The organism is Thermocaproicibacter melissae, from assembly GCF_024498295.1.
Classification (GTDB): Bacteria; Bacillota; Clostridia; order Oscillospirales; family Acutalibacteraceae; genus Thermocaproicibacter; species Thermocaproicibacter melissae.
Genome location: NZ_CP101827.1, coordinates 1075818 through 1132550, shown reverse-complemented (window position 1 = coordinate 1132550; position 56733 = coordinate 1075818). Strand labels below are relative to the sequence as shown.

Genomic DNA, 56733 nt, shown 5'->3' with positions numbered 1-56733 from the left:
GTTTAAGCATGAAAAACGCGATGAGAACATTGCCGAAGGCCGAAGCGAAATGGAGCGCGAGCTTCGCCGAAACGGAATTGACTTTGAGAAGGATAAGCTGAACGCCATCCTCCTGAAACTGGCACCGCGCAACAATTGCCGTACGGTAGAAGATGTTTACGCCGCTATCGGCTACGGTGGTATCCCAATGTGGAAAATCATGCCGAAGCTGAAAGAAGCCTGGCAGAAGGAGCACGCGCAGGCCGCCCCGGCCGTGCAGCAGGATGTACAGGAAAAGCAGCGGCAGCCCGCGCCGCGCAAAAGCGCCGCAGGCGTTATTGTGGACGGTATGGACAACTGCCTTGTCAAATTCTCGCGCTGCTGCAACCCGCTTCCCGGTGACGAGATTATCGGCTTTATTACGCGCGGTTACGGCGTTTCCATACACAAGCGCAGTTGCTCGAATGTTCCGCAGAACATCAGCGAAGCTCCGGAGCCAGAGCGCTGGGTCAAGGTGCACTGGGCCGGTGAAGTGAACGAAGAATTCAAGACGACCATCGAAATCGTCGCAGAGGACCGCTCCGGTCTGCTCGCGGATATTACGCAGCAGCTGTTCAATATGCATCTGTTCATTCACTCGCTGAACTCCAGAGAGACAAAAGACGGCTCGGCGTTTATTTCCGCATCCATTTCTGTCCATGGTATCGAACAACTGAAAACAATCATGTCACGCCTATCGGCTGTACCGGGCGTACTTTCGATTCGCCGTACTTGACGGTGTGAAGCAGGAGGTGCTTCCATGCAGATTACGAAAATTTCCGGCGGTCCGCTGCCGACAAACTGTTATTTGCTCAAGGATGACGAAACTGGGAAATCCGCCGTCATTGACCCCGGCTTCGAGAGTGAGGAGCTTTCCGAGCTTGTGCGGAAGGATGGAAATGTGGAGGCCATTCTCCTGACGCACGGGCACTTTGACCATATTTCCGGTGTCCGCAAGATTTGGGAGGAGACGAATGCAAAAATCTACCTTCCCACGGACGAACAGCTTTTTGTAACCGATGGTTCCTTGAACCTTGCCGGTATGTTCTTCGGTGAGTCGGTACCTCCATTCCATGTGGATGTTCCGCTCAGCGACGGCCAAACGGTAAACGTCGGAAAACTTGAAGTCAAGGTATTGATGACGCCGGGCCATACGGCGGGAAGCTGCTGCTTTCTTGTAGAAGACGCAATCTTTTCCGGAGACACGTTAATGAAGCTGAGCTGCGGCCGCACGGATTTTCCGACGGGAAACTATTCTCAGCTTCTGAATTCTCTGCACCGCCTAGGGGAACTGCCCGGCGATTACCGCGTTTTCCCGGGACACGGCTCTGCGACGACGCTTGACTACGAGCGCCGCAATAATTCCTACATGGGGATTCGATGAAATGACACTAATTATTGACGGGCATCCATTTCATTATGAAATGGAAAACCTCTGCCGCCTGTTTTGCCCGCAGGAAAAGATTGTTGTATTGGAGAATGCAGAGGAACCGAAAGAAGACGGCTTGTGTGTTTACACCGGTCTGAAAAAGTGCGACGACGGAAGTTTTTTGCTCACGGTGCGTCTGGTTATCGGTGATTCCTCGAAAGGCAAAGCAGCGCTGCTGCCTGCCGGGGCGCAGGAAGAGGAGCAGAAGCTCCGTATGTCCGTGACGCTTTGGAAGCTGTTCTCGGAGCAGTTCGGCTTCCGCCCGAGCTGGGGAATCCTTACCGGAATTCGCCCGGTGAAATTATTCGGCAAATTTGCGGCGGAGCGCGGAACCGAAGAAGCTGTAAAGTATTTCCAAGAGGAATTCCTTGTTTCCAAGGAAAAAACGGAGCTGGCGCGTACAACTTGGAAGAATGAAGAAAAGATTCTCTCCCTTGCGCGCCCAGACGGCTTCAGCCTTTACATTTCGATTCCGTTTTGTCCCACGCGCTGTGCCTACTGTTCGTTTGTTTCTTCTTCGGTGGAAAAAACATTTCACTTGATTCCGAAATATGTAGAGCTCCTGTGCGAAGAGATCCGCCGTACCGCGCAGGTTGCGAACCGGCTTCGCCTGCGTCTGCAGACGGTCTACTTCGGCGGCGGCACGCCCACGGCGCTTTCTGCCGACCAGCTTGCAGCGCTGATTTCCGCCGTTCGGGAGAGCTTCGACCTTTCGGATTGCCGGGAGTTCACGGTGGAAGCGGGCCGGCCGGACACGATAACTCCCGATAAGCTCGATGCCATGAAACGCGGCGGCGTTTCACGCATCAGCATCAATCCTCAGACGCTCAATGACGAAGTCCTTCAGGCCATCGGAAGAAAGCACACGGCGGCACAAACACTCTCAGCTTTTGCCTTGGCAAGGGAGCACGGGTTCAATAACATCAATATGGACTTGATTGCCGGCCTGCCAAAGGACACGCCCGAGAGTTTCCGCAGCACGATGGAACGCGTGCTGGAGCTTTCTCCCGAAAGCATTACGGTGCACACCCTTGCTTTGAAGCGGGCTGCGCGCCTGAACCAAGAAGGAAAATCGGGAAATGCAGATGCAGCGGAGCAAATGCTCACCTTTGCGTACGATGCGCTGATGCAAACCGGTTACCGGCCATATTATCTCTACCGTCAAAGCCGCATGGTCGGCAACCTCGAAAACACGGGGTGGGCGAAACCCGGCTTTGAGAATCTGTACAATGTTTTCATCATGGAAGAGTGCCAGTCCATTTTAGCCTGCGGGGCCGGCGCCGTCACGAAGCTCAGAGACCCCGACACCGACAGAATCGAGCGGGTTTTCAACTTCAAGTATCCTTATGAATATATTGACCGATATGAGGAAATTTTAGGCCGGAAAGAGCGGGTGATTGAATTCTATGAAAGAACCGACCCCAAAAAAGACCGCTGAATATGTTGCATACCGTAACCAAGTAGAAGAAATCAACCGTTTGATAAAAGAGGACCCAGCCTCTTTTGTGGATGCTGCCGAGGCCGACTATCAGACGAACATCGAAAGCATCGCCGCAGAAATCGCAGCGGAAAATCCCGCTTGCCGCCTCGTTATGATTGCCGGGCCCTCCAGCAGCGGCAAAACGACGACGGCGCATATGCTGAAAAAAGCGCTTGAGAAGGCCGGCGTCGGCTGTGAAAGTGTTTCCTTGGATGATTTTTACCTCGGCGCGGACATTGCCCCGCTTCTTCCGAACGGAGAGCGCGATTATGAAGCTTTGGAAGCTCTTGATGTGCCGGAGATTCAAAAATGTCTCTATGAGCTGGTGAAGAACAATCGCTGCGACATGCCCGTGTTCGACTTTGAACACCACGTTCCCTTCCCGTACCGCAGGCATGTCGAGCTGAAGGACAGAGAGGTTGCCGTTGTGGAGGGAATCCACGCGCTGAACCCGAAACTCATCAGCCTCTTGCCGGAGTATCGCGTTCATCGAATCTATATCAGCGTCAAGCAGGGCGTTTACAGCAATGAGGGCAATATTCTAGGGCCGAACGATGTCCGACTTGTGCGCCGCCTTGTGCGCGATTATCACTTCCGCGGCACCGAGCCGCAGACGACGCTTTCCATGTGGCCCAATGTCATGCGCGGCGAGTATCAATATATCAAACCGTTCCGCAAGGATGCGAATACCACCATCAATTCGTTTCATGACTACGAGCTGAATGTTCTGGTAAAACCGGCGCTCCAATTGCTTTCCACAGTACCGCCGGAATCCCCTGAATATCCGACGGCGGTGCGTTTGAAAAAGGCCCTCTCCTACTTTGAACCGCTTTCGCCGGAGTTTGTCCCAGAGTCCTCCATGATCCGAGAATTTATCGGCGGGGGAAATATGGAATAGCTGTTGCATTTTTTGCCCGCTCTGTGATATACTGTGTTATAATTATAATCTAATATTATGTTCAGCTGTGAAAGGAGCAGATTGCTGTGAGTATGCTGGATGATATAATTATCAACGCCAAGTCTGCAGCCGATGCTGTGAGTAAGACAGCTACGAAGTTGGTCGATATTTCCAAGCTCAGAATCAGTGCTGCCGATCTGAATGCGGAAATTAACCGCAGGTACGAATCGCTTGGGCGCACGGTGTATACAGGGCGCAAAGCTGGCAGCGTCTCGGAACAAGAAGTCTCCGAAGCGATTGCAGCAATTGACGACCTGAAAGAGCAGCTGGCAGCAGTGAATGCACAGCTTTCGTCAGCTCGTAAGAAGACAGTTTGCAGTGTTTGCGGCCATGAAAACGATGCGGATGATATCTTCTGCGGAAAATGCGGCCACCGGCTTTCCGGGGAAGAACCGAAAGATGAGTCCGGGGAATAACGGGAAATGGCATTTTACGAAGAAGGGGAGGGAAGCCTCTCCTTTTCTTTTTTGATTTACGCTTCAGAGGCAATGAAAACGGCTGCTTGTGCATAAAAATTATGACAGCAAACCTCTAAAACATATAGGATAGAACGGATGTGTCGCGATGGAACAGCAAAAAAAACAAAAGGTGCATCGCCAGAGCTTCCTGCATGGTGCTCTGATACTCGTTGTTGCACTCGTCATAGTAAAAATTATCGGTGCGATTTATAAAATACCGCTTTCGTGGGTCATTACCTCCCTCGGATATGGTTACTATCAAAATGCCTATTCGGTATACAGCCCGATGTTCAGCATCGCAACGGCAGGTTTCCCAGTTGCGATTTCTCGCATGGTTTCTGAAAATTATTACCACGGTCGCTACCGCGACATTCGCCAGATTCACCGTGCATCGGTAAGAATATTTCTGATTCTGGGTGTTCTATCCCTGACCCTGATGCTTCTCCTTTCGGAACCGTACACGCGTTTCGTGCTGCGCGGCAATGAGCAGGTTGCCTTGCCGGCAATCTACGCGGTTACTCCTGCGGTGTTCTTCGCAAGCATGATGTCGATTTACCGCGGCTATTATGAAGGCCTCAGGAACATGACGCCCACAGCGATTTCGGAAGTCATCGAAGCCATCAGCAGGCTTGTGTTCGGCTTGTCCGCGGCAATTTTGATTGTCAACTCCGGCCTCAAGGAATATGCCCAATACGGAACCGTCTACGGCATCAAAAAAGCAAATGAAACATATGCCAAAATAGCCACACTCCCGTACGCGGCGGCCGGTGCAATTTTCGGTGTCACGCTCGGAGGCTTCTTCGGGTTCCTGTACCTGTTCCTTTACCATAAGAAAAACGGCGACGGCATTACGCGCGAGATGCTTCTGAGCTCGCCGCGCCCAATACCTATGAAGATCACCATTTCGCGCCTTGTACGCACCGCAATTCCGGTTGCGCTCGGTTCCCTTGCCATTAACCTTTCGTCTTTTGTTGACGGCATGCTGCTTCAGAGCCGTATCGGCGACTTATTAAAGACAAACGCGGATACCCTTTTGAATATGTATTCCTCTTTGATTCCGCAGGAGTATGCCTCCACGGACAAGATGGCGTCCTTTTTGTACGGATGCTTCGGCAACGCCACAAATCTTTTCATGCTCGTTCCGGCGATTACACAGGCATTTGGCGTTAGCGCGCTGCCGAGCGTTACGGAAGCGTGGACGGAAGGCAACCCGAAGCATATCCGCCGCAGCATGGAGTCCGTTATGAGAATCGTAACGCTGATTACGATTCCGAGCGGTATCGGCCTTTCTGTGTTTTCAATGCCGATTGCCGCACTCATTTACCCCGGCCGTGACCAGGGGACACAAATCATCGGGCGGATTCTTGTAATTCTCGGCCTTGCGTCGACTTTCGCGGCTACGAGCACCCCAATCAACAGTATGCTTCAGGCGGTCGGCAGAGTCGATATTCCGGTGAAGCTGCTCGGAGTCGGCCTTGTTATCAAAATCATTACGAACTATACCCTCGTGGGAATCCCCGAAGTCAATATTCTCGGAGCCGGAACCGGATCGCTTCTGTGCTACCTCATTGCAACGGTTTTGGAGCTCTATTTCCTGTTCCGCGTGACGAAGATCCGCATGAATTATTTTGCGATTTTCTTTAAGCCTCTGCTCGCGTCTTTGCTGAGCATCGGATTTTCCTATTTGATCTTCCGCGCTGTGTCTGTGTTTATCTCGGAGAAGATTGCAGTCTGCTTTGCGATGGTTCTCGCGGTGGTTTTATACGCCGTTTGTGTGCTGTGGTTCCGAATTTTAAGTAAACACGACATTTCTATGCTTCCAAAAGGACAAAAAATCGTGAAAATACTTGAAAATCATAATTGGATAAGGTAAAATAGGAGCAGTTTTAGGGAATTACTGACGTGGAGGCTGCATAGCTTTGCGGTTTGAACGGAAAAACAAATATACAATGGATGATTTGCTCCAAATCATGACGATTCTCCGTTCACCGGAAGGATGCCCTTGGGACCGCGAGCAAACCCACAAAACAATTCGGAATAATCTGATTGAAGAAACGTACGAAGCTGTAGAAGCAATTGATAAGGAAGATTCCGAATTGCTAGAGGAAGAGTTGGGTGACGTTTTACTTCAGGTTGTTTTTCATTCTCAACTGGAAAAGGAAAACGGCAACTTCGATTTTTCCGATGTGGTTGATGGCGTGGCCAAAAAGATGATTGAGCGACATCCCCACGTTTTTGGCAATGTTACTGTTCAAAACAGCAGCGAAGTCCTTAAAAATTGGGATGCCATTAAGAGACGCACCAAAGGTCGCAAAACCGTTTCTCAGGTTCTTGAAGGCGTTTCCCCCGCACTGCCCGCACTGATGCGTTCGCAGAAAATTGGAAAGAAAATTTTGCAAGCGGATGGGAAAACTCCTGATAAGGCGGTTAGTCTTTCTGAGTTGGAAGAAGCAGTGCAAAACGTCTCACAGCTTCCGGAAACGGCGGAGGAAAGCGAAAAAATGCAGACGATTGGAAAACTTCTCTTTTCTGCTGTGTCGCTTTCCGAGGCGCTTGGTGTTGAGGCCGAACAGACACTTGCACAGTATTGCGATTCTATTGTTGCAAGCTACCAGAAAGCAGATAAATGATTTTCCGTCATACCACGCCACAAGGGTGTGGTTGATACAAAATTCTCAGCGTCAGCTGTTGAATAATAAAATTACGGAGGTCAAAAACTATGAATAAAACCGAACTGATTTCTATTGTCGCTGACGAGGCCGGCATTTCCAAAAAGGATGCTGACAAAGCGGTTAACGCCTTCCTCAATAAGGTTGTTGAGACTGTTGCCAAGAACGAAAAAGTTCAAATTGTCGGTTTCGGCACATTTGAGCTTCATAACCGCAGCGAGCGTCAGGGCCGCGATCCGCGCACGAATAAGCCGATTACTATTCCTGCAACTCGTGTACCGGCGTTCAAAGCTGGCAAAGCGTTCAAGACCGCTGTTGCAAAATAAAATTCTTGTAAATTAAATTTGGGGCTGCAGCAAAGCTTTGCTTTGTTACAGCCCTCTTATCATTTTTTCTGAAATCTTGAACTTGGGAGAAACCTATGAGACTGGATAAATACCTGAAAGTATCGCGCTTAATCAAACGCAGAACCGTTGCCAACGAAGCCTGCGACGCCGGGCGCGTTTCTGTCAACGGAAAGCCTGCACGCGCTTCTTACGATGTGAAGCCGGGCGACGTGATTGAAATCGCGCTGGGGGCAAAAAACATCCGCGCAAAAGTTTTGAGCGTGGATGAGTACGCTTCCAAAGCGGATGCATCTTCCCTCTACGAGATCCTTTCTGACGAATAAAGTATATGTCCCACCGCGTCTGCATAAGAATGATACAGACACAATGCGGGAGGGACTTCCATGAGCGAACAGAAATCCGCGCAAACTGCTGGGCAGCAGAAAAACGGAAAGATGCCTCACAGCCTGATTCTGGAGAACCGCAGAACGCTGACAGCAACGGGAGTGTCCAATGTTGACAGCTTCAACGATGAGACGGTTGTTGCCATTACAGATCTTGGCGACCTTACCGTGCACGGAAGCAACCTACATATCGACAAGCTGAACCTGGAAACCGGAGAATTAACGCTTGACGGCGACATCACCTCTATGACATACACGGAAAACCGTTCCTCCGGGGGAGGCGTTTTTTCCAGGCTTTTCAAATAGGGGAGTGAGACAGTTTGAATCTGACTCTCACATCTCAGCTTGTCGGTTTTCTCATCTTTTTTGCGACTGGTGCGGTGGCCGGTGCAGCCTATGACATTCTCCGCATTTGGCGGGCAATGTTCCGTTCAGAGCGCCGCACCGTTTTTTTTCAGGACTTTTTCTACATGGTCCTCCTCGCATATTTCACGTTCCTCGTGAATCTTGCGGTGAATTACGGTGAACTTCGGCTTTATCTCTTTGCGGGCGAGACGCTCGGATGGTTCGTTTGGCACTGGACGGTCGGCCGTGTGACGGTCGGCCTCTTCCGCAGGCTTTTTGACTTTCTCTACCGCAAGTTTTTTGACCCGGCATCGGCATGGCTTCGTCGCACTTCGGGAAAATTATTACGAAAAGCAAAGAAATGTGCGAAATCGGGGCAAAAGCGGCTTCAAAGTTGGAAAAATAGCTTGAAACATCACTGTTCGGTAGTGTATAATCAACGTAAAGCGAAACGGAAAAGTAAAAAACGCAAGGCAAGAAAAAGAGGCGTGCGCCATGATGAAGCTGATCAAAGGTCAAAAACCTCGGAAAAGCATTTTGCTGCGCGTCGCAATCGTCGCCTTCGCAATTTACGCCATCATGCTCCTCGTGCAGCAGCAGGCGGAGATCAACGCGAAAAAGCAAGAGCTCGCTTCCGTGGAACAACAAATCAAAATTCAAGAAATCAAAAACGATGATCTCAGAAATGCATTGGGTTCAGGGCAGAGCGATTATATTGAAAAAGCTGCCCGCGAGTCGTTGGGCTACTCGAAACCCGGAGAGCGCGTTTTTGTTAATATAGCCGGAAAATAAACATTCCTGACTGAGGAGGAAAATACTTATTTATGCAGCTTGAGGTTGGAGCGATTCTTGAGGGGAAAGTAACAGGCATCACAAAGTTCGGGGCTTTTGTGGAACTTCCTGGCGGCAAAACGGGAATGGTGCACATCTCAGAGGTGGCATCCACTTTCGTGAAGGAAATCCGCGATTATGTGACAGAAAATCAGGTCATCAAGGTCAAAGTCCTTGCCATTAACCCGGACGGGAAGATCAGCCTTTCGATGAAAAGGGTGAATGAAGCTCCCCAAAGCGGCAAAGTGTCTGCTCAGCACAGCAGCGGCAGACCGGGCAATTTCGAGTGGCAGGCCGGTCGGCGCAACGAGCCTACAAGTTTTGAGGACATGATGGCAAAGTTTAAGCAGACAAGCGATGAGAAAATGTCTGACCTCAAGCGCTGTATGGAGGCAAAGAGGGGCGGCTTTTCAAGACGTGGGGGTTCTACACGGTAATGACATAATGATTCGGATTTGTTCCGTTGAGCGGAGTGCTTGCACTCCGCCTTTTGTTATACCGGAGAATTTTATGCCTGTTATCAATGCTGAAAACATGCCATAGCGAAAAGCGGGGACAAGCCTGTTTCCGGATTTACCCGCACACGGAATACCACTTTGAAAGAAGGAGCAAAAAGTCATGTCACTTAGAGAAATCCGTGCGGAGCAGATTACAGAAGAAGTGAAAAGACTCTGCATCGAAGCCAATAAAGAACTGCCGGAAGATTTGGAGCAGGTCATCCGTGCAGCGGAAAAGACGGAAACCTCAAAAATCGGCAAATCCATTCTCGCTGACCTCGGTGCGAATATGGATGCGGCACGGGAACTCAATCTGCCCGTCTGCCAAGATACGGGTATGGCGGTCGTGTTTGCCGACATCGGCCAAGATGTTCATATTACCGGAGGCGCGTTTGAAGACGCTGTCAACAAGGGCGTGCGGCGCGGATATCTGGATGGCCTCCTTCGTCTCTCGGTTGTAGCCGATCCCATCCGAAGGGGCAACACGGGCGACAACACCCCTGCGGTGATTCATACCCGCATTGTCCCCGGCGACAGAATTGCGCTCACCGTTGCGCCAAAGGGCTTTGGCAGCGAAAATATGAGCCGCCTGAAGATGTTTACCCCTGCCGCGTCGCAAGATGACTTGATTGAGTTTGTCGCAGAAACGGTGAAGCTCGCGGGCGGCCGTCCCTGCCCGCCTGTGGTGATTGGCGTAGGAATCGGCGGAGATTTTGAGCTGTGTGCGCTTCTCGCAAAGAAAGCACTCTGCCGGCCTGTCTCGCAGCGCAATGCAGACCCGTTTTATGCGGAACTGGAAGAACGCATGCTGCGCCGCGTAAATGAGCTCAATGTGGGACCGCAGGGCTTCGGCGGAAGCACTACGGCTCTTGCCGTGAATATCGAGCAGTATGCCACACACATTGCCGGGCTCCCGATTGCGGTCAATATGGGTTGCCATGTAACACGGCATAAATCTGTATTAATTTAATCATGGAGTCTTTATTGGTTATCATAATTATGGTATGATGAAAGTAGCAGGGAGCTGTGTTTCCCACTGGAAAGAAGGGGGTTTACGGCATGAAACTTACTTTCATCGGAAGAAAGGTTAACCTGAAAGATAATTTCAAGGAACTTGCAGCCAAGAAATTGTCCCGTTTCGACCGTCTTTTCGGCGATGATGCAGAAGCGAAAGTCGTGGTTACAGTGGAGAAAAACCACCAGACCGTCGAAATAACCATCTTTTCCCGGGGAATGATATACCGCGCCGAAGCTCGCGCAAATGAAATGAATGTTGCTCTCGATGAAGTCATTGCTTCCTTGGGCAGTCAAATCCGAAGAAATAAAAAGCGCTTGAACAAGAAATTCAGCTCTGCTGAACTGCTGATTCCCGAAAGCGATTCTTCGGAGGAAGATTATGAGGAGAACAGCTTTCAAATTGTTCGCAGAAAGCGCTTTGCCGTGAAGCCGATGAGTGTGGATGAGGCAATTCTGCAGATGGAACTTCTGGACCATCAATTCTTTATGTTCCGCAACGAAGAAACCGGAGACATCAGCGTTGTGTACCGCCGGAGAGGCGGCGGTTACGGCCTGCTGGAACCGGAACCGGCTTAAGAAACTTATGATTGTGCGGGGCTGCGCAAAGCAGCCCCTTTTTTTGAATCAAAGGAGAAGAGGACGTAATGAGTGATTTTCAGCTTGTTTGTCCCTGCCTGTTTGGGCTTGAGGGACCTTTGGCGGATGAACTGCGGAAAATGGGCGCTGAAAATGTCGCACCCCAGAACGGCCGTGTCGTTTTTGACGGTTCCGACGAAATGATTGCGCGCGCCAATATCTGCAGCCGCTATGCCGAGCGCGTGCAAATCTTAATGGCGACTTTCCCGGCACGGAGTTTTGAGGAACTGTTCCAAGGCGTCAGAAATCTGCCGTGGGAGCGCTGGATCGGCAAAACCGATGCTTTCCCAGTCAACGGTTCCTGCCTCAATTCGCAGCTTGCCAGCGTTCCGGACTGCCAGTCCATCATCAAAAAAGCGGTCGTGGAAAGGCTGAAAAGCAAATACTCCGTCAACTGGTTTGAGGAGACAGGCCTTCCGCGCAAAATTCATTTTCTGATTCTGAAAGACATGGTCAGCCTCATGATTGACACGAGCGGCCCGGGTTTGCACAAACGCGGGTACCGCGCCAACGCCACGGAAGCGCCGATTCGTGAGACACTTGCCGCGGCAATGGTTTATTTCTCGCGCGTTCGTCACGACGCGAATTTCATAGATCCGTTCTGCGGCTCCGGCACTCTTCTGATTGAAGCAGCATTGACAGCGCTGAATATTGCGCCGGGCGTTTCGCGCCGGTTTGATGCAGAGGGGTGGAACACCATCGACAGCGGAGTTTGGAAAAAGGAACGCGAGCGTGCCCGTTCCCTCGAAATGCACGATACCGGTTTTATCGCCAAAGGGTACGACATTGACCCCGCGGCGGTAGCACTTGCGGCGGAAAACGCGCAGAAAGCAGGAGTTTCCGGCTGCGTACACGTTGAAAGACGCGATATTGCAGATTTCCGCGAAGAAGGAGATTTCGGCTGCGTTATCTGTAATCCGCCATACGGAGAGCGCCTGCTTGACCTTCGCGCAGCCGAGGAGATTTACCGTACAATGGGTAAGGTGTTTGTTCCGCGCCGCGGTTGGAGCTACTCCTTCATCACACCGGATGAAACCTTTGAAAAATGTTTCGGAAGAAGGGCCGCAAAACGCAGAAAACTTTATAATGGAATGATTCGCTGCCAATACTATATGTATTTCAAAGAAAAGAACGAGCAGGAAAAATGAGCGGAACAGCGACAGAACGGCATTTTTTATTTGTAAAAAAATTATTAACTTCCCGATTTTCATAGAAAAACTCTTGATTTTTCAGAGGGAAGTCGATAAAATATATGTTAGCACTCGGGAACATTGAGTGCTAACAAATCGTTAATTTTCAAGGAGGATATATTATGACGATCAAACCATTGCTTGACAGAGTCCTGATCAAAATGGAAGAAGCGGAAGAAACAACAAAAGGTGGCGTTATTCTTGCCAGCTCCGCCAAAGAGAAACCGCAGATCGCAGACGTGATCGAGGTTGGCCCGGGCGGCCTTGTTGATGGCAAAGAGGTCAAGATGTATGTCAAAAAGGGCGATCGTGTCATCACCAGCAAATACGCTGGAACAGAAGTTAAGATTGACGGCGAAGAATACACACTTGTCCGTCAGAGCGACATTCTTGCAGTTGTGGAGTAATTGCATAGCTTAAAATACTGAGAAAAATTTTGGAGGAATAGATTATGGCGAAACAGATCAAATATGGCGAAGATGCGAGAAAAGCACTTCTTAGCGGCGTTAATCAGCTTGCCGATACCGTTAAAATTACACTCGGACCGAAGGGTCGTAACGTCGTTCTCGACAAAAAATATGGCGCACCGCTCATCACCAATGACGGTGTAACCATTGCAAAGGAAATCGAACTCGACGATCCGTTTGAGAACATGGGTGCTCAGCTCGTCAAGGAAGTTGCCACAAAGACGAACGATGTGGCTGGCGACGGTACCACCACCGCAACCCTCCTTGCACAGTGCCTCATTCGCGAAGGCATGAAGAACGTTGCTGCCGGTGCTAACCCGATGGAGATTCACAAGGGCATTCAGGCTGCTGTTGATGTAGCAGTTGAGACCCTGAAGAAGAACTCCAAGAAGGTTTCCGGCCCGGACGACATTGCCCGTGTTGCTTCGATTTCTGCTTCCAATGACTTTATCGGCAAACTGATTTCGGAAGCAATGCAGAAGGTTACTTCCGACGGCGTTATCACCGTGGAAGAATCCAAGACTGCTGAAACCTATTCCGAAGTTGTTGAAGGTATGATGTTTGACCGCGGCTATGTTACTCCTTACATGGTCACGGATACCGAGAAGATGGAAGCCGTCATTGACGATGCCTCCATTCTGATTACGGACAAAAAGATTTCTAACATTCAGGAAATCTTACCGCTCCTCGAGAAGATTGTTCAGGCCGGCAAGAAGCTCCTCATCATCGCAGAAGATGTTGAAGGTGAAGCACTCAGCACTCTGATCCTGAACAAACTCCGCGGCACCTTCACTTGCGTTGCTGTTAAGGCTCCGGGCTTCGGTGACAGACGCAAAGAAATGCTTCAGGATATTGCTATTCTCACTGGCGGTCAGGTTATCTCCTCTGAACTTGGCCTTGAACTGAAAGAGACAACTCTTGATCAGCTCGGCCATGCACGTCAGGTCAAGGTTGACAAAGAAAACACCATTATTGTTGACGGCTCCGGTGACAAGAAAGCAATTGCTGACCGTGTTGCTCAGATTCGCGCTCAGATTGAAAAAACAACTTCCGATTTCGACAAAGAGAAGCTCCAGGAGCGCCTTGCAAAGCTGTCCGGCGGCGTAGCAGTCATCAAAGTCGGCGCTGCAACAGAAGTCGAAATGAAAGAGAAGAAGCTCCGCGTGGAAGACGCCCTTTCTGCTACGAAAGCTGCTGTTGAAGAAGGCATTGTAGCGGGCGGCGGCGTTGCTCTCATCAACACCATTCCGGCTGTCCAAGCCCTTGTTGACAAATCCGAAGGCGACGTAAAGACCGGTGCAAAGATTGTTCTCCGCGCACTGGAAGAGCCGGTTCGTCAGATTGCTTACAATGCTGGCCTCGAAGGCTCCATCATCATCGACGCCATCAAGAAGTCCGGCAAGATCGGCTACGGCTACGACTTTGCGAACAACAAGTATGGCGACATGATTTCCTTAGGCATCGTAGACCCGACCAAGGTAACTCGTTCCGCACTGCAGAACGCTGCCTCTGTCGCTTCTATGGTTCTCACCACCGAATCCCTTGTTGCTGACAAGAAAGAGCCTGCTCAGAATAATGCAGCTGCTGGCGGCGACATGGGCGGTGCGTATTAATCATCGTCATTCCCTCCAGATTACTGGAAACAAAACAAGGCAGGCGCCAATTGGCGTCTGCCTTGTTTTTGTGCCTTACGCACGGACGTCTATGTCCGACATCCGCGCGAAAACGCGGTTGCGGAACTCCTCATAGGAGCAGCACCCGTTCAGCATGGCAAGCTGTTCGTCGTCCGGCAAGGAAAGGAAAAACTTCTTTGCCTTTTTTTCCTGCTCTGTGAGTTCCGAGGGGAAGGGAAATTCTTGGTATCCGGAATAATCCATTGCAGTTCACCTCTGCGTTATGCTATGCAGGCTTTTTTCACTTCATACAAAAAATAGAAAAAATTTAGAAACAGCGTTTGAAATTGCCTTCTTCGGGCAACATAATGCAAAGAGGTGATGCAATGGCGTCTTATATTGATCCAAGTATGCGCAGCCGGTTCGAGTCGCTGTCCATTGACTTGAAAAACGCCATTCTCGAGAAGAATGTCCAAATCAAGAATCTGCAGGACTTGATCCAATGCCTCCAATCCATCGTCGATGACACGTAAAAAGAGCTGCACTCCGACTTAATTTCCGTCGGAGCGCAGCTCTTTTTTGGCAGATGCAGGCTTTAGCCCGGAATCATTTCCTCATATTTTGCAGCCAGCCAATTGATGGCTTCCTGCCGCCCGTTTTCGTCCATGGGGAAGCTGTGCCGGTCTTCTATTGTGCTTTTTTCATAGCAGAAAGGCCCGTACCAGACCTCCACCAGAATGACTCTGCGCGGAGGGTCACTATCTGCGCCTTCTTCCGCTTCTTGGGCAGGAGACAGCTTGTAGCGGAATTCCTTTTCGCCGTCATTGTTTACACTGCCGGTGAAAACACAACCGTTCTGGAAGAACAGCAGCTCCGGAATGAAATACTGAGCGTGCCAGTCAATCGCTTTTCTCAATGGTTCAAATCCTCCCTGCGTATAGCCCGGAAAAAACCCGCCTCCGTTTCCGAAGGCGGGGAGGTTTCCTTTAACGGTTTATTCTTTCGGAACAACAAAGTCTGAGCCGATTTTCAGCTTTGCCGCTTCAATAATCAGTCGGATGCAGTTTTCGTCCCCGAGGCGTTCACTGTTTAAGCACAAGTCAAAGTTCGACGGAACATTCCATTCCTGACCGGTGTAGTACCGATAAAAGTCTTCGCGGTATTTGTCCGTTTTCGCAACAAAAGCCTCGGCTTCTTTTTCGGAAAGGTCGTTGTACTCCATGGTGGCCTTTACGCAAAACTCACGCGAAGCCTGAATGTTGACGGTGAGGACGTTCGGATAATCACGGAAAATAAAGTCGGCAGCGCGGCCCATTACCACAAAGGACTCGCGTTCCAGCAGGCTCCTTAGTACCTTTGCTTGGTAATTGTAAAGGTTCTCGTCAGAAATAAAGCCGTTTTGTTCTGGAGTGAGTACATTGCCCACGCGGTTTTTCCGAAGATTTTTGAACAACAGCGGTTTTGTCAGGCGTTCGTCTGCCTCGCCGAACAATTCTTCGTTAATTCCGCTTTCAATGGAGGCAAGCTGCAGCAGCTCGCGGTCAACAAAATCAATGTTCAACCTGTCGGCAAGTTTTTGCCCGATTCTGCGTCCGCCGCTTCCGTAGCCGCGTGCGATGGTAATTGCATAATGGCTCATACTAATCCACTCCTGTTCCCGAAATCGCCCGACTAGTTGTAAATATCTTACGAATATTATTATATAACAACGAATAAAATTGTCAATAATTTACGAAGATATTTCCGCTTGCAGGAAAAAGGCTTATGCTTTGGGGAGCGCCTCGTACTTTGCCCTCAGGTAGTCGGCAATTTCTTTCACACCGGCAGGAGTCTGGCCTTTCTTGAGGCTGACTTCAAATACAGGCGCCTGAGAAATTGCGCGCAGACCCTTGTTGAAGTTTTCGGTGTCGAAGCCCACAGCTTCCTTGAGGTCGCATTTCGTCAGCACAACAGCGTCAGCATAGCTAAACATCGGAACATATTTGAACGGCTTGTCGTCGCCTTCCGGAACGCTTGCTGCGAGCAGACGCACGTTTTCGCCCAAGTCAAATTCTGCCGGGCAGATCAGGTTGCCAACATTCTCAATGAAGACAATGGCGTCACGCAGGTCGATTTTCTCGGCGCCGTCGCGGATAACGCGCGAATCGAGATGACATTCGCCGCAGGTGTTAATCTGCGAGGAACGGATTCCCTGCTTCTCAAGATTTTCCGCGTCGATGGAGGATGCGATGTCGCCTTCAATAACGCCGACCGAAATCGGGGCAAGCTCCTTTGCAAGCGCCGAAATCAGTGTGGTTTTTCCGGATCCAGGGGAACCCATCAGGTTGACGGCAAGAATATGCCTTCCGGAAAAATAGGCTCTGTTTTCTTCTGCAAGCTTCTCGTTCGCTTCCAGAAGTTCTTTCATGATTATAACTTCCATGTGTAAACTCCTTTTCTCAATCGTACTTCGGCGGTGGTGTCAGTTTCCGTCGAAAGATTTAATATAAAATTCCGTTCCAGTACCTTTAATAAGAACGGAGCTCCCGCCGCAGGCGGGGCAGTCGAAACTTTTTTCGTGCGGAAATTCGGTTCCGCATACAGTGCATTTCAGCATGGCAGGGCGGTGCTCAAAGACGAGCTTTGCATTTGCGCAGGGTGTGTCCTTTGCCGCCACTTCAAAATACATCTGTACGGATTCATCCACAACGGAAGAAAGCTCACCGATGACAAGCGTGATTTTCGTTATCTCGTGGAATCCGTGCTTTTTGGCTTCGTCCTTCATCACGCGGATAATGTCAAGGACGATGGGAAGTTCGTGCATCTGGTACGCTCCGTTTCTGTTGAACGGCAGCTCACACGGCCGCCGAGGATTCAAACTGCATGTTATAGTATTTCGCGTAGATTCCGCCTTTTGCAAGAAGCTCGTCGTGTGTGCCGCGCTCCGCGATGCCGTCGTCTGCAATGACTACGATTTCATCTGCGTTGCGAATCGTAGAAAGACGGTGTGCAATCACAATCGTTGTGCGGCCCTTCGATAGCGCGTCGAGCGATGCCTGAATGTAGCGCTCGCTTTCGTTATCCAGCGCGCTCGTTGCTTCGTCGAGAATCAGAATCGGCGGATTTTTTAGGAACACGCGGGCAATCGCGATGCGCTGTTTCTGTCCGCCGCTCAGACGTGTGCCGCGTTCTCCCACGTAGGTGTCGTAGCCGTCGGGCAGACTGCACACGAAGTCGTGAATTCCCGCGCTTTTGGCAGCACGCAGAATTTCTTCGTCCGTAGCGTCAGGTTTGCCGTAAGCGATGTTGTCACGGATACTTCCGGAGAACATGTAGACATCCTGCTGCACAATGCCGATTGCGCTGCGAAGGGACTTGAGCGTTACATCGCGGACGTCATGGCCGTCAATCAGGATTTGACCGCTGGCCACATCGTAGAAGCGCGGAATGAGAGAACAGAGCGTCGTTTTGCCGCCGCCGGAAGGCCCGACAAGCGCCAACGTTTCGCCGGCTTTAATGTGCAGGTTGATGTGTTCCAGCACGGATTCGTCTTCATTGTAGCGGAACGAAACATCTTTGAATTCGATTTCGCCCTTTACGGAATTCAAAGGCTTTGCATTGGGTTTGTCTTTGATTTCGGGCGGGGTCTCAATGACCTCAACAAAACGGCGGAAACCGGAGTATCCCTTTTGGAACAGCTCGGTAAATTCCACCAATACGTCAATCGGATTGATGAAGATTCCAATATACAAAGCGTATATCGATAAGTCTGCTATACTTAAAGTACCGTTTGCGACAAAGATTCCGCCGCAGACGACGACGGTGAGATAAAGCAAACCTTCAAAAAAGGCGTTTCCTGCGCGGAAGCTGCCCATAATGCGGTAACTGCTGACCTTGGAGTCAAGAAAGCGCAGGTTGCTTTTCTCGAACTTTTTGCGCTCGAGATCCTCGTTGCCGAATGATTTCACCACGCGGATGCCTGCAAGGCTGTCTTGCACCTGTGCGTTGACGCTGGCAATCTTTTTGCGGTTGTCGAGGAAAATTGCGCGCATTTTTTTGTTCTTCTGGACGCTGAACACAATCATAACGACGGTAACCGCTGCGAGGATCAGTGTCATCGGCACGTTCATCATCAGCATGAGGATAAAGGAACCGACAATTTTCAGAATGGAAATCAGAATATTCTCCGGCCCGTGGTGCGCCAGCTCCGAAATGTCGAACAAATCGGAGACGAGCTTGCTCATCATTTCGCCGGTGTTGTTCCGGTCATAGTAGGAAAAGGAAAGCCGCTGGTAGTGGTCGAAAAGGTCTTGACGCATGTTGCTTTCCATGCGTGCGCCCATGATGTGCCCCCACGAAGTGATGTAATACTGGCACCCGAAGCGGACCAAATACATTGCCAGCAAGGAGCCGCCAATCCACGGCAGCATACGCAGAATTTCGTCGCCGGAGCCTGCGAAAAGTCCGTTTGTCAGGTTGCGCAGAATCTGCGGAAAAGCAACATCAATCGCAGAAAGCAGGAGGGCGCAGAACATGTCAAAGTAGAAGATTGCCCGGTAAGGTTTGTAGTAGCTTATGAATCTGCGGAATAAATGCATCTTCTCAGACCTTTTTGGGTTCGGGGTAGTTTTCGCCGAAGGTTTCGACCGTCATCGAGATGATTTTTTGCTCAATCAGCGGCCTGTCGTCATAATCGCGGGGAACCGAAACAATGCGGTCGACTTCCTCCATGCCGGAAATCACGCGGCCGAAAGCGGCATATTCGCCGTCCAGGTACGGCGCGTCGTCCACCATGATGAAGAACTGGGAGCCGGCGCTGTTCGGGTTGACGGAACGCGCCATCGAAACGACGCCGCGTGTATGCTGCAGGTCGTTCCTAAAATGGTTTGATGTGAACTCGCCGCGGATGCAGTAACCGGGGCCGCCGGTGCCGTTTCCCTTCGGGTCGCCGCCTTGAATCATGAATTTCGGGATGATGCGGTGGAAAATCGTCCCGTCGTAAAAACCTTTTTTAATAAGGGAAATAAAATTGATTACGGTATTCGGCGCAATGTCCGGGTAAAGCTCTATTTCCACGGTGCCGCCGGATGTTTTCATCGTAACAATAGGGTATCGCATTGATAAACCTCCATGTAGATTTTAAAGCGCATTCTAACTCATTATATATAATTTATTATATCTCCGATGAGAGGGTGGCACAAGATTTTTTTGCCGTTCGACTCCGTGTATGCTATAATGACAGAAAAAGAAAAAAACTGATGTTTCCCGCATGGTGCGGAATCAAACGAAATGAGGGGAAAACAGATGCAACTTGTTTTTTACGGAGCGGACAAAGAAGTTACCGGAAGCTGTCATTGTCTGGAAGCATGCGGGAAAAGAATTCTAATCGACTGCGGACTTTATCAGGGAGAAAGCGAGTCGGAGAACCGCTCGTTTCCGTTTTACCCTTCGCAGATTGACGCGGTTGTCATCACACATGCGCACATTGACCACAGCGGCCGCCTTCCGCTGCTTGTGAAAGAAGGCTTTCAGGGCAAAATCTATGCCACGGGCAAAACCTGTGATTTGCTCGGCATCATGCTGCGCGACAGCGCGCATATCCAGATGGTTGACGCATTGAATGCAAACCGCAAGAAACGCCGTGCGGGGGAAGCGGCCAAAGAACCACTCTACACGCTCGATGACGCCGAAGAAACTTTGAAACACTTGGTGCCCTGCGTTTACGGCGAGACGGTTCCACTCTTTGACGGGATTCGCTTCCGCATGATTGACGCGGGCCATCTGCTCGGTTCCGCCTCGATTGAATTCCATGTGGAGGAAAACGGGCAAAAACAGACCGTCGTGTTTTCGGGAGACATCGGCAATGTGAACCAGCCGATTATCCGCGACCCGCAATACCTGACCGAGGCGGATTATGTGGTGATGGAGTCCACTTACGGCAACCGCGAACACGACCCGATTGCCAGCTACATACCGGAACTTGCCGAAGTGTTCGACAAAACCTTTGCCGCCGGCGGGAATGTTGTCATTCCGAGCTTTGCGGTTGGCCGCACGCAGGAACTACTGTATTTTATCCGTGAGATGAAAGAGCAGCACATCGTAAAGAGTTTGCCGGATTTTCCGGTCTATGTCGACAGCCCGCTCGCAGCGGAAGCAACCAAGATTTACAGCGGCGACCTCACCGGCTACGCGGATGAGGATACGGTTCGGGTAATCCGCAGCGGATTCCGCCCGCTGGAGTTTTCTAATTTGCATACCTGCTCCACAACCGAAGAATCGCGTGCCTTGAACGAAGACCCGTCGCCGAAGGTCATCATTTCCTCAAGCGGCATGTGCGAAGCCGGGCGTATCCGCCACCACCTCAAGCACAACCTGTGGCGACCGGAGTGCTCCATTGTTTTTGTCGGCTTCCAGGCGGAAGGAACGCTCGGCAGAATGCTCATCGACGGTGTAAAGCAAGTCAAACTGTTCGGCGAGCAGATTGCGGTGCAGGCGCAGATATACAATTTCAAAGCGCTTTCGGGCCACGCCGACCACACCGGTTTGGTAAAATGGATTGAATCGTTTGAGCGGAAACCAAAGCGCGTTTTCGTCGTTCACGGCGAGCAGTTCACCGCACAGGATTTTGCGGACGAACTGAAGCAGCGCGGCTTTCCTTCCTATGTCCCGAATTTCCGTGCGGTTGCCGACCTTACGGCGAACCGAATCCTTGACGAAGGGATTGCGCCGGAAAAACGCCGTCCGATTCGCGGAGCGGGGAAGACTTCGCCCGCTTTCAGCCGCCTGATTGCCGCAGGCCAGCGGCTGATGCGTGTGATTCAGCACAACGAGGGCGGCGCCAACAAAGACCTCGCGCGCTTTGCCGACCAGATCCTTGCTTTGTGCGACAAGTGGGACAGATAATTCAAAACAAGGGCTTCGGAAGTATTCTTCCGAAGCCCGTATTTTTGTCAGCCGATATGCCGCTTTTCCAGTTCCAGCAGAAAACGCTTCACCTTAGGCCCATAGCCGTAGCCGCCTAAGCTCCTGTCCGCCGCAATGACGCGGTGGCACGGAATCATGATTGCAATCGGGTTTTTGTGGTTTGCCATTCCGACCGCGCGGCAGGCTTTGGGCTTTCCGATTTGCTCGGCAATCTGCCGGTAGCTTCGCGTTTCCCCGTAGGGAATGGTGCGCAGCGCTTCCCAGTCAGCAAGCTGAAACGGAGTCCCGTGCAGGGACAGCGGCAGTGAGAATTCTTTTCGCTTTCCCACAAAGTACTCCGATAGCTGCTGCACCGCTTCCCAAAGAAGCGGCGTCATTTCTTCACGCGAATCGGCCGGAGCGTTTTCTGCGAGGGAAAGTTTCGTAATCCCTTCGCCGTCTTCCACAATCACAAGCGTTCCAATCGGAGAGTGCCACCTGCAGAATCGGCTCCCGTCATACCTCTTCATGGTACAGTCCCTTCAGAAGTGCGATTTCCTTCGCATATCCGGAAACGTCGTTCGGCGTTTCTAAGTAGAACGGAAGGTCCCGCAGAATGGGATGGTTTATAATTCTTTCCATGGCCTCAAGGCCGATGGTACCTTGTCCGATTTTCTGATGGCGGTCTTTGTGACTGCCGAACGGGTTCATGCTGTCGTTCAGATGAATTGCCTTCAGCCGGTTGAGGCCGATGACACGGTCAAATTCCTCAAGAACGTCGTCCAACCGGTTCACAATGTCGTAACCCGCGTCGAAGACATGGCAGGTGTCGAGGCATACGCCCATAACCTGCTGCTGTTCCACTCCGTCAAGGATTGCGCGGATTTCTTCAAACGAACGCCCGACTTCGCTGCCCTTGCCGGCCATGGTCTCTAGCAGAACGGTTGTCGGCTGGTCCGGCTTCAAAATTTCGTTGAGCATTTCGCAGATGTACTGAATTCCGACCTCAGCACCCTGCTGAACGTGGCTTCCGGGATGAAAATTATACATGCTTCCCGGAATATAAGAGAGACGGTTCAGATCGTCCGCCATGGTTTCATGGGCAAACGTGCGCAGGTTTTCTTTTGCCGCGCAGGCGTTCAGCGTGTAGGGCGCGTGCGCAAGGATGGGGAAGAACCCGTGTTCTTCCGCAAAAGTCCGATACGCCGCAATATCTTCCGGGTCAAAGGCTTTCACAGCGCCGCCGCGCGGATTGCGCGTGAAAAACTGGAACGTGTTCGCTCCGATTTCCGCGGCCTGCTTTCCCATGGCGAGGTAACCCTTTGATGCGGAGAGATGACATCCGATTTTCAGCATGATACTCCTCCTGTAAAATAGTAACGGACTCGGTGCGCGTTTTTGCGCTCCGAGTCCGTGCTGTTTCGGTCAGGTTTCGGCGAGGGCTCTCCGCAGCCAAACTTCTGCGAGGTCCATGGCAAGATAAAGACCGCTTTTCTCACTCGTTTTTACAATTTGCTTGCGGCTTCGGTTCGTCTGGTCGGTCAGCATCAGCTGAACGGAGACTTTGTCGGCCACATCCATGTCCTTAACCTTTTTCTTACTTTTCACTTCAAGCCGAACCACATAACGGTCGGCCATGCTTCCATAATACAGCACATCGCCGCAGCGCACAAGCGGCTTCCCTTTGTAAGTGGGGAACTGCGGTTCCTTTGCGGATTTTTCAGCCATTCGTTTCATCCTTCCTGCCGTATCGGGAACGGAGCGGCCATCAGCCGCTTTATTCACCGAGATATGATTTCAACAATACCTGCAGCAGTTCGTCGCGGTCTATCCTGCAGATAAGACTGCGAGCATTGTTGTGGGTCGTAATATAGGTGGGATCCTCGGACAAAATGTATCCTACGATCTGATTAATCGGGTTATATCCCTTTTCTTTCAGCGCATCATAGACCGATATAAGAATCTTGCGGATGTCATCTTCATGGTCATGGCCGAGAGAAAAAGTCATCGTCTTATCCAGCATGGAAACACCCCCCGTATTCCATTATCATACAACATACATGGGTCAAATGCAAGAGAATTTTGCCGATGTGATAACGGGTGATGCGGCGAAATCAGAGGCGTAGCGAGGCTCCGACCTTCTCGAGTTCCTGGATGATTTTCTTTACTGCACCGGAAACGCGTTCCTCGGTGAGGGTGCTGTCGCTGGAGCGAAGCGTAACGCTGAAGGCAACGCTTTTCTTGCCGCTTTCAATCTGTTCCCCTTTGTAAACGTCGAACAGCTTGACTTTCTCCAGAAGGTTGCCGGCACCCGCGCGGATTGCTTGCTCAAGTGTTCTCACCGGTGTTTCGTCATCGCAAAGCAGTGCAAAGTCACGCGATACCGCCGGGAATTTCGGCAGCGGAACATACGTTTTCACGAGCTGTGCGTGGCGGTACAGGGTGTTGACGTCAAGCGTGAAGCTGATGGCGCGGCAGTCCATGCCGTAGTTTTCCATCACCTTCGGGTGCAGTTCGCCGATGATGCCGAGGTCTTCGCCTGCGACGCTCAGCTTTGCGCAGCGTCCCGGGTGGTAGCTCGGGTCCTCTGAGGTTGCTTCAATGTCCCAGTCGGTGATGCCGAAGCGGTCAAACAGGTCTTCCACCATTCCCTTTGCGGTGAAGAAGTCGTAGCCATCGCCGTACATGGCGCAGATGAGCTTCGGCAGTTCTTCCGGCAACTTATCTTCTTCCGTGGGAAGATAAACGGTTGCAAGTTCATACAGGCAAGCGGATTCGTTGCGGTTGTTGTAGTTTCTCGCAAGGGATTCCAACATGGACGGAAGGGCAGTGGTGCGCATGATGGAAGTGTCCTCACCGAGCGGGTTGCGAATGGTAATGGATTTGCGAAGCGGCGAGTCGGCTGGCAGGCAAATTTTGTCGTAGTATTTCGGGCTGATGAACGAGTACGTCATGATTTCGCTTGCACCGAGCGAAATCATCGCTTCCCCTAAGGCTTTGTCGAATTTCTGGCGCGGGGTATATTTGCCCTGCGCACCGCCGCTCAGGAGCGTTGCGGGAATCTTGTCATAGCCGTAGAAACGTGCAATTTCCTCGGCAATATCCGCCTTGTGTACGAGGTCCGGACGGAAGGTCGGCACAATGATGTCATTGCCGTCAAAGGTACATTCGAGTTTTTCGAGAATTTCCTTCATCTCATCCGCGGAAAGATGCGTGTCGAGGAAACGGTTAATCCAGTCTGCATCGAACGGAATTCTGCGATGCTCGGGGGTGTAGTGAACATCGGTTACAACGCCGTCCGTCACATCGCCTGCGTCCAGCAGCTCCACCAATTCACAGGCGCGGTCAAGCGCGGGCAGACAGTTGTTTGGGTCAAGGCCCTTTTCATAGAGCGCGGAGGCATCCGTCCTCATGCCGAGGCTGCGGGCCGTGCGGCGCACGGACGGACCGTTGAAGCAGGCGGATTCAAACACAATCGTCGTCGTGCTGTCAGTGATTTCACTGTTTTCACCGCCCATAACGCCGGCAACAGCCACCGGTTTTTCGGCGTCGGCGATGACAAGGTTGTTGCTGGTCAGATTGTGGTCGGTTCCGTCGAGTGTCCGGATGCACTCACCATCTTTGGCGCGGCGCACATGAATCTCATGGCCGGCGAGCAGCGAATAGTCGAAGGAGTGCATGGGCTGACCGTATTCCAACATCACATAGTTCGTGATGTCAACGATGTTGTTAATGGGGCGTACTCCCATTGCGCGCAGGCGTTCGCGCATCCAGCGTGGAGAAGGTTTCACGCGCACGTTCTTTACAACGCGGGCGGAGTACATCGGGCAGAGGTCGGGGGCTTCCACACGAACCTTCAAAAGGTCCGCGCAGGAACCGTGGCCGCCTTTTACCACCGGTGTGTGTAAATTCAAAGGCTTGTGGAACGTCGCTGCAACTTCGCGGGCAAGACCGATGACCGAGAAGCAGTCAGGGCGGTTACTTGTAATTTCAAACTCAATCTTTGTGTCATTTAAGCCGAGCGCTTCGCAAATCGGCTGACCAAGGTAGCAGTCTTCTTGCAGAACAAAGATTCCGTCCTCGATGGCATAGGGAAAATCGTGCTTAGTCAGGCCAAGCTCGCCGAGGGAGCAGAGCATCCCGTTGCTCTCAAGGCCGCGGAGTTTTCCCTTCTTAATCTTTTTTCCGCCGGGGAGCGTGGAATTATGCAGGGCCACCGGAACAATGTCGCCTACCTTGAGGTTTTGCGCACCGGTAATAATCTGAAGCGGCTCGCCGCAACCGACGTCCGTTTTGGTAATCCAGAGGTGGTCAGAGTTTGGGTGGCGTTCCAAAGAGACAATTTTGCCAACGACTACGTTTGAAATCTCTTCGCCTTCCTTTTCCCAGCCTTCCACCTTAGACCCGCTCATGGTGATTGCTTCCGTAAACGTGCGGATCGGCATATCGTCAAGCGGAACAAATTCTTTCAGCCATTTCATGGAAAGATTCATAATATCCGCGCCTCCTCAAAACTGTTTCAGAAATCTGACGTCGTTCTCAAAAAACAGACGCATGTCGTCAATGTTGTATTTGCGCATGACAAGGCGTTCCAGTCCCATGCCGAACGCAAAGCCGCTGTAAACTTCGGGGTCGATGTTGCAATTGGAGAGAACCTTCGGGTGAACCATTCCACATCCGAGAAGTTCAATCCAGCCTTCCCCTTTGCAGAGACGGCAGCCCTCGCCGTGGCAGTTGAAGCACTGAATGTCAACTTCGGCGGAAGGTTCCGTGAACGGGAAGTGGTGCGGGCGGAAACGAACAACGGAATCTTCTCCGTACAGGCGCTTAATGATGACTTCGAGCGTGCCTTTCAGGTTGGCAAATGTGATGCCCTTGTCGACCACGAGTCCTTCAATCTGGTGGAACAGAGGGGAGTGCGTGGCGTCTACCGCATCGGAGCGGTAAACGCGTCCGGGCGAGATAATGCGAATCGGCGGTTTCTGCTTCTCCATGGTGCGCACCTGAACCGGTGAGGTTTGTGTGCGCAGCAGAATATTGTCGGTAATATAAAACGTGTCCTGCGTGTCGCGCGCGGGATGGTCTTTCGGCAGGTTCAAAGCCTCAAAGTTGTAGTAGTCGTATTCCACTTCCGGCCCGCTTACAATGTCGAACCCAAGACCGATGAAGATTTCTTTGATTTCGTCCAGCTCGATGTTCAGCGGGTGTTTGTGCCCCAGCTCGCGGCGCTTACCGGGAAGGGTAACGTCAATTTTTTCCTTTTTCAGACGGCGTTCGGTTTCGGCTTCGCGGATTTCCGCGGCGCGCGCCGTCAGTTCTTCTTCGATGTGTGCGCGAATCTGGTTTGCAAGCTGGCCGATGACAGGGCGCTCTTCCGCAGACAGGCTGCCCATCTGTTTTAAGATGGCTGTCAGCTCGCCTTTTTTGCCGAGGTAGCGGATGCGAAGATCTTCAAGCGCTTTTTTATCGGCCGCACGGAGCAGATCCTGTTCCGCTTTTTTACGGATTGTTTCCAACTGCTCTTTCATAAACTCGGTTCCTCTCTTTCAAATAAGGTGGAATAACAAAAAGCCTTCATCCCCAAAGGGACGAAGGCTTCACTTCGCGGTACCACCCTAAAATTTACTCTTGCGGCTATTTAACGAAGCCACCCGTCACGGCCTACTGCTTTGAAAGGTTCAGCCGTGCCGCTCCAAAGGGAACTTCGCCGAATTTCAGCCAACAGCATGCTTTCAGCCGGTGACATGCTTCTCTTTTGAAGGCGGGGAAAAACGGTTACTTCCTTTTTCACAGCGTTTGAGAATATTTCCTAGTATTATAGTAATATAGCACGGTGTGGGAGAAAATGCAAGCGCAGAAATCGGAGAGGATGTGTTCCGGAAACTGTAAAAACATAATTGTAAAACTTATTTTATCATGCTACAATAAATAAAGTTACAAAAGTGTTGCGAATTATGAATAAAATTTCGGAGGACGAAAATGGATATCTTTGTGGAACAAATTGTCAAGAAAAAATTCAGTACGAAAGATTATCTCATTATTGCTGCCATTATTATTGGCGGCCTTGCTCTCATATTTGCATCATTCCTGATTCCTGCAATCAGCTTTCTTGTCATTGTCGGTGTCATTTTCGGTGCTTATTACCTGATTTCCGCCCGCAATGTTGAGTTTGAATACAGCGTAACCAACGGAGATATCACCATCGACAAAATCATTAACCGCCGCAGCCGCAAGCGTGTCGTTTCCGTTGATGCGCATGACATTGAAGACATGGGAAAATTCCGGCCGGAAATTGTAAAGAACAAGAGCGGATATACGCCATACTATACCGCACAGACAGATTCCGGTGAAAACAGCTGGTATTTCTGCGCGCATACATCGAAATACGGCAACGTTCTTGTGGTGTTTGACCCCGAAGAGCGTGTTTTGGAAGCGATCAAACCGTTCATGCCGAGGCAGGTGGCTTTCGTTGTTTTCGGTAGGCACTGACCTTGTAGAAATTGAAAGAATCCGAAAATCCATGCAGAATCCGCGCTTTTGCAGCCGGGTGTTCGGCACTGCCGAACTCGCCTGGCTAGCGAAGCGCGGATTTTCCGTTGAAAGTGCCGCCGCAGCGTTTTGCGCGAAAGAGGCTTTTTCCAAAGCGATTGGAACCGGCCTTTGGGCCTTTTCGCTGCGTGAGGTTCAGGTTATACACGAGGAACGGACCGGCAAACCTGTACTGCAGCTTTCCGGAAGAGCGCTTAAACTGGCAGGCAATTCGCGGTTCAGCGTGAGCCTAACCCACACCGACCGGTATGCTTCTGCCGTTGTGGTGCGTGAAGACGACGACGTTCCTCCGCTGCCGGAGTCGGAAGGCCTGCAGATTCTGCGCAATGCTTTAAAGCCCCGCGCTTTGGAAAGCAATAAAGGAGATTACGGCAGACTGCTGTGCGTCTGCGGCAGCGAAGGCATGGCCGGCGCTGCAGCCATGAGCATTAGCGCGGCGCTCCGCTGCGGCGCGGGAATCGTCGAAGCTGCGCTGCCGCATTCCATTTATCCCATTGTAGCTTCGCGCCTTGCGGAACCTGTCTTTACCATTTTGCATCCGAATCCGAACGGCTCGGCTTCACCCCAAGACGAAATTGCACTTTCGGCGGCAATCCGCCGGGCCAGTGCCGTGCTCATTGGCTGCGGCCTCGGGAAAAGCGATGCGGCGCGCTGCGCATTAAAGCATGTGCTTGCGGAGTCACAGGTTCCAGTCATTGTGGACGCGGATGGAATAAATCTTCTGGCAGAGCATATAGATGAACTGCAGGTCTGCAAAGCACCGGTCATCCTCACGCCGCACCACGGGGAAATGGCGCGCCTTTTGAATACGACGCCCCGCTGGATTCAGTCTCACCGGGAGGAGACCGCCCGTTCATTCTCCAAAGAGCACGGCGTCATTCTTGTGCTCAAAGGAGCCGGAACTCTGGTCGCGTCCCCGGACGGAAAGCTATATCGGAACGATACCGGAAACCCGGGCATGGCAAAGGGCGGAAGCGGCGACGTGCTTGCGGGAATGATTGCTTCGTTCGCGGCTCAGGGAATCCAGCCGTTTGAGGCTGCGGCAGGCGGAGTCTGGCTGCACGGACTCGCTGGCGACCGCTGCGCGGCTCGTTTTTCTCAGAGCGCCATGCTACCAACAGACCTAGTCAATATGCTGCCGGAACTGTTCCGGGAACTTGGGCGGTAGTCGCGAAAGCGCTTTCCGCCTTCTGGGGAGGCGGTTATGAAGCGGATTTTTGCGGTCTTACTTGTCTGCTGTCTGCTTTCGTTTGCCGGTTGTTCCGCGGCACAGAAGCAGATGAGCCCGAAAGACCTAAATCTCGTTTTTTCTTGTCAGGCAGACATAACCACGCCGAACGGCAAGTATACTTGCGCCATTGAGCGGGCGGGACTGCGTTCTGTTTCCATCGAAATCCTTTCGGGAGACGGCGCGGGTTTGAAATGGTACTGGAACGGCGATGGATTCCGCCAGACCTATCAGGGTTTGGAAGACGAAAGCCAAACCTGTGATTTGCCCGACAATTCCTTTGCATCTGTCATCGTAAGAATCCTCGATTGGGTGCAGCAGACGAACGCGCTGGAAAGCGTGGACGGCAATGTGTTCCGCGGAAACATGGAGGGAACTTCCTTTGCCATTACCGCGGACGGGAGCACGGGCAATATCACGCAGCTTACTGTTTCGGATTTGAATATTGCCGCGGAATTTCACGATTTTACACAGCCGGCTTTCGAGTCGGCCTTTGCGGAATCTTACCAATAAAAATTTCAAATTTCGGCACCGGTTTACACACCGGTGCTTTTTTCATGCCCAAAATCCTGTGCGGAGAAGTACGCGAAAAATGCCTTGTTCCATGTCAAGCCGGCCGATTCATTAATATTATGATATCAAGCTAAATGCTTGGTATATTTGCAGAAAAAGCTGACAAAAATACCTACCAGAAAATCTTTGATTATAGAATCGGAGCGTGAAAATTATGATTGTCCGAAGGGGCGATATTTTTTACGCCGACCTTAGTCCGGTTGTCGGTTCGGAGCAAGGAGGCATTCGTCCTGTATTGATCGTTCAGAACAACGTTGGCAATCGGTTCAGTCCTACGGTAATTGCGGCGGCAATTACGAGCCAGCGTACCAAAGCAAATCTCCCAACACATATATTCGTGAATGCGAAGACGTCAGGTCTCGCAAAAGATTCTATTGTTCTGCTGGAACAAGTTCGCACCATTGATAAGCATCGCCTGAAGGAGCGCATGGGAAGCCTCGACTCCAAAGCGATGAGTGAAGTGGATAAAGCTCTTTCTGTAAGTTTTGGCCTAACAGATAGGCAGAAAGTGCAGGGGACTACATAAACCCGCCGATTTTTGTAGCACTGCATATTCTGCCCAAAACATCGGATAATAAAAAGCGAAATTACAGCAGCGAAACCGCTGCGGAAAAAGAAGGAGTGTTGCGATTTTGGCACAAATTACCGAAAAAGAATTGTCTGCCATTGAGGATGAGCTTTCCAGCGAGCAGACGCTCATTGCGAAGATGAAAGCCTATTCTCAAATGTGCACCGACCAAGAACTGAAACAGAAATGTGATGCAATTGCCCAAAAGCATCAGGCACATTATGACAGACTCATGAGTTTTTTGAACTGAGGAGAAGGAGAAAATGAATTTTTCACAAGTAAGCGGAAATCAGCCCAGCAGCAATCTACAAGAACGTGACTTGATGAACGACGTTCTGTCCTCCCAAAAGTTTATTACCGACACCTACAATACTTTTACCAATGAATGTGCAACGCCGAATGTACGCGACGGCTTCATGTCGATTCTGAATGAAGAGCATCAGATTCAGGCAGAAGTGTTTGACATGATGAAGCAGCGCGGCTGGTATCAGACACCGGCTGCTGACCAGCAGAAAGTCAATCAGGCAAAGCAGCAGTACGCAAGTCAGAAAGCGCAAAGCTAAGCTAAAGAAAACGAGGCAGGGTCAAAAATCTCCCTGCCTCGTTTTCATTTTATAATGTTCTGTCATCGGAATTCATTTTCAAACATTCCATCGCTTTCATGCGCAGCTTCTGCTTTAGACTTTCCGGTTCCAGCACTTTCACTTTTCCGGTGAATTCAAAAATCCATCCAAGCAGGGTAGGGCTGACGAAAGCATGGAATGTCACAATAAAGCTGTGCTCGTCAGCTTTTTGAATGTCCGCGTCCATGCCGAACCGGTCCAGAACAACGCCGATGAGCGAATTGTCAAACTGCAGGCGAATCAGTTCTTCTTCTCCGCCGTACATTCCGAACAGCTTTCTTGAGTATTCGACAACATCGAATTCTCCTTCCGGCAATTCGCACGCCGGTGTATCCAGCAGCTCAATGTTTTCCATTTTGTCTACGCGGAAATGCGAAATTTTCTGATACCGCTCATAATAGGCAATGAGGTAATAGTTTTGGTTGTCCCAAGAAAGCGCGTAGGGAGAAGCATAATAAAGATCACCGCCGTGGCGGTATTCTTTTTCTTTATCCACCGTATACTCAAAATAGCGAAAGGAAATTTGCTTTTTCTGCGCAATCGCCTGATGAATGGAATCAACATTATAATAAATCTTTTCATTGGCATTTTTTACTCTGCCGGTTACATAAACCTGCCGCTGAAGCTGTTTTGCCTCGTAACAGCTTGTTAGGCTTTCGATTTTTTGAATCAGTTGTTTCGATTTTTTCTCCGTGATAAATTTTGACGAAGCCACCGCGTCGGCCAGCAGTTTCAGTTCCGGGAGCTCAAAGGTTCTGCTCGCTATGAAATATCCGGTCGTTTTGGATTTTCGGGAAGTGATGTCGAGCCCATACTCGCGGAGCGCATTGATATCGGCATAAATGCTTTTGCGTTCGGCGTGGATACCGTTTTTCGCAAGTTCATCAATAATCTGCGCAATCGTTAGCGGATGGTCTTCGTCTGTCTGTTCAACTAGCAGTTTCATTAAGTACAGCAGCTTCATTTTTTGCTTTTCTGTTTTCTGCATGGTTTCCACATCCCTTCCGGAATATTATAGCACGAAAAAAGGAAATAAATGGACATTAAGTTCTTAAAATACATTTTTCGGCCGAATAAGAAAAGCAGATGTTTCTGCATTTTTTGGCATATTCAGATATTTCTACTGACTGGTGCGTCGGAACCGGTCATTTGCAGCAAGCGATTGACAAAATAATCCTTTCCGGAGGAAAATAAAAGAAATCCGGTGTGCAGAGATAACACCGGCAGAAGGGCGGGAAATGAAATGGCGGCACAAGTTGTTGCAGTTGCACTGAATCCATCGGTTGACCGAACGGTAGAAGTAAAGAATTTCACTCCGGGTGGACTGAACCGGGCAGTCTCTTCCCGCGTTGACCCCGCCGGAAAGGCAATCAACGCTGCACGCGTTCTAAAAAGTTTTGGCCCACAAGTCGCAGTTGTCGGTTTCGCAGGCGGGAATACAGGAAGTCTGCTCCATGAGTCGCTCTCAAAGGAAGGCATCGGCGACGCGCTGATTGATATATCGGGCGAAACACGCATCAATCTGAAGATTCTCGATCAAGAAACGGGCAGCATGACGGAAATTAACGAAAGGGGGCCGGAGATTGCGCAGGCAGACCTTCGTCGGTTTGAGGCAAAGTTCCGTGAACTCTGCGGAAAAGCGAAGCTTGTCGTTTTAAGCGGCAGCCTGCCGCCTGCTGTTCCGGCAGACTATTACGCGTGTCTGCTTGATGAAGCGAGGCAGTTCGGCGTCCGTACAATTCTTGATGCAGACGGGGAGGCGCTGCGGGAAGGAATCTGTAAAGTCCCTTATGCCGTGAAGCCGAACCTCGCGGAGCTTCGCAGGCTGACCGGCCGTTCCCTCGAAACGATGCAGAGTATTCTCGATGCCGGGCGTGAGCTGACGACTGCCGGAATTTCTGTTGTTATCATCTCCATGGGCGCCGACGGTGCCGTTGTGATGAATCAGCATCAGGCGTTTTGCGCCAAGCCGTGGAAGATTACCGCGGCGAGCGCTACCGGTGCTGGTGATTCGATGGTGGGAGCACTGGCTGGAGCACTGCTTCGCGGAGCGGAGCTCGAAGACATTGCACGCATTACGGTAGCTGCGGGCACCGTTACCGCGTCCAAGCAGGGCACACAGCTTTGCACGAAAGATGAAGTGTTGGAGAGTCTTTCCTTTGTTACGCTCCGTTCACTTAAGGGTTAAGAAAAAAGACAATTTTGGTTTTATATAATGGAATTATTGGATAGAATTTACATTGAACAAACTGGTGCAATTTGCCTCAAGCGGTTGCAAATGAATGTTTGTTATGTGTATAATGAAGTATCCGGATTGTCCGGATTTTAACAATTTACTGCATAGGAAGTGTCGCAATGTTTCAAATTCTGCAAAAGCGGAAACTGAACGATTCCATGACGCTCATGGTAATCGACGCACCGTTCATCGCGAAAAAAGCACAAGCAGGAGAATTTATTATTCTTCGTGTCAATGAGCACGGTGAGCGAATTCCGCTGACCATTGCCGACTATGACCGTGAAAAAGGGACAGTAACTATCATATATCAGATCGTTGGAAAAACGACGATGCTTCTCGACCAGCTAGGCGAGGGAGATGCACTGCTCGATTTCATCGGCCCGCTCGGCAAGCCAAGCAACCTCACTGACTACAAGAAAGCCGCGGTAATCGGCGGCGGCGCCGGCTGCGCCATTGCTTATCCGCAGGCAAAAGCGCTGCATGCGCAGGGGACCGAAGTCGATATGATTGCCGGTTTCCGCAATAAAAACTTAATCATTCTGGAAGACGAAATGCGCAGTGTCAGCGATAAGCTAATTGTCATGACGGACGACGGATCCAACGGCCACAAGGGCTTTGTAACCGACGCACTCCGCGAGCAAATCGAGGGTGGCGCAAATTATGACGTCGTTGTCGCCATCGGGCCGCTTGTCATGATGCGTGCTGTCAGTGAGCTTACCAAGAAATACGGAATCAAAACCATCGTCAGCATGAACCCGATTATGATTGACGGAACCGGAATGTGCGGCGGTTGCCGGCTTACCGTTGGCGGAAAGACAAAGTTCGCCTGCGTGGACGGCCCGGATTTCGACGGACATGAGGTCGATTTTGATGAAGCCATCAAGCGCTCCAGAACTTATTACGAAATGGAACGCGAGGCTGCACGTGAATTTAACTGTCGTTTGATGGAGGGCGCAAAAAATGCCTAATATGAATCCGAAAAAGACTCCGATGCCGGAGCAGGAGCCAAATGTACGCAACAAAAATTTTGACGAAGTTTCTTACGGCTACACCGAAGAAATGGCAAAGAACGAAGCAGAACGCTGCCTCCACTGCAAGCACAAGCCCTGCATGAAAGGCTGCCCCGTGGCTGTGCATATTCCTGATTTTATTCAGCAGGTTGCCGAGGGAGATTATGAGGGTGCATACCGCACCATTAAGATGACAAACTCCCTGCCAGCAATCTGCGGCCGTGTCTGCCCGCAGGAGAATCAGTGCGAGCACAATTGTGTGCGCGGCATCAAAGGCGAGCCGGTCGCTATCGGTCGCCTGGAGCGCTTTGTCGCAGACTGGCACATGAAGCATGGCAAAGATGAGGCGGAAAAGGTTGAGCCCAACGGCCATAAGGTCGCTGTCGTCGGAGCCGGCCCTGCCGGCCTGACCTGCGCGGGAGACCTCGCAGCTATGGGCTATTCCGTCACCGTGTTTGAAGCGCTTCACGCCGCAGGCGGTGTGCTGATGTACGGCATTCCGCAGTTCCGTCTGCCGAAAGAGATTGTGCAGCGGGAAATCGATACGCTCAAAGCAAAGGGCGTCGAGATTAAAATCGACATGGTCATCGGCAAAGTCCTCTCCGTGGACGAATTGTTTGAAAACGGCTATGAGGCCGTCTTTATCGGAACGGGCGCAGGCCTGCCGAACTTTATGAACATTCCGGGCGAGGGGCTTGTCGGCGTCTATTCGGCCAACGAGTTCCTGACCCGTGTCAACCTGATGAAGGCTTACAAGCCGGATTACGATACCCCGATTATTCACCCGAAGAACGTGGCCGTCGTCGGCGGCGGCAACGTGGCAATGGACGCTGCGCGCACCGCTCTTCGCCTCGGCGCGGAAAGCGTGCACATCGTTTACCGCCGTGCGGAAGAGCAGATGCCTGCACGCCGCGAAGAAATTCACCATGCGAAAGAGGAGGGCGTCATTTTCGACCTCCTGTGCAATCCGGTTCAGATTCTCGGCGATGAGAACGGCAAAGTCAATGCAATCGAGTGCATCCGCATGGAACTCGGCGAGCCGGACGCTTCCGGCCGCAGGAAACCTATTCCGGTGGAAGGCTCCAATTTCAAGATTCCTGTGGACTGCGTTGTAATGGCAATCGGCAACTCGCCGAACCCGCTCATCCGCTCCACCACGAAAGGCATTGAGGCAAACAGCCATGGCTGCATCGTCGTGAAAGACGACACGATGGAGACAACACGCGAGGGCGTGTTCGCTGCCGGTGACGCCGTCAGCGGTGCCGCGACCGTAATTCTCGCAATGGGTGGCGGCAAAGAAGCAGCCCGTTCCATTGACAAATACATCCGCTCCAAGAAATAATCGAACCATAGCAAAACACCGAAGGGCCTAAAGCTCTTCGGTGTTTTTTGTTGTCCTGTTATCTTTTCCGGACAACGAACATATCTTTTCAGAGAGGCATGTTCATCGGAAAAATGAAACGCAGGAGGCAGATGTTATGCAGGACCGCGATATGGATCAGGAATCCCTGAATGAGGAGTACCTCTCCGACTTTGATTATGACGAGGAACCGGAAGAAGAAAATGAACCTGAAAATGCGCCTCGCGGGGGAATCAAACTGCTGACCGTCATCCAAATTTCGGTAAGCATCGCCGTCCTTGTTGCGGCTCTTGTCCTTCGCGTGCTCGGCGGAGAACTTTTTCAGACCGTGCGCGCGTGGTATGTTCAGGCAGTGAATGATACCATCATTGCGGACGAACAGATTGATCAGGCCAGACGAACCGTAGTCGAACTCTGGAATAATATTTCGGCGGCGGGGCCGAAAACCGTCGTCGGTTCAGAAAGCGGAGCAGCGGCCTCCGTTGCTGGAACCGGTTCCGCGCAGAACAGCAATTCGGCTGCGGGTGCGCAGCCTAGTGCTTCTCAGGCGGATTCGGCGGCCGGTACGCAGTCCGGTGCGTCTCAGGCTGGTTCGCAAACCGGTGCACAGTCCGGTGTTTCACAGGCGCAAACTTCCGCTGGAGCATCGGAATGACATTTCGAGTCGGAAAGTGCTGCGTAACGGTAGGCGTCCCGTTCCTTGCTGTGGTGGCGCTGGTGCTTGCACTGGACAGCAGCGGCATAGCCTTTGCCGGGCTTCTCAGCGGAGTGCTGCATGAGGCGGCGCACATTCTTGCCATGAAGCTGCTCGGAAATGTGCCGGAGCAGATGCGCTTTACTGCGTTTGGCATCGACATCGTCAGGCAGAACGAGCAGCGCAGCTACAAGCGGGACGCTTTGGTGTCGCTTGCCGGCCCTGCGGCGAATCTTGCGGCTGCTGTGCTGCTTTTCTGCATTCCTCAAACAAGGCAGAGCATCCATTTCTATGCCAATCTGGTTCTGTTTGCGTTTAACGCGCTGCCGATTGCCCCGCTGGACGGCGGGCAGGTCCTTCGCGCATTTCTCTGCATAAAAACGGAGCCCGAAAAAGCGGATCGGATTGTTACCGCGGTTTCTTTGAGTCTGCTGCTCCCTTTGGCGACAGCGGGCTTTTTTATTCTGATTCAAACAGGCTGGAATTTTACTCTGTTGCTTGCCGTCTGTTACCTTGCCGCACTGCTGATGCTGAAACGGGAGCGCTGAGAACGCAAGCAGCGGCATATCTATGGAAGAATTGGACACAGTTGGTTTTGACGTAGCCGAAATGCGGAGACGTTTGTTGAAAACGACCGTCAAAAATGCTAAAATTATTACTATGTATACATAATACGGAACAATGTTCAGGGGGCATTACCTGTGAAAATAAAAAAAGCGGTTGCTTTGCTGTTGGCAGCCGTCATGGCCTTTTCTTTTACCGCATGCAAAAGCGGCAAAGCGAAAAAAGCCGGAAAAACAATCCGCTATTATTTGGAATCGGACCCGCAGTCGCTTGACCCGCAGGTCGCTTCCGATTCTTCTTCGCTCATCGTGGTTCAGTCTCTTTTTGAAGGCTTAACAAGGCTTGACGAAAAGGAAGAAGTACAGCCGGGCGTCGCGGAGAAATGGGAATCGAATTCCGACAGCACCCAGTTTACTTTCCATCTGCGCAAAGGGGCAAAATGGTCCAATTCCGACTATGGCGACGTAACGGCTTCGGATTTTGTTTACGCATTCCGCCGTGCTGTTGACCCGGCAACAGGTTCGCCCGCCTGCACACAGTTTTATTGCATCAAAAATGCGAAAAGCGCCCACGAAGGCAAAGTGCCTGTAAGTTCCATCGGTGTGGAAGCAAAGGACGCTCGTACGCTTGTTGTAACTCTTGAATATTCTTGTCCCGACTTTCCGAGGCTTACGGCTTCTCCGGCTTTCATGCCGTGCAATCAAAAATTCTTTGAAAGCACAAAAGGACGTTATGGGATTAAGACAAAGTATGTGATGGGGAACGGGCCGTTCCGCATTGACGGCAGTTACGGATGGACGCAGGGGAAAAGCGTGAATCTTGTGAGCCGTTCTTCCTATTCCGGCAGAACAACTCCTCTTCCGGAAAAAATTATCTTCACCATAGACAACAGTTCAGCGGTTAAAACCGACCCAATCGGTTCTATGAAGACCCTTTCTCTGGATGCAGTCCCGATTGCGGCTTCTAAGGTGAATGCTGCGAAAAAGGCAGGCTGCACCATCGCTTCTGTGGAAGATACCACATGGGGGCTTGGCTTTAATGTGCAGTCGAGCCTGTTTCAAAATGAGAAGGTTCGCCGGGCATTTATACAGGCTTTGGACCGTTCGGCAGTGCTTGCGCATCTACCCGCCGATACTTCCCCTGCCGAGAATATCATTTTGCCCAACACCAGGTTGAACGGTCAACTTTACCGCTCACTGGTGGGCGGGCCGTTTTATTTGCGGCAGGACGAGAATGCCGCGTCGCTTCTTGCGCAAGGTCTAAACGAACTCGGCGGGGCAAAAGTGGACTCCGTTACGTTGCTGTGCCCCAATGATTCTGCCAACAAGCTTGTTGCAAATGAAATGATTGCCGCTTGGAATGATACATTCAACAATTATTTCAATCTCAAGCCGATGGATACTTCAAGCCTTCTGAGTGCGGTAAAATCTGGCCAATATGACCTTGCAATTTATCCGCTCACTCCTTCCGCAGACGGGCCGTATTTTTTACTCTCGCAATTTTTGAGCACGAATTCAAACAATCCCGCTGGCTTGAAGGATGCAAGCTACGATGCCCTAATTGCCTCAGCGCAGTCAACGGGTGGTAGTGAAGAAGCTGCCGAATATGCAAGTGCAGAGAAATACCTGAATGAAAAGGCAATTTTCTACCCGCTTTATTATGGGAAGAGTTACTATGCCATCGCGAAGGGTGTTACAGGAATTATCTTTCACCCCTACGGCGGCGGTGTCGACTTTATCAATGCGGGCAAAGAGTAAATTTATATCATTTGGAGGCTGCTATGCAGAACATTGGCTATTATAACGGAAAAACCGGACCGATTGAAACAATGACCATCCCGATGAACGATCGTGCCGTATATTTTGGCGACGGCGTTTATGACGCTACATACGCTGCAAACAATGTGATTTTTAAGATTGAAGACCATATCAGCCGTTTTTATTCGAGCTGCAGAAAACTGCGCATCAATCTCAATATCGAGCCGGAAGAATTAGCCAAGATACTGCAAAGTTGCGTGGACCGCGTAGACGGAGCAAACTGCTATTTTGTTTATTGGCAGGCCACACGCGGAACCGGTATGCGCAATCATGCGTTTCCGGAGAACGGTTCCGCAAATCTGCTCATCACCGTTACGCCGTCCACTCTTACTGCAATTGATAAAAAATATCGCTTAATTACAGTGGAGGACACTCGCTTTTTTCACTGTGATATTAAAACAATTAATCTGATTCCATCGGTCATGGCTGCGCAGCAGGCAAAGGAAGCCGGCTGCGATGAAGCTGTGTTCCACCGCGGTAATATGGTAACAGAATGTGCACACAGCAACATTTCCATTCTCAAAGACGGCGTTTTCCGTACGGCACCGCTGAGCAATTTGATTCTTCCGGGCACAGCGCGCAAGCATCTGATAGCGCTGGCCCAGCAAAACGGAATCGCCGTTGAGGAGAAGGCCTTTACGCTTGATGAAATGATGAATGCCGATGAGGTGCTTGTCCATAGTTCCGGTACTCTCTGCAATGCCGCTTGTGAAATTGACGGGAAAGCCGTGGGCGGAAAAGACCCGAAAACGCTGCATATTCTGCAGCAGGCGGCTGTCAAAGAATTTGAAGAATATACCGGTGCGGTGTTTGCTGATTGCACCGGTTAACAGAAGTTTTCACATTGCATGGGAACCGATATCCGGCAAGAACAAGAGTAGAAGAAACAGGTGTCCAATATGGGACACCTGTTTTTTGTTGCCTCGATTTTTTTAGACGTTTGACTCTTTTTTTAGAAAAAAAGGGAGAAAATCAAAATATTCACAGTTTTATTTGTGCAAATGCACTAAAAATATTGCAAAAAATCTATTAATATGCTAATATATAATTATTATAAATCATAACGGATGTATAGAGACAGGCCGTTTCCAGGATAATTTTTGGGCGGGGAGGTAGGAAAATGAGACTCAGTGCGCGGATCCAATACGCTCTGAATATGCTTTACAGAAAGTTAGATGATTTCTCATTAAAAAAGAAATTGTTTCTGATGTATATTGTGTGTGTGATCCTCCCGATGACGATGTTGGACGGACTGTTGTTGACGACTTTGTTGAATATGGAAACGCGCCGTCAGGAAGATGAGATGCAAGATGTCTCTAACGCGGTCAAATACACCATAGGGCAAAAATTCGACGATGCAGTGTTTATTACAAAAGACTTCTGGATGAACAGCACCATTAATGATTTTTTGAATACTCAATTTTCTTCTCCCTACGATTTTTATGTACGCTACTCAGAAATCAAAAACAATTCCTTTGGAGATGTGAGTACGATAGCCCGGGGCGCTACGTTGCACTTTTACGCCGACAACGACACCATCATTGCCGGCGGTGAATTCGGCAATTACAACAGTATCCGCAATCAGAAGTGGTTCAAGGATTTTATTGATTCTGGCCTTTTACTCAAAATATCCGCTTATATTTCGGATACGGATGAGCAAGGCAATCGGCGGAACCCGGTGCGGGCAATCAGCATTATCCGCAAAATGAACTGGTCGCCGGGATGCGATAAACTCATGAAATTGGATCTTGATTACAGCGGAATTGAAAATGCAATTCTGAATGCGGATTTTAACTATGCCGTTTATGTCTGCAGCGGCGACACGATTCTCTTTTCTAACCAAGGAAATACTTCAAAGGATGCGCCGTTTGATACACTGACACAAAAAGAGCGAGATAAAATCGGAATTAAGCAATCCATTCAACTCTATTCCAAACAGTATGACATTTATGTCCTGAAGAAAGACCTAAGTATTATGCAGGTAGTTCAAAACAATGCCATGCTGATTACGATAACCATTGCGTTTAGCTTATTGGTTCCGATTGCTTTCATGTACTTAATTAACCGCTCCTTTACCTACCGCCTCACGAAACTGAGCAAACATCTTGCAACGGTCGGCAGAAACGAAGGCCATATCGAAAAGATTCCGGATATCCGAGGGCACGACGAAATTGGCGAACTCATGCACAGCTACAACAGAATGGCCGTCCGAATCAATGAATTGATTCATGTTGTCTATAAACGAAGGCTGGAAGAACAGGCTGCGCACATCGCCCGCCAGCGCGCCGAATTGCTTGCATTACAGAGCCAGATTAATCCTCACTTCCTTTTCAATGCTTTGGAAAGTATCCGCATGCACAGCGTTATCCGCCATGAAGACGAAACCGCGGATATGATCTGCAAGCTTTCGCTGATGATGAGAAGCTCGGTGGAATGGTCTCAGGATATTATTACGGTAGCCGAAGAGATTCGCTTTGCGGAAGCTTACTTACAGCTCCAGAAATATCGGTTTGGCGACCAGCTTTCTTACCGCATTCATGTCGATCCTGATTGTGCGAATCGAAATATTCCAAAGTTAACCATTGTTACGTTTGTTGAAAACGCATGCGTCCATGGAATCGAATCCAAAACAAGCCCTGGATGGGTTTTTGTTGATGTAAGCTCTTCGGAAGATGAAATGATACTTGAGGTGGAGGACACCGGAATCGGTATGTCCGAAGCGGAGCTTAAAGTGATGCTGGACAATATGAACCACGCAAGCGTTGAACGCCTGAGGCAGAAAGGCAGCCGAATCGGCGTTATGAATGCTTGTGTCCGGCTGAAATCTTTCAGCCAGAATCAATGTCGGTTTTATGTTGAGAGTGAAGAGGGAATCGGAACAACGGTCTCGATACATATTCCGCTTAAATTTGTACAAGCGCAGAAAACTGAAGGCACTCCGGGGACAATCGAAAATTCGGAAAAAGGGGAGGAGAATTAGTCGATGCTTAAAGTCCTTCTTGTTGATGATGAACCTTTTATTCTTCAAGGACTTCGCGAAATAATCGACTGGAAGGCGCAGGGCTTTCATATTGAAGCCACGGCAGAAAACGGATTGCAGGCCATTGAAATACTGCGCCATACCCATGTCGACTTGATTATAGCCGATATCCGCATGCCGCAGATGAACGGGATAGAACTGCTTGAAACGATTCGGAAGGAAAAGATATCTGACGCCCGCTTTGTCTTTTTGAGCGGCATCAAGGATTTTGAAATCGCACAGCAGGCCATCCGGCTTCATTGCACAGAATATATTCTAAAGCCGGTGCAGAAGAATGATCTTTTAAAGCTCCTGAATGAGGTTTCAAGCAGTGTAGAAAAAGAACATGAAGAAAAAAAGACCAGTGCCCTCATGGAGAATGCCTTCTACGCAAGAAGCATGGTCGCGCTTCTGATGGGGAAATATGACAGTTCAGACTTGGAGAATGTTCAGCAGAGGCTGGGCAATGCGACGGATTTACAATATGTCGGAATGGAAGCAGAAAACGACAGCGAATATGCATCCATGACCGACGAAGAAAAACGTACTATCCAGAGGAATCTCTACCGCGCCTGCCTTGATTTCATCGGGAAAGACGGAGGACTATACTGCATCTTTGGGGTCTCGCAGCGAAAAGGTTGTTACGATGTCGGCATCATCTGTTGCCGAGAACTGTGTTCTCATCTTGGCATGACCTCTGCTGATTTTTTGGAAAAGCTCCGCTCCTTTGTTTCTCAGGAGGTCCGGCATCCCATTTTGTACTATGTAGGTTCGCAAGTTCAGAAATTAACGGAACTTTCGGAATCTTACCGAACCGCCACAATCGCCAAGACTTGCCGGGCCTTTACCGTTAATCATGACACCAATCTGGCGGAGAACAGGATGAAGTCGGATTCCGGTACGTTTTCCGCGGACAAGAAAATTATTGATTCCTTGATTGACGCGGTTTCAGCGAACAACAAAGAGGCAATTAAGGAGTGCGTTTCCAAACTTTATACCCGTTTCCGCGTCAACAATGTTGATGAGGATTTAATTGCACTTGATATGAATTATTTCCTTTTCCAACTGATTCACCTTGCGATTCAGCAGGATGACAATATCAATCAGGAAGATATCCTTCACTACATAACCGAAAATGCCTTTAATACTGACGGAACCTATGACAATGAGAAAATTTTTCTAAATTTTGTAACAGAATATTCGGAATATCTGGCTTCCATCCGGAACAGGAGCGTCCGTGGCGTGCTCGGCCAAATTGAGCAGGAAATCCAGATGCATTATGCCGATGACATAAGCCTGAAAACCTTGAGTGAAAAATACTACTTGAACAGTGCCTATTTGGGGCAGGTTTTCAAGAAAAAGTTCGGCGTCAGTTTTAAAAGCTACTTAACGGCTTTGCGCGTGGAAAAAGCGGCCCAGCTGCTTCTCACCACCGATGAAAAGGTCTACAAGGTTGCCGAACAAGTCGGTTATCATGATATCGACTACTTCATTGATCGTTTTGTGAAATTGAAAGGCTGTACGCCAACAAAATTCCGCCGCTTGGCAAACTCTACGCAAAGAAACAAAAATGATTAGTTCACAAAACAGAAATGTAGTACTTTTCACAACTTCTATATTTTCCCCCGAATGGAACAAAACTTTCCCCCGTTGTGGGGTTTGTGCAATTCGTCTATAATTAGCCTAGCAGCATGAATAAGGTGATTGCAAAATCACAACAACATGGAGGGATAAGTTATGAAAAGTGCAAAAAGAGCCTTGGCAATTGCTCTTTGCGCAGCACTGATGGCCGGTGCTTGCGTTGGATGCAAAAAGTCAGACTCTACCTCTTCTGCTGGCGGCAACACCGGCGCGGGCACTACTGCTTCTAGCAAGAAGAGTGGGGAGCTGAAGAAGTTTAAGGCATTCTTCGCAGAGCCGCTGGCCGGTGCAGAAACGAAAGAGGATAGCGCAGCTAAGCTAAAGCTTAATGAACTTACTGGGGCTACTTCAACGGAAACATGGCTTACTGGTCAGGCAGCAGAAGAAGCTGTCGGTACTTTGATTGCCGGCAACGATTACCCGGATTTCATTGAGGGTTCCGATGCTACTTCTCAGCTGATTCAGGCTGGCGCACTCATTGAACTGGATGACAAAATTGACAAGTATCCGAACATCAAGGACAAGTTTACAAAACTGCAGTGGGCGCAGATCAAACAGGTACATGGCCACATCTACTACATCCCGCAGTTCAGTAGCTTTAGGGGGAAGCCGAATGAAACTGTACATAACGACGAAGCATTCTGGATTCAGTGCCGCGTTCTGAAATGGGCGAATTACCCGAAGATTACGACAATGGATCAGTATTTTGATCTGATTGAGCGTTATCTGAAGGCTAACCCGAAGATGAAGAACGGTACGCCGAATATCGGCTACACCATTCTTTGCGATGACTGGCGTTATTTCTGCCTCGAGAATGCTCCGGAATTCCTCGATGGCTATCCGAACGATGGTTCTGTTATCGTTGATCCGAAAGAAAAGAAGATCATCGACTACAACACCACGCCGACCGCAAAACTGTACTTCAAGAAACTGAACGAAGAGTATCATAAGGGCATTATCGACCCGGAGAGCTTTACTCAGAAGTATGACCAGTACATCTCCAAGCTGTCCACCGGCCGTGTGCTCGGTATGATTGACCAGTGGTGGGATTTCTCAGGTAGCGTTAACGCGTCCATCAAAACTCAGAAACTCTATGAAGAGGGCTGCGACTATGTTCCTCTTCCGATCACCATCAGAGACGGTGTCAAGAACCAGTGGCACACCAAAGATGGCAGCGTTCTGAATGTTTCCAGCGGTCTTGCCATCACAAAGGACTGCAAAGATGTTGATGGCGCTCTGCAGTTTGTAAATGACCTTCTCAGTGACGAAGCTATTATTCTCCGTAACTGGGGCATTAAAGACAAAGACTATTATGTCGATGAAAATGGTCTCTTCAACCGCACAGATGAACAGATCGCAAATTGCAGCAACCAGGATTATGCAGCCGCAAACCTCTGCCCGTACAGTTGGTTCCCGACCGTCGGCGGCATGCTGTCGGATGGCAAGAATGCTGCTCTTCCGGATCGTCAGCCTGCCCTGTTTGAAAAGACTTTGAATGATGACGTTAAGGAAGTCTTCAAGGCCTATGGTGCGAAGAACTATTGCGATATGCTCGGCTACAACGACAAGCCGGGTGACTGGTACCCGATGTACACATATTCCAACACGCTGAACTCTTCGACAAAAGAAGGCCTTGCGTGGACGAAGATGGGTGAAATCAAGCACAAGGATCTGCCGAAAGTTGTTATGGCTAAAGATTTTGAAACCGAATGGAACAATTATATGAAGGACTATAACAACTGCAAACCTCAGGACTTCCTCGATGCTATGCAGAAAGAACTGGATAACCGTATTAAGTTCGCAGAGGAGAACAAATAATCAGCGGTAAAGTATGGCGTTCCTACAATAAAACGTCAAAATCGCCGAACTAGTGGCAGCAAGCGGCGCGGCATGGTTTGGCCCGCCGCTTGCTTCTTTATAGTTGCATTCTCCCATTTATTCCTTAAGATTACTCAAAGATTGCTCAGAGGTGAATTCTATGAACGCCAATACTGCAGACAAGAAGTTACAGCGAAAGCTGGCACGGCAGGCGTGGTGGAAGGAAGCAAAATCTCAAAAAACGCTGCTTATTCTTTCAATTCCATATTTTATCTATGGCTTTATCTTTTGCTATTTACCGTTAGTCGGTTGGTTGATGGGTTTTGAAGATTATCGCCCGGCAGATGGCATCTTTGGCTCGAAATTTGTTGGGCTTAAAGTATTCCAAACATTATTTGAAGATCATGATTTTTGGCTGACAATTCGTAATACCATAGCAATGAGCATGCTGAATCTTATTTTCAGCACCTTTTTTGCCATTTTATTTGCAATTCTCTTGAATGAGGTTCGCAACATTATCGGTAAGAAGTTTGTGCAGACGGTATCTTACCTTCCGCATTTCCTTTCTTGGATAGTAGCGTGCGGAATTCTTTTTGATACTCTTAGCGACACCGGAATTGTTAACGACTTACTCATGAAAATGCATGTAGTGAATTCTCCGGTTAACTTCTTCTCAAACGGACCGGCATTTTGGTGGCTTGTTGCCGCTGCGGTAGTTTGGAAGGAAACCGGTTGGAATGCAATTATATATCTCGCTTCGATTACTTCTATTGACCCATGCCTTTATGAAGCTGCAGCTATTGACGGCGGCGGACGCTGGGTCAAAATGCGTTACATAACGCTTCCTGGCATAGCAAATACCATCATCCTTCTCTTGATTCTGAATGTCGGCAATGTTTTGAACTCGGGCTTTGAAGTTCAATATATCATGGGGAATGACGTTATAAGGGATTTCTCCCAAACAATAGATATCTACGTTTTGAAATGGGGTATCAGTCAGAGTAACTACGCCCTCGGTACTGCGGCCGGTATTTTCAGAAGTGCCGTAGCTATTATATTGATCCTGATTACAAATGCAATTGCAAAGCGTTACAGCGATACAAGGCTGTTCTAAGGAGGAATCAACATGGCGGAAAAAACTCTTGCTGCTGCCGCAGAAACGCGAAGTAAATCAAAAATCAAGCAATCACCGGCAGACCGTGCCTTTGTTATTTGCAATACCATTTTTCTCACACTTGTTGTCGCTCTCACGTTATATCCTATCTTAAACCAGTTGGCGATTTCTTTTAATAACGCAGCAGACGCACTTCGCGGCGGAATTTATCTCTGGCCGCGCATGTGGTCAACAGCAAACTATAAGGCTGTTCTCAATAAACAAAACCTTGTGACCGGTTTATGGGTTAGTGTTGAACGTACTGTGCTCGGAACAGTCTTGGGCCTTTTTGTGACGGCCCTGCTTGCCTTCATCTGCAGCAGACCGAAATATCTTTGGAAGAAACAGATGAACCTTTTCTGGGTCATCACGATGTATGTCAACGGCGGACTGATTCCTGTCTTCCTGCTTTACAGAGATCTTGGCCTGACAAGCAGCTTTTGGGTATATATTGTTCCGGGCTTGACGGGAGCTTTCAATATGATGGTCATTCGGAGCTACATGGAGAACCTTCCAGCAAGCCTTGAGGAATCCGCTCAGCTTGACGGTGCAGGATATATGACGATCTTTTTCAAAATTATCCTGCCGCTGTGTACGCCTGTTCTGGCAACTGTTGCGCTGTTCATTGCAGTTGCTCATTGGAACAGCTGGTTCGATGCGATGCTGTACAACCGCATGAATGATGAGTACACGACACTTCAGTATGAATTGATGAAGCTCCTTTCTGCTGCAACGACCGCGTCAGCAGGCGGCAGCTACGGCCAAAAACAAACTAGTAACATGATTACACCGGCATCCATCCGTGCAGCCGGTTCCATTCTCACAATGCTCCCGATTGTTTGTCTCTATCCGTTCCTGCAGCGGTATTTTATCACCGGTATGACGCTCGGCGCAGTGAAAGAATAAGGATAATCACAAAAAATATTACAAAACGAAGGAAATAAAAGATGCAAGGTGCGTATGAAACAGGCCGTTACCGCAACGTATTTGCGGAATACGGTTACAGTGAAAGCGAAATCAGAAAACGCAGAGATGAAATTTTTCAAACTCTTTTTTACGGTTCGGAGGATGAAAGAATCTATCACCCGGTAGGCGACGATATGGGATATATCGAAGATACCGGAAACCTTGACGTCCGCACGGAAGGCATGTCATACGGCATGATGATGTGCGTTCAGATGGACCGTAAAGAGGAGTTCGACAGGCTCTGGAAATGGGCGGTAACCTACATGCGCCTGTCAAAAGGGCCAAATGCCGGTTACTTTGCGTGGTCCTGCGCACCGGATGGCTCGAAAAATGCCTACGGTGCTGCGCCGGACGGGGAAGAGTACTTTGCAATGGCACTACTGTTTGCCTCTCATAGATGGGGAGACGGCGAAGGAATCTATAATTACAGTGCATGCGCAAGAGAACTTCTTCATATCTGCGTACATAAGGGCGAAAAGCCCGGAGAAACCGGTCGCGCTATGTGGGATCCGAACAATAAGCTGATTCGGTTTATTGCAGAAGCAGATTTCACCGATCCATCCTATCATTTGCCTCATTTCTATGAGCTGTTCGCTAAGTGGGCAAATGAAGAGGACCGTCCGTTTTGGAAACAGGCGGCTGCGGCGAGTCGTGCTTACCTGAAAAAAGCATGTCACCCCGTTACCGGTCTCAGCCCGGAATATTCCGAATTTGACGGCACACCTTATACAAAAGATGCCAAGATATGGGGACGCCACGATTGGTATTACAGCGATGCCTACCGGACGGTCGCGAACATTGCGTTGGATTACAGCTGGTTTGCAAGAGATGACTGGGCTGTTGAAGAGGCAAACCGCGTGCAGAAGTTCTTCTGTGAAACCGTGAAAGACCATCCCACGGGAATCTATGCGGTAGACGGAACGATTTTGGATGGCGAGGCGCTGCATCCGGTTGCAATATGCGCTGTGAATGCGGAAGCAAGCCTCGCTGCAAACGGCCCTTATGCCGAAGAATGTGTCAGGCGTTTCTGGAATACTCCTTTGCGCACTGGCGCCCGCCGCTATTATGATAATTGTCTCTATTTCTTTGCGTTCCTTGCACTTAGCGGTGAGTATCGGATTCGTTGATTCCAGTGAATTTATCGTAAATTACAAATCAAGGAGCCTTTTGCCGGAAAGCAAGAGGCTCCTTTTTCTAATCGTCGCAACACACAAATTCGTGCGCTTGCCTTTTCGGAATATTTATGGTATCATCTAACAGATTCTCGGTATGTTTTCAGCGCTAATCATGTGCTGAAATATGGAATAGATTTTAAGTTCACTGAGGATGCTGTAATATTTTAACAAACCAAATCTCATACTTATCTAGAATGAACACAGAAGCGGAAGAAACAAAATTGCTGATAGGAGCATTTCTATGTGTGGAATTGTAGGATTTACAGGTGAAGTAATTGACCGTGACGCGGTAATTAAAACGATGACCGACCGAATCACGCACCGCGGGCCGGATTCGAGCGGAATTTACACCGATGACGGCATTGCCATGGGCTTTCGCCGTTTGAGCATCATTGACCTGAACACCGGCGATCAGCCGATTTACAATGAAGATAAATCACTAGTTGTGACCTTCAACGGTGAGATTTATAACTACCGTGAGCTTCGGAAAATATTGGTGGAAAAAGGCCATCAATTTTATACAAAAACGGACACCGAAGTGCTCGTGCACGGCTTTGAAGAGTGGGGCGAAGACCTTCTCTGCAAGCTGCGCGGAATGTTCGCATTTGCCATTTGGAATAAGAAGGACGGAACCCTGTTTTTGGCGCGCGACTATTTTGGCATCAAACCGCTGCATTACACAACGGTCAACGGCCACTTCATTTATGCCTCTGAAATTAAAAGTATCCTTGATTTCCCCGGCTTTGAGAAAAAGCTGAATAAGAATGCTCTCAACCATTACATTTCCTTTGAATATCCGGCAATAACCGAGACCTTCTTTGAAGGTGTTTCCTGCCTCCCGCCTTCCCATTGCCTCTGGTACCGCAACGGCAAAGTGGAGCTGCACCGTTACTGGGAACCGAAGTTCGAGCCGGATGAAACCATGACGGAAGAAGAGGCAGTTTCTCAAATTGAAGCTGTGTTTGAAGATTCCGTTGCGGCACATCGCATCAGTGACGTTGAGGTAGGGTGCCTCCTCTCGGGTGGAGTGGACTCCAGCTATGTTGCAAGCTATTTTTCCGGTCAAAAAACATTTACTGTGGGTTTTGAAGGCGGTGCAAAATACAGCGAAATCGGTTATGCTCAGGAGCTTTCCGAAAAAATTGGAACAGAGCATCACTACCATGTCATTACTCCGGAAGAGTATTGGGGCAATTTCCGCAAGATACAGTATTTTATGGACCAGCCCCTTGCTGACGCGTCCTGCGTAGCGCTTTATTTCGTGATGAAGATGGCACGCCAATATGTAAAAGTCGTGCTTTCCGGAGAAGGTTCCGACGAATTGTTCGGCGGCTATAACATCTATCATGAGCCGGACGACCTTGCTTCTTACCAGCGCCTTCCTCGCGGACTGCGCCGTGCTCTGGGAGCAGTTGCGGAAAAGATGCCCGCCGTCAAGGGCAGAAGTTTCTTAATTCGCGGTTCAAAAACGCTGGAAGAGCGCTTTATCGGTAACTGTAGCATGTTCTCTATGGCGGAAAAGAAACGCCTGCTGAAAGAGAATATCCCGGTTACGGCACCTCAGCTTGTAACAAAGCCGGTGTATGAACGTGCACAGGGCCTTGACGACGTAACGAAGATGCAGTACCTCGATATCAATGTCTGGCTGCCGGGCGATATCCTTCTGAAGGCAGACCGTATGAGCATGGCAAACTCCGTGGAGGTTCGTGTCCCGTTCCTTGACCGCCGCGTCTTTGAAGTGGCGTCGCGCCTGCCGCGCCGTCTCAAGGTAAACGCAAAAAATACCAAGTACGCGCTGCGTGAAGCGGCAATGCGTCACCTGCCGGAAGAAACGGCACAGCGCAAAAAACTTGGGTTCCCGGTGCCGATTCGCGTATGGCTGCGGGAAGATAAATACTATAGCATTGTCAAATCTGCCTTTACTTCAGAAACAGCGGAACAGTTCTTTAACACGGATTTCTTGGTCGATTTGCTCGATGCTCACCGCAGCGGCAAATACGACAACAGCCGTAAGATTTGGACAATCTTTGCCTTCCTCGTCTGGTATGATGTTTACTTCAACGGGGCTTCTCACGAAGAAGGCGATATGCCGGATTTCTTCTCTTCCGGCAAGGCAAAGCAGCCTGCGGTGGTCGGCAGCGAAGACTCCGAGAAAGTTCCGGTTAATCTGTAAAAGATAAGAAGCTGGAGCACAAGTGTGCTCCATCTTCTTTTGCAATATGCCGCATGTTAGTTCCAGTATAATATCGGTCGACAAAATGTGCAAAGAAAATCCGGTTTCCCTTGCTTGGAAACCGGATTTTTCTATGCATCGGTGTTATGGGTCAGGAGTTATCTGCGATTTTGCATTCCTTGCCGCTGTAAACAATGCCGCGCATGCCGTCAACCGTTACCGTGGTGCCGCTCTTCAAAATAAGGGTTGCATTTTTTGCACCCACAATCACCGGCTTGTCGAGCGCCATGCCGACAATGGCAGCGTGGGAGTTCACGCCGTCTTTCTCGGTAATAATGGCGGAAGCGGCTTTCAAATAGGGAAGAAGTTCGTTAGAGGTTTTAGGAATGACCAGAATATCTCCGTTCTTGAAATACTTTGCAACTTCGTCCGGTGTTTTGCAGATGCACACATTGCCGCACACGGAACCCTTGGAAGCGCCGATTCCGGTTACGAGTACGTTGCCCACAAGCTGAACCTTTAAGAGGTTTGTCGTGCCGGAAAGCCCAATCGGGGTACCCGCCGTAATGACAACAAGGTCGCCGTCTTTCACGAGGTGATTCCGCCGCGCGACGTCAACAACATGGTCGAACAGTTTGTCGGTGTTGTCCTGTTCCTCTACCATAATGGGAATGACACCCCAAGAAAGATTCATCTGCCGGTAAACCGTCGGGTCTGTTGTGCCGCTGATAATGGGGCAGGCGGGGCGGTATTTTGAAATCATGCGCGCCGTACGTCCCGATTTCGTTACCGTCAGAATTGCGGTGGCGCCGAGGTCGTGCGCAGTTGTGCAGGTCGCGTGCGAAATGGCGGAAGTAACGTCGGGCCGCTCGGTAATGGCGCGCTTCCGGAAGCGGTCGTAATAATCAATGTCGCTTTCCGTGCGCTCCGCAATTTTTGCCATAGTCTTTACGGCCTGTACTGGATACGCGCCGGCTGCTGTCTCACCGGAAAGCATAATGGCGCTTGTTCCGTCGTAGATTGCGTTTGCCACATCGGTTGTCTCCGCACGGGTTGGGCGAGGATTCTTAATCATGGAGTCCAGCATCTGTGTGGCGGTGATGACCTGCCTTCCTGCATTGGAGGCCTTGCTGATGATCTTCTTTTGAATACTCGGAATTTCTTCAAACGGAATTTCAACACCTAGGTCGCCGCGCGCCACCATGACGCCGTCGGAAACACGGATGATTTCGTCAATGTTGTTCACTCCGTCGGAATTCTCAATTTTTGCAATAATACGAATCTTGTGGCAGTTGAGTTTTTCCAGTTCGCTGCGCAGGCTCATGATATCCTCCGCACAGCGGGTGAAGGATGCCGCAATAAAGTCGAAATCCTCCCGTACGGCGAAGGCAATGTCCTGCCTGTCTTTCTCGCTGATGAACGGAATGGAGAGACGAATTCCGGGCACGTTAATGCTTTTGTGCGAAGAAACCTCTCCGCCGTTCATGACAGTGCAGAGAATGTCGGGGCCACTGACGGAAATGACCTTTAGCTCAATCAGCCCGTCATCAATCAAAATTCGGTTCCCGGGGGCTACTTCTGCCGGAAGATTCTTAAACGAAACAGAGCACCCCTGCTGGGTTCCCAGAATTTCGCGTGAAGTCAGCGTGAAGTTGTCTCCTTCTTTCAAAACCACCGGATGTTCAAATTCCTCGGTGCGAATTTCTGGCCCTTTCGTGTCAAGCATCAAGGCGATCGGAAGATTCAGCTCCGCACGCAACTTCTTCACCGCGTCGGAATAGACCTTCTGCTGCTCATGCGTACCATGAGAAAAATTCAATCGTGCTACATCCATACCGCTCAGCATCAGCTGGCGAATAATATTTTCATCTTTTGTAGCGGGCCCAAGTGTGCATATAATTTTTGTTTTTCTGGTCATTAGGTCAGCCTCGCTTTCGATTGGAATATCTACTATTTATTTTGCCTATTCACAAATAAAAAATATCTAGCATACATCATACCACACTCCACGAAGCCAATCAAATCAATTTATACCCTGTTGGGGTTTTTAGGGCTCACGGTTGCAAACATATCCGATAAGTTATACAATAATTAATGTTCAAGAATGTTCACGAATCATGACGGATGCCTTCCTTGGAGGAAAAGAGTGCCTTGTACATAAAACGTGAAAAAGTCATAAAAAGCCATGACGATTGGCGCAGACAAAATGAAGTGCGTAAGCTTCGCATCATCATGACCGTTGTGGCTGTGTTTCTTGGCATTTCTGTTGCCGCCGGGGTTGTTCTTGCCCTGATGAATGTCAAGAATACCGCGGATCAGATGAAAAAACGAGTTTCCGCATATATGACATCTTCCGTTTCCTCTGCGGATGACGGCCTGCCGGAATATGATGATTCGCTGAATCTGCTGCTTGTCAATTCATCCCAGAAGATTCCGGACGATTACCGGCCGCAGTTGACGGAATATGGTTCGGTTCAAGTGGATGCGAGAATCGTTCCGGCCCTTCGCAGGATGATGGAGGCGGCGGAAGCAGCCGGATGTCCGCTCACCATAACTTCCGGCTATGTTGATGAACAGACGCAGAACCAAAAATTCCAGGCGGAAGTAAAGCGGCTGATGACCGAACAGAAACTCTCACGAATCCGCGCAGAGGACAAGGCACAGGCCACCGTGGGCGAAGGCGGATACACCGACAGCCAAACGGGCCTTTCTGTCTGTTTTACCGCGAAGGGAGCAGAGAAATCTCAGTTCCGTCAGACGGCTCAATACCGCTGGCTGCAGCGTTATGCTGCCGATTACGGATTTATCCTGCGCTATCCGGATGATCCTTCCGCCGCGGATGGAATCAACAGCAAAACAAAGCATATCGGCGATTCTTCCTGCTACCGTTATGTAGGTCGCGACAATGCTTTGAAGATGCGGGAATATTCGATGAGTCTGGAAGAGTATGTACAATACCTTTCGAGCAGAGGATGAGACACTCCTCTGTATTTTTCTTCTCAATGGTTTCTGCGCGGAATGCCTGAAACCGCTTCTTTCAATACATCAACATTTTATAGGAAAGAGATGCCATACGAGTTTCAAAAAAGAGGAAATAAAAAACCCAATGTTTACCCGTAAGCAGCTTGTCAATCTGATTCTTCCGCTTGCTGGGGAACAACTTTTAGCAGTTACCATCGGACTTTCCGATACCATGATGGTTGCAAATGTAGGGGAAGCAGCCGTTTCCGGAACATCTATCATCGACGCTATCAATGTCTTACTCATTCAGATTTTTTCCGCCCTCGCTACCGGCGGAGCCGTCGTTGCTGCGCAGTATATCGGGAGGGGAGACAAGGAGTCGGGCTGCACTGCAGCAAAGCAGCTCCTCTATGCTATAACCTTTTTAGCTGCAATGGTTATGGCCCTCTGCCTTGCGTTCCGGACGCAGATTATCTATCTCGTCTATGGAGATCTTGATGCTGAGGTGATGAAGAACGCGCAGATTTATTTCTTCTTCACGTCATTGTCTTACCCCTTTCTGGCAATTTATAACGCGGGCGCGGCTCTGTTCCGCGCCATGGGCAACAGTAAAATTTCCATGATGGTCTCGCTCATTGACAATGTTGTCCACATCGGCACAAACGCGGTTCTCATATTTGTCTGCGGCTTTGGAGCGATGGGCGCAGGCATTGGAACGCTTTTTGCGAGAATCTTAGCTGCAATCGCTATGCTAATTCTGATTTGCCGGCCGGTTAATACGATTTATGTTGATCATCCGTTCCGGTTTTGCTTTCTGCCGGATATGGTGTTCCGAATTTTGCACATAGGAGTTCCGAACGGCCTTGAAAACGGTATGTTCCAAATTGGCAAGCTGATTGTTCAGCGTGTCGTTACAACATTCGGCACCTCTGCCATTGCGGCCAACGCGGTTGCAGGCAGCATTTCCAGTGTGGCAAATATTCCGGGCAACGCGTGCAGCCTTGCACTTATCACCATCGTGGGGCAGTGCCTCGGCGCGGGAGATTATGACCAGGCACAGTATTATACCAAGCGCCTGATGCGCACCGCGTATATCTCGATGGGCACGATGAATATAATGCTCTTAATTGCATCGAAAGCTGTGGTCGGCGTTTATAGCCTTGACCCCGTCGCGTCGGCAACCGCAATTCAGATTCTTCAGCTTTTTGCGTTTTGCAGCGCCACAATCTGGATTCCGTCGTTTTTTTTGCCGAATGCACTTCGCGCGGCGGGCGATGTGCGCTTTACGATGCTCACATCCACAATTTCCATGTGGGTCTTCCGCATCGGCTTCTGCTTTATCCTGACCCAAGTGTTCCATTTGGGAGTTCAGGGCGTGTGGGGCGCCATGTATATCGACTGGTCCGTGCGCATGATTGTTTTTACCATCCGTTATCGGAGCGGAAAGTGGAAGACAAAAAAGGTAATTTAGGGCAATCGGTCAAAATAAAACCGATAACCCAAAAACAACTTGCATTCGGAAATAATGTATGATATAATTCCACTGTTATGTTGTAGTTCGGACAAAGAGGTGACAGAAATGAAAGAGAAGATTCATCCGGCGTACCAGGAAACAACAATCACCTGCGCATGCGGCAATGTGATTCATACAAGGTCTACGAAGAAAGACATTCACGTAGAAATTTGCTCAAAATGCCACCCGTTCTTCACAGGCAAGCAGAAGCTGGTTGATACGAGCGGCCGTGTCGATATGTTCAAAAAACGCTATGGACTCGACAAGTGATTTATTTTTCGCATCTGCACGGTAGGCGGCGCTTTTGTAAGCGCCGCCTGTTTTTTCCGGAGAGAAAACATGGAAGCATATAAAACGGTGCTCCGCGAAGCGCAAGACGAGTTTACGGAGCGGAAATCCCGCTTTATCGGCAGGGCAAAACCTGTCAGCACGGAAGAGGAGGCAGTTGCCTTCATTCGTTCCGTGCGGGAAGCCGAACGCACGGCGACCCATAATGTTTATGCCTACATTCTTCGCAGCGGCCATATTCAGCGGTACTCCGATGATGGGGAACCGCAAGGCACGGCAGGAGTCCCTGTACTGGATGTTCTTCAGAAATCCGGTGTTACGGACACTGCCGTTGTTGTAACACGGTATTTCGGCGGAATCCTTCTGGGGGCGGGCGGCCTTGTGCGCGCCTATTCGCACGGCGCCTCCATCGCGCTCCATGCGGCGCAGATTGTTACCATGTCGCCCTGTTTTGAGGCGGAGCTTTCCTGTGACTATGCAAACTACGGAAGAATTCCGCAGCTGATTGCCGCGCACAGCGGAACCATTGATGCCACGGATTTTACCGAACAGGTTACAGTACGGTTCCATCTGCCTTGCGAAAATGCGGAAGAATTCCGTAAAGCATTGGCTGACGCCACCTGCGGAACCTGTGATGCGGTTTTAGGACAGAAAAAATATTACCCTGTTTTGCCGTAATTTTTCGCTCGAAAGCAGGGAAAAAGCGTCCTTCCTGCGTATATTACTATAGAAAACCAAAAGGAAAGAAGAAATTGCGTAAGGAGGTCTGCCCGTGACTGTCCGGGAACGTACCGAAGAAATCGAGGAAATGATTTTAGCACCCTACGCATCGTTTTCCAAGAAAACAAAAGGCCGTGAAATGCCGGAAGAACCATGCACCCTGCGCACCGAATATCAGCGCGACAGGGATCGGATTATCCACTGCAAGGCATTCCGGCGGCTGAAACATAAAACGCAGGTTTTTCTTTCCCCGGAGGGCGACCATTACCGCACGCGCCTGACGCATACACTGGAAGTTGCCCAGATTGCCCGCACCATTGCGCGGGCGCTCAGGCTCAACGAAGACCTTACGGAAGCGGTTTCTCTGGGACATGACCTCGGTCACACGCCGTTTGGACATGCCGGCGAACGGGCTTTGAATGCGATTTTTCCCGGCGGGTTCCGCCATTACGAGCAGAGCAAACGTGTTGTGGAGAAGCTCGAAAAAGGCGGCAAGGGCCTGAATCTGACCTATGAGGTTCGTGACGGAATCCTGTGCCACACCAAAGGCAGAGAAGCCGAAACACCTGAGGGACGCATCGTCCGCATTGCCGACCGCATTGCTTATCTGAACCATGATATTGACGATGCGGAACGCGCGGGAGTCCTGCGCGAACGTGATATTCCGCGCAGAATTACCGATGTGCTCGGCACGAGCAAATCCGAACGGATTGATACGCTTGTTCATTCGGTCGTTGAGAACAGTGTCGAAGGTCGCATTGCCATGGATGCGGCTGTGAAAGAAGCATTCGATGATCTGGCGGCGTTCATGGATGAGCATGTTTACTGTAATCCCTACGCAAAGTCCGAGGAGAAAAAGGTGCC

The 56733-nt window shown here is 50.0% G+C and carries 60 protein-coding genes and 1 other annotated feature (2 of these 61 running past the window's edge); of the genes, 45 read left to right on the top strand and 15 right to left on the bottom strand.

Annotation, left to right across the window (positions count from 1 at the left end):
* The 18 genes from NOG13_RS05625 to groL form a co-directional block, all read left to right on the top strand.
* Positions 1-754, top strand: the 3' portion of a protein-coding gene (locus tag NOG13_RS05625) for a RelA/SpoT family protein (RefSeq protein ID WP_283109602.1). It extends 1436 nt beyond the left edge of the window; only the last 754 of its 2190 coding nucleotides appear in the window; its start codon lies beyond the left edge, outside the window; it ends in the stop codon at positions 752-754.
* A 24-nt stretch (positions 755-778) separates the two neighbouring features.
* Positions 779-1402: an MBL fold metallo-hydrolase gene (locus NOG13_RS05620; RefSeq protein WP_283109601.1), complete on the top strand. Its 624-nt coding sequence runs from the start codon at positions 779-781 to the stop codon at positions 1400-1402.
* Position 1403: 1 nt separating this feature from the next.
* Positions 1404-2885: a coproporphyrinogen dehydrogenase HemZ gene (gene hemZ, locus NOG13_RS05615; protein ID WP_283109600.1), complete on the top strand. Its 1482-nt coding sequence runs from the start codon at positions 1404-1406 to the stop codon at positions 2883-2885.
* Positions 2854-3825 (top strand): uridine kinase family protein, encoded by a 972-nt coding sequence (locus NOG13_RS05610; RefSeq protein ID WP_283109599.1) that lies wholly within the window; start codon positions 2854-2856, stop codon positions 3823-3825. Before hemZ ends, NOG13_RS05610 begins: the two co-directional genes overlap by 32 nt.
* 92 nt (positions 3826-3917) lie before the next feature.
* On the top strand, positions 3918-4301 hold the full coding sequence (locus tag NOG13_RS05605; RefSeq protein WP_283111163.1) for a zinc ribbon domain-containing protein: 384 nt from the start codon (positions 3918-3920) through the stop codon (positions 4299-4301).
* Between the two features lie 148 nt (positions 4302-4449).
* Complete coding sequence (locus NOG13_RS05600) at positions 4450-6216, top strand: putative polysaccharide biosynthesis protein (RefSeq protein WP_283109598.1); 1767 nt, start codon at positions 4450-4452, stop codon at positions 6214-6216.
* A gap of 46 nt (positions 6217-6262) precedes the next feature.
* Positions 6263-6973 (top strand): nucleoside triphosphate pyrophosphohydrolase, encoded by a 711-nt coding sequence (gene mazG, locus NOG13_RS05595; protein ID WP_283109597.1) that lies wholly within the window; start codon positions 6263-6265, stop codon positions 6971-6973.
* Between the two features lie 89 nt (positions 6974-7062).
* Positions 7063-7338, top strand: coding sequence for an HU family DNA-binding protein (locus NOG13_RS05590; protein WP_283109596.1), 276 nt, complete (start codon positions 7063-7065; stop codon positions 7336-7338).
* Positions 7339-7433: 95 nt separating this feature from the next.
* Complete coding sequence (locus NOG13_RS05585) at positions 7434-7682, top strand: RNA-binding S4 domain-containing protein (RefSeq protein ID WP_283109595.1); 249 nt, start codon at positions 7434-7436, stop codon at positions 7680-7682.
* Positions 7683-7742: 60 nt separating this feature from the next.
* Entirely contained in the window at positions 7743-8048 is a 306-nt protein-coding gene (gene yabP / locus NOG13_RS05580) for a sporulation protein YabP (RefSeq protein ID WP_283109594.1), read from the top strand.
* A gap of 14 nt (positions 8049-8062) precedes the next feature.
* Positions 8063-8764 carry a spore cortex biosynthesis protein YabQ gene (gene yabQ / locus NOG13_RS05575; protein ID WP_283109593.1) on the top strand — a complete coding sequence of 234 codons (702 nt, stop codon included), beginning with the start codon at positions 8063-8065 and terminating at the stop codon, positions 8762-8764.
* Positions 8667-8879: an FtsB family cell division protein gene (locus NOG13_RS05570; RefSeq protein ID WP_283109592.1), complete on the top strand. Its 213-nt coding sequence runs from the start codon at positions 8667-8669 to the stop codon at positions 8877-8879. Before yabQ ends, NOG13_RS05570 begins: the two co-directional genes overlap by 98 nt.
* A gap of 32 nt (positions 8880-8911) precedes the next feature.
* Positions 8912-9355: a S1 RNA-binding domain-containing protein gene (locus tag NOG13_RS05565; protein WP_283109591.1), complete on the top strand. Its 444-nt coding sequence runs from the start codon at positions 8912-8914 to the stop codon at positions 9353-9355.
* A 181-nt stretch (positions 9356-9536) separates the two neighbouring features.
* Positions 9537-10385, top strand: coding sequence for a fumarate hydratase (locus tag NOG13_RS05560; protein ID WP_283109590.1), 849 nt, complete (start codon positions 9537-9539; stop codon positions 10383-10385).
* Between the two features lie 89 nt (positions 10386-10474).
* On the top strand, positions 10475-11008 hold the full coding sequence (gene hpf / locus NOG13_RS05555; protein WP_283109589.1) for a ribosome hibernation-promoting factor, HPF/YfiA family: 534 nt from the start codon (positions 10475-10477) through the stop codon (positions 11006-11008).
* Between the two features lie 68 nt (positions 11009-11076).
* On the top strand, positions 11077-12216 hold the full coding sequence (locus NOG13_RS05550) for a THUMP domain-containing class I SAM-dependent RNA methyltransferase (protein WP_283109588.1): 1140 nt from the start codon (positions 11077-11079) through the stop codon (positions 12214-12216).
* A gap of 164 nt (positions 12217-12380) precedes the next feature.
* Entirely contained in the window at positions 12381-12665 is a 285-nt protein-coding gene (locus NOG13_RS05545; protein WP_283109587.1) for a co-chaperone GroES, read from the top strand.
* Positions 12666-12709: 44 nt separating this feature from the next.
* Positions 12710-14338 carry a chaperonin GroEL gene (groL, locus tag NOG13_RS05540; RefSeq protein ID WP_283109586.1) on the top strand — a complete coding sequence of 543 codons (1629 nt, stop codon included), beginning with the start codon at positions 12710-12712 and terminating at the stop codon, positions 14336-14338.
* A gap of 75 nt (positions 14339-14413) precedes the next feature.
* Here the strand turns inward: groL and NOG13_RS05535 are convergent, their stop codons facing one another.
* Entirely contained in the window at positions 14414-14602 is a 189-nt protein-coding gene (locus tag NOG13_RS05535; protein ID WP_283109585.1) for a hypothetical protein, read from the bottom strand.
* 122 nt (positions 14603-14724) lie between these two features.
* Between NOG13_RS05535 and NOG13_RS05530 the strand changes: the two genes are divergently transcribed.
* Positions 14725-14871 (top strand): molecular chaperone GroEL, encoded by a 147-nt coding sequence (locus tag NOG13_RS05530; protein WP_283109584.1) that lies wholly within the window; start codon positions 14725-14727, stop codon positions 14869-14871.
* A gap of 62 nt (positions 14872-14933) precedes the next feature.
* Here the strand turns inward: NOG13_RS05530 and NOG13_RS05525 are convergent, their stop codons facing one another.
* From NOG13_RS05525 to NOG13_RS05500, 6 genes are all read right to left on the bottom strand, one after another.
* Positions 14934-15254, bottom strand: a complete 321-nt coding sequence (locus NOG13_RS05525) for a hypothetical protein (protein ID WP_283109583.1) — start codon at positions 15252-15254, stop codon at positions 14934-14936.
* A 78-nt stretch (positions 15255-15332) separates the two neighbouring features.
* Positions 15333-15977: a cytidylate kinase-like family protein gene (locus NOG13_RS05520; RefSeq protein WP_283109582.1), complete on the bottom strand. Its 645-nt coding sequence runs from the start codon at positions 15975-15977 to the stop codon at positions 15333-15335.
* 123 nt (positions 15978-16100) lie between these two features.
* Positions 16101-16760 carry a hydrogenase nickel incorporation protein HypB gene (gene hypB, locus NOG13_RS05515; RefSeq protein ID WP_283109581.1) on the bottom strand — a complete coding sequence of 220 codons (660 nt, stop codon included), beginning with the start codon at positions 16758-16760 and terminating at the stop codon, positions 16101-16103.
* Between the two features lie 39 nt (positions 16761-16799).
* Complete coding sequence (locus NOG13_RS05510) at positions 16800-17141, bottom strand: hydrogenase maturation nickel metallochaperone HypA/HybF (RefSeq protein WP_283109580.1); 342 nt, start codon at positions 17139-17141, stop codon at positions 16800-16802.
* Between the two features lie 31 nt (positions 17142-17172).
* Positions 17173-18915, bottom strand: coding sequence for an ABC transporter ATP-binding protein (locus NOG13_RS05505; RefSeq protein ID WP_283109579.1), 1743 nt, complete (start codon positions 18913-18915; stop codon positions 17173-17175).
* Between the two features lie 4 nt (positions 18916-18919).
* Positions 18920-19435, bottom strand: a complete 516-nt coding sequence (locus NOG13_RS05500) for a peptidylprolyl isomerase (protein ID WP_283109578.1) — start codon at positions 19433-19435, stop codon at positions 18920-18922.
* A 186-nt stretch (positions 19436-19621) separates the two neighbouring features.
* Here NOG13_RS05500 and NOG13_RS05495 point away from each other — a divergent pair, with 186 nt between their 5' ends.
* A complete protein-coding gene (locus NOG13_RS05495) occupies positions 19622-21220 on the top strand; it encodes an MBL fold metallo-hydrolase RNA specificity domain-containing protein (protein ID WP_283109577.1) in 1599 nt (532 codons plus the stop codon).
* A gap of 47 nt (positions 21221-21267) precedes the next feature.
* Here NOG13_RS05495 and NOG13_RS05490 read toward each other — a convergent pair whose 3' ends face one another.
* From NOG13_RS05490 to pheS, 6 genes are all read right to left on the bottom strand, one after another.
* Positions 21268-21750: a methylated-DNA--[protein]-cysteine S-methyltransferase gene (locus NOG13_RS05490; protein WP_283109576.1), complete on the bottom strand. Its 483-nt coding sequence runs from the start codon at positions 21748-21750 to the stop codon at positions 21268-21270.
* A complete protein-coding gene (locus tag NOG13_RS05485; RefSeq protein ID WP_283109575.1) occupies positions 21737-22576 on the bottom strand; it encodes a deoxyribonuclease IV in 840 nt (279 codons plus the stop codon). The genes NOG13_RS05490 and NOG13_RS05485 overlap by 14 nt, the downstream gene beginning before the upstream one ends.
* Before the next feature lie 69 nt (positions 22577-22645).
* A complete protein-coding gene (locus tag NOG13_RS05480) occupies positions 22646-22948 on the bottom strand; it encodes a hypothetical protein (RefSeq protein WP_283109574.1) in 303 nt (100 codons plus the stop codon).
* Between the two features lie 49 nt (positions 22949-22997).
* Positions 22998-23243, bottom strand: coding sequence for an IreB family regulatory phosphoprotein (locus NOG13_RS05475; RefSeq protein ID WP_283109573.1), 246 nt, complete (start codon positions 23241-23243; stop codon positions 22998-23000).
* Between the two features lie 91 nt (positions 23244-23334).
* A complete protein-coding gene (pheT, locus tag NOG13_RS05470) occupies positions 23335-25713 on the bottom strand; it encodes a phenylalanine--tRNA ligase subunit beta (protein ID WP_283109572.1) in 2379 nt (792 codons plus the stop codon).
* Positions 25714-25728: 15 nt separating this feature from the next.
* Positions 25729-26748, bottom strand: coding sequence for a phenylalanine--tRNA ligase subunit alpha (gene pheS / locus NOG13_RS05465; protein WP_283109571.1), 1020 nt, complete (start codon positions 26746-26748; stop codon positions 25729-25731).
* A gap of 53 nt (positions 26749-26801) precedes the next feature.
* Positions 26802-27020: a binding site (T-box leader), on the bottom strand.
* 179 nt (positions 27021-27199) lie between these two features.
* Here pheS and NOG13_RS05460 point away from each other — a divergent pair.
* The 6 genes from NOG13_RS05460 (at position 27200) to NOG13_RS05435 (ending at position 30701) form a co-directional block, all read left to right on the top strand.
* Positions 27200-27709: a DUF6106 family protein gene (locus NOG13_RS05460; protein ID WP_283109570.1), complete on the top strand. Its 510-nt coding sequence runs from the start codon at positions 27200-27202 to the stop codon at positions 27707-27709.
* A complete protein-coding gene (locus NOG13_RS05455) occupies positions 27690-28937 on the top strand; it encodes an NAD(P)H-hydrate dehydratase (RefSeq protein ID WP_283109569.1) in 1248 nt (415 codons plus the stop codon). The genes NOG13_RS05460 and NOG13_RS05455 overlap by 20 nt, the downstream gene beginning before the upstream one ends.
* Before the next feature lie 36 nt (positions 28938-28973).
* Positions 28974-29510, top strand: coding sequence for a hypothetical protein (locus NOG13_RS05450; protein ID WP_283109568.1), 537 nt, complete (start codon positions 28974-28976; stop codon positions 29508-29510).
* Positions 29511-29724: 214 nt separating this feature from the next.
* Entirely contained in the window at positions 29725-30096 is a 372-nt protein-coding gene (locus NOG13_RS05445; protein WP_283109567.1) for a type II toxin-antitoxin system PemK/MazF family toxin, read from the top strand.
* A gap of 106 nt (positions 30097-30202) precedes the next feature.
* Positions 30203-30388, top strand: coding sequence for a spore coat protein (locus tag NOG13_RS05440; RefSeq protein WP_283109566.1), 186 nt, complete (start codon positions 30203-30205; stop codon positions 30386-30388).
* 13 nt (positions 30389-30401) lie between these two features.
* Complete coding sequence (locus tag NOG13_RS05435) at positions 30402-30701, top strand: spore coat protein (protein WP_283109565.1); 300 nt, start codon at positions 30402-30404, stop codon at positions 30699-30701.
* Between the two features lie 49 nt (positions 30702-30750).
* Here the strand turns inward: NOG13_RS05435 and NOG13_RS05430 are convergent, their stop codons facing one another.
* Positions 30751-31749 carry a helix-turn-helix transcriptional regulator gene (locus tag NOG13_RS05430; RefSeq protein WP_283109564.1) on the bottom strand — a complete coding sequence of 333 codons (999 nt, stop codon included), beginning with the start codon at positions 31747-31749 and terminating at the stop codon, positions 30751-30753.
* A 255-nt stretch (positions 31750-32004) separates the two neighbouring features.
* Between NOG13_RS05430 and pfkB the strand changes: the two genes are divergently transcribed.
* The 14 genes from pfkB (at position 32005) to asnB (ending at position 50387) form a co-directional block, all read left to right on the top strand.
* A complete protein-coding gene (gene pfkB, locus NOG13_RS05425; RefSeq protein ID WP_283109563.1) occupies positions 32005-32949 on the top strand; it encodes a 1-phosphofructokinase in 945 nt (314 codons plus the stop codon).
* A 167-nt stretch (positions 32950-33116) separates the two neighbouring features.
* Positions 33117-33965, top strand: coding sequence for a sulfide/dihydroorotate dehydrogenase-like FAD/NAD-binding protein (locus NOG13_RS05420; protein ID WP_283109562.1), 849 nt, complete (start codon positions 33117-33119; stop codon positions 33963-33965).
* Positions 33958-35349, top strand: coding sequence for an NADPH-dependent glutamate synthase (gene gltA, locus NOG13_RS05415; RefSeq protein WP_283109561.1), 1392 nt, complete (start codon positions 33958-33960; stop codon positions 35347-35349). Before NOG13_RS05420 ends, gltA begins: the two co-directional genes overlap by 8 nt.
* 136 nt (positions 35350-35485) lie before the next feature.
* Complete coding sequence (locus NOG13_RS05410) at positions 35486-36022, top strand: hypothetical protein (RefSeq protein WP_283109560.1); 537 nt, start codon at positions 35486-35488, stop codon at positions 36020-36022.
* On the top strand, positions 36019-36609 hold the full coding sequence (locus NOG13_RS05405; protein ID WP_283109559.1) for a site-2 protease family protein: 591 nt from the start codon (positions 36019-36021) through the stop codon (positions 36607-36609). Before NOG13_RS05410 ends, NOG13_RS05405 begins: the two co-directional genes overlap by 4 nt.
* A gap of 153 nt (positions 36610-36762) precedes the next feature.
* Positions 36763-38382, top strand: coding sequence for a peptide ABC transporter substrate-binding protein (locus tag NOG13_RS05400; protein ID WP_283109558.1), 1620 nt, complete (start codon positions 36763-36765; stop codon positions 38380-38382).
* Between the two features lie 23 nt (positions 38383-38405).
* A complete protein-coding gene (locus NOG13_RS05395) occupies positions 38406-39272 on the top strand; it encodes an aminotransferase class IV (RefSeq protein WP_283109557.1) in 867 nt (288 codons plus the stop codon).
* A gap of 290 nt (positions 39273-39562) precedes the next feature.
* Entirely contained in the window at positions 39563-41422 is a 1860-nt protein-coding gene (locus NOG13_RS05390; RefSeq protein WP_283109556.1) for a sensor histidine kinase, read from the top strand.
* 3 nt (positions 41423-41425) lie between these two features.
* The gene (locus NOG13_RS05385; protein WP_283109555.1) at positions 41426-43039 is read left to right on the top strand and encodes a response regulator transcription factor; all 1614 of its coding nucleotides are present in this window, start codon (positions 41426-41428) and stop codon (positions 43037-43039) included.
* Positions 43040-43198: 159 nt separating this feature from the next.
* On the top strand, positions 43199-44920 hold the full coding sequence (locus NOG13_RS05380) for a type 2 periplasmic-binding domain-containing protein (protein ID WP_283109554.1): 1722 nt from the start codon (positions 43199-43201) through the stop codon (positions 44918-44920).
* A gap of 160 nt (positions 44921-45080) precedes the next feature.
* A complete protein-coding gene (locus NOG13_RS05375; protein ID WP_283109553.1) occupies positions 45081-46034 on the top strand; it encodes an ABC transporter permease in 954 nt (317 codons plus the stop codon).
* A gap of 12 nt (positions 46035-46046) precedes the next feature.
* A complete protein-coding gene (locus NOG13_RS05370) occupies positions 46047-46979 on the top strand; it encodes a carbohydrate ABC transporter permease (RefSeq protein ID WP_283109552.1) in 933 nt (310 codons plus the stop codon).
* Positions 46980-47020: 41 nt separating this feature from the next.
* On the top strand, positions 47021-48166 hold the full coding sequence (locus NOG13_RS05365) for a family 8 glycosyl hydrolase (RefSeq protein ID WP_283109551.1): 1146 nt from the start codon (positions 47021-47023) through the stop codon (positions 48164-48166).
* 289 nt (positions 48167-48455) lie between these two features.
* On the top strand, positions 48456-50387 hold the full coding sequence (asnB, locus tag NOG13_RS05360) for an asparagine synthase (glutamine-hydrolyzing) (RefSeq protein WP_283109550.1): 1932 nt from the start codon (positions 48456-48458) through the stop codon (positions 50385-50387).
* A gap of 151 nt (positions 50388-50538) precedes the next feature.
* On the opposite strand, the gene pyk is transcribed toward asnB, so the two are convergent.
* A complete protein-coding gene (gene pyk, locus NOG13_RS05355) occupies positions 50539-52305 on the bottom strand; it encodes a pyruvate kinase (RefSeq protein ID WP_283109549.1) in 1767 nt (588 codons plus the stop codon).
* Between the two features lie 233 nt (positions 52306-52538).
* Between pyk and NOG13_RS05350 the strand changes: the two genes are divergently transcribed.
* The 5 genes from NOG13_RS05350 to NOG13_RS05330 all read left to right on the top strand — a co-directional run.
* Positions 52539-53363: a M15 family metallopeptidase gene (locus NOG13_RS05350; RefSeq protein WP_283109548.1), complete on the top strand. Its 825-nt coding sequence runs from the start codon at positions 52539-52541 to the stop codon at positions 53361-53363.
* Positions 53364-53493: 130 nt separating this feature from the next.
* On the top strand, positions 53494-54819 hold the full coding sequence (locus NOG13_RS05345; protein WP_283109547.1) for an MATE family efflux transporter: 1326 nt from the start codon (positions 53494-53496) through the stop codon (positions 54817-54819).
* A 108-nt stretch (positions 54820-54927) separates the two neighbouring features.
* Positions 54928-55131 carry a 50S ribosomal protein L31 gene (gene rpmE / locus NOG13_RS05340; protein WP_283109546.1) on the top strand — a complete coding sequence of 68 codons (204 nt, stop codon included), beginning with the start codon at positions 54928-54930 and terminating at the stop codon, positions 55129-55131.
* Positions 55132-55200: 69 nt separating this feature from the next.
* Positions 55201-55827, top strand: coding sequence for a YigZ family protein (locus NOG13_RS05335; protein WP_283109545.1), 627 nt, complete (start codon positions 55201-55203; stop codon positions 55825-55827).
* Positions 55828-55921: 94 nt separating this feature from the next.
* On the top strand, positions 55922-56733 hold the 5' portion of the coding sequence (locus NOG13_RS05330) for a deoxyguanosinetriphosphate triphosphohydrolase (RefSeq protein ID WP_283109544.1). The gene runs 184 nt beyond the window's last position; the window shows 812 of its 996 coding nt (coding positions 1-812); it begins with the start codon at positions 55922-55924; its stop codon lies off the right edge, out of view.

Excerpts from the sequence above, each read along its gene's own strand:
- NOG13_RS05475 (WP_283109573.1), bottom strand. The coding sequence starts at position 23,243 with ATGCTGGATAAGACGATGACTTTTTCTCTCGGCCATGACCATGAAGAT.
- NOG13_RS05410 (WP_283109560.1), top strand. The coding sequence starts at position 35,486 with ATGCAGGACCGCGATATGGATCAGGAATCCCTGAATGAGGAGTACCTC.
- NOG13_RS05365 (WP_283109551.1), top strand. The coding sequence starts at position 47,021 with ATGCAAGGTGCGTATGAAACAGGCCGTTACCGCAACGTATTTGCGGAA.
- NOG13_RS05395 (WP_283109557.1), top strand. The coding sequence starts at position 38,406 with ATGCAGAACATTGGCTATTATAACGGAAAAACCGGACCGATTGAAACA.
- gltA (WP_283109561.1), top strand. The coding sequence starts at position 33,958 with ATGCCTAATATGAATCCGAAAAAGACTCCGATGCCGGAGCAGGAGCCA.
- NOG13_RS05390 (WP_283109556.1), top strand. The coding sequence starts at position 39,563 with ATGAGACTCAGTGCGCGGATCCAATACGCTCTGAATATGCTTTACAGA.
- NOG13_RS05585 (WP_283109595.1), top strand. The coding sequence starts at position 7,434 with ATGAGACTGGATAAATACCTGAAAGTATCGCGCTTAATCAAACGCAGA.
- NOG13_RS05565 (WP_283109591.1), top strand. The coding sequence starts at position 8,912 with ATGCAGCTTGAGGTTGGAGCGATTCTTGAGGGGAAAGTAACAGGCATC.
- NOG13_RS05430 (WP_283109564.1), bottom strand. The coding sequence starts at position 31,749 with ATGCAGAAAACAGAAAAGCAAAAAATGAAGCTGCTGTACTTAATGAAA.
- NOG13_RS05485 (WP_283109575.1), bottom strand. The coding sequence starts at position 22,576 with ATGCTGAAAATCGGATGTCATCTCTCCGCATCAAAGGGTTACCTCGCC.
- NOG13_RS05535 (WP_283109585.1), bottom strand. The coding sequence starts at position 14,602 with ATGGATTATTCCGGATACCAAGAATTTCCCTTCCCCTCGGAACTCACA.
- NOG13_RS05570 (WP_283109592.1), top strand. The coding sequence starts at position 8,667 with ATGCTCCTCGTGCAGCAGCAGGCGGAGATCAACGCGAAAAAGCAAGAG.
- NOG13_RS05495 (WP_283109577.1), top strand. The coding sequence starts at position 19,622 with ATGCAACTTGTTTTTTACGGAGCGGACAAAGAAGTTACCGGAAGCTGT.
- NOG13_RS05420 (WP_283109562.1), top strand. The coding sequence starts at position 33,117 with ATGTTTCAAATTCTGCAAAAGCGGAAACTGAACGATTCCATGACGCTC.
- NOG13_RS05520 (WP_283109582.1), bottom strand. The coding sequence starts at position 15,977 with ATGAGCCATTATGCAATTACCATCGCACGCGGCTACGGAAGCGGCGGA.
- rpmE (WP_283109546.1), top strand. The coding sequence starts at position 54,928 with ATGAAAGAGAAGATTCATCCGGCGTACCAGGAAACAACAATCACCTGC.
- hpf (WP_283109589.1), top strand. The coding sequence starts at position 10,475 with ATGAAACTTACTTTCATCGGAAGAAAGGTTAACCTGAAAGATAATTTC.
- hemZ (WP_283109600.1), top strand. The coding sequence starts at position 1,404 with ATGACACTAATTATTGACGGGCATCCATTTCATTATGAAATGGAAAAC.
- NOG13_RS05505 (WP_283109579.1), bottom strand. The coding sequence starts at position 18,915 with ATGCATTTATTCCGCAGATTCATAAGCTACTACAAACCTTACCGGGCA.
- NOG13_RS05345 (WP_283109547.1), top strand. The coding sequence starts at position 53,494 with ATGTTTACCCGTAAGCAGCTTGTCAATCTGATTCTTCCGCTTGCTGGG.
- NOG13_RS05445 (WP_283109567.1), top strand. The coding sequence starts at position 29,725 with ATGATTGTCCGAAGGGGCGATATTTTTTACGCCGACCTTAGTCCGGTT.
- pyk (WP_283109549.1), bottom strand. The coding sequence starts at position 52,305 with ATGACCAGAAAAACAAAAATTATATGCACACTTGGGCCCGCTACAAAA.
- groL (WP_283109586.1), top strand. The coding sequence starts at position 12,710 with ATGGCGAAACAGATCAAATATGGCGAAGATGCGAGAAAAGCACTTCTT.
- hypB (WP_283109581.1), bottom strand. The coding sequence starts at position 16,760 with ATGGAAGTTATAATCATGAAAGAACTTCTGGAAGCGAACGAGAAGCTT.
- NOG13_RS05405 (WP_283109559.1), top strand. The coding sequence starts at position 36,019 with ATGACATTTCGAGTCGGAAAGTGCTGCGTAACGGTAGGCGTCCCGTTC.
- NOG13_RS05450 (WP_283109568.1), top strand. The coding sequence starts at position 28,974 with ATGAAGCGGATTTTTGCGGTCTTACTTGTCTGCTGTCTGCTTTCGTTT.
- NOG13_RS05335 (WP_283109545.1), top strand. The coding sequence starts at position 55,201 with ATGGAAGCATATAAAACGGTGCTCCGCGAAGCGCAAGACGAGTTTACG.
- pheS (WP_283109571.1), bottom strand. The coding sequence starts at position 26,748 with ATGAAAGAGCAGTTGGAAACAATCCGTAAAAAAGCGGAACAGGATCTG.
- NOG13_RS05435 (WP_283109565.1), top strand. The coding sequence starts at position 30,402 with ATGAATTTTTCACAAGTAAGCGGAAATCAGCCCAGCAGCAATCTACAA.
- NOG13_RS05590 (WP_283109596.1), top strand. The coding sequence starts at position 7,063 with ATGAATAAAACCGAACTGATTTCTATTGTCGCTGACGAGGCCGGCATT.
- pfkB (WP_283109563.1), top strand. The coding sequence starts at position 32,005 with ATGGCGGCACAAGTTGTTGCAGTTGCACTGAATCCATCGGTTGACCGA.
- NOG13_RS05550 (WP_283109588.1), top strand. The coding sequence starts at position 11,077 with ATGAGTGATTTTCAGCTTGTTTGTCCCTGCCTGTTTGGGCTTGAGGGA.
- NOG13_RS05480 (WP_283109574.1), bottom strand. The coding sequence starts at position 22,948 with ATGGCTGAAAAATCCGCAAAGGAACCGCAGTTCCCCACTTACAAAGGG.
- NOG13_RS05375 (WP_283109553.1), top strand. The coding sequence starts at position 45,081 with ATGAACGCCAATACTGCAGACAAGAAGTTACAGCGAAAGCTGGCACGG.
- NOG13_RS05605 (WP_283111163.1), top strand. The coding sequence starts at position 3,918 with ATGCTGGATGATATAATTATCAACGCCAAGTCTGCAGCCGATGCTGTG.
- NOG13_RS05385 (WP_283109555.1), top strand. The coding sequence starts at position 41,426 with ATGCTTAAAGTCCTTCTTGTTGATGATGAACCTTTTATTCTTCAAGGA.
- NOG13_RS05370 (WP_283109552.1), top strand. The coding sequence starts at position 46,047 with ATGGCGGAAAAAACTCTTGCTGCTGCCGCAGAAACGCGAAGTAAATCA.
- NOG13_RS05545 (WP_283109587.1), top strand. The coding sequence starts at position 12,381 with ATGACGATCAAACCATTGCTTGACAGAGTCCTGATCAAAATGGAAGAA.
- NOG13_RS05560 (WP_283109590.1), top strand. The coding sequence starts at position 9,537 with ATGTCACTTAGAGAAATCCGTGCGGAGCAGATTACAGAAGAAGTGAAA.
- NOG13_RS05530 (WP_283109584.1), top strand. The coding sequence starts at position 14,725 with ATGGCGTCTTATATTGATCCAAGTATGCGCAGCCGGTTCGAGTCGCTG.
- NOG13_RS05500 (WP_283109578.1), bottom strand. The coding sequence starts at position 19,435 with ATGCGATACCCTATTGTTACGATGAAAACATCCGGCGGCACCGTGGAA.
- NOG13_RS05510 (WP_283109580.1), bottom strand. The coding sequence starts at position 17,141 with ATGCACGAACTTCCCATCGTCCTTGACATTATCCGCGTGATGAAGGAC.
- NOG13_RS05620 (WP_283109601.1), top strand. The coding sequence starts at position 779 with ATGCAGATTACGAAAATTTCCGGCGGTCCGCTGCCGACAAACTGTTAT.
- NOG13_RS05610 (WP_283109599.1), top strand. The coding sequence starts at position 2,854 with ATGAAAGAACCGACCCCAAAAAAGACCGCTGAATATGTTGCATACCGT.
- NOG13_RS05380 (WP_283109554.1), top strand. The coding sequence starts at position 43,199 with ATGAAAAGTGCAAAAAGAGCCTTGGCAATTGCTCTTTGCGCAGCACTG.
- yabP (WP_283109594.1), top strand. The coding sequence starts at position 7,743 with ATGAGCGAACAGAAATCCGCGCAAACTGCTGGGCAGCAGAAAAACGGA.
- NOG13_RS05460 (WP_283109570.1), top strand. The coding sequence starts at position 27,200 with ATGGATATCTTTGTGGAACAAATTGTCAAGAAAAAATTCAGTACGAAA.
- NOG13_RS05600 (WP_283109598.1), top strand. The coding sequence starts at position 4,450 with ATGGAACAGCAAAAAAAACAAAAGGTGCATCGCCAGAGCTTCCTGCAT.
- NOG13_RS05490 (WP_283109576.1), bottom strand. The coding sequence starts at position 21,750 with ATGAAGAGGTATGACGGGAGCCGATTCTGCAGGTGGCACTCTCCGATT.
- pheT (WP_283109572.1), bottom strand. The coding sequence starts at position 25,713 with ATGAATCTTTCCATGAAATGGCTGAAAGAATTTGTTCCGCTTGACGAT.
- asnB (WP_283109550.1), top strand. The coding sequence starts at position 48,456 with ATGTGTGGAATTGTAGGATTTACAGGTGAAGTAATTGACCGTGACGCG.